Raw genomic sequence first — 55,312 nt, 5'->3', positions numbered from 1 at the left:
CCACTTTCCAGCCGCGGTCCGCGACCTCTTCGCCGACCCAGCGCTCGATGTCCTGAAGGGTGTCGGTGCCGTAGATCTCGGGCTGACGTGTTCCGAGTATGCCGAGATTCGGTCCGTTCACCAACAGCAGCCTGCTCAATGCGTACCTCACCGGGTGGGGTTGGCTGAATTACAGCGGCTAAATGTGGCCGTGACATTTGTAGCACGGCGGCCGTGTGAGCGACGCGAGAAAATGGCCGAGCAGGATTGTAAGGGGGGATATAGGGGGGTCGCCAGGGGAATGACGATTCCCCTTGTGCCGGTTAGCGTGCTATTGCATTCGCCGGGGCTGTCTCCTCACGTAAAAAGGAGTAGGAAAATCATGGGTAATGGTGTGCGACTGGGATCGGAGCTCCCGGCGTGGCCGCAGTTCGGCGACGAGGAGCGGGGCGGTCTGATCCGGGCCCTGGAGCAGGGGCAGTGGTGGCGCATCGGGGGCGGTGAGGTGGACGCCTTCGAGGCCGAGTTCGCCGCGGCCCACGGCGGCGAGCACGCGCTCGCGGTCACCAACGGAACGCATGCGCTGGAACTCGCCCTGGAGGTGCTGGGCGTCGGCGCCGGCACCGAGGTCATCGTGCCCGCGTTCACCTTCATCTCGTCCTCGCAGGCCGCGCAGCGGCTGGGCGCGGTGGCGGTTCCGGTGGACGTCGACCCGGACACGTACTGCATCGACCCCTCGGCCGTCGAGGCGGCCATCGGCCCGAAGACCCGCGCCATCATGCCGGTGCACATGGCCGGTCAGATGTGCGACATGGACGCGCTGGACAAGCTGTCCGCCGACTGGGGCGTGCCGCTGGTCCATGACGCGGCGCACGCGCACGGCGCCCAGTGGCGCGGCAAGAAGCTCGGCGAGCTGGGCTCGGTCGCGGCGTTCAGTTTCCAGAACGGGAAACTGATGACCGCCGGGGAGGGCGGCGCCGTGCTGTTCCCCAGCGCCGAGTTGTACGAGAAGGGCTTCGTACGGCACAGCTGCGGACGGCCGCGCACGGACCGCGGCTACTTCCACCGCACCTCGGGCTCCAACTTCCGGATGAACGAGTTCTCCGCCTCGGTGCTGCGCGCCCAGCTCGCCCGGCTGGAGGACCAGATCACCACGCGCGAGGCGCGCTGGCCGGTGCTGAGCCGGCTGCTCGCCGAGATCCCCGGTGTCGTGCCGCAGGGGCGCGACGACCGTGGCGACCGCAATCCGCACTACATGGCCATGTTCCGGATCCCGGGCATCACCGAGGAGCGGCGCGCCAAGGTGGTGGACACGCTCATCGAGCGTGGGCTGCCCGCGTTCGTCGCCTTCCGCGCCGTGTACCGCACGGACGCCTTCTGGGAGGTCGCGGCCCCGGAGCTGTCGGTGGACGAACTCGCCCGCCGCTGCCCGCACTCCGAGGAGCTGACCCGGGACTGCGTGTGGCTGCACCACCGGGTGCTGCTGGGCAGCGAGGAGCAGATGCACGAGGTGGCCGCCGTCGTCGCCGACGTCCTCGCGAGCGCATGAGCGTCCGTTCGTATCGCGAGCGGCCGATCCGGACCGCGGTGGTCGGGCTGGGCTGGGCGGCCGGCTCGATCTGGCTGCCCCGGCTCGCCCGCCACTCCGCGTTCACCGTGACCGCCGCGGTGGATCCCGACGAGAGCAGCCGCGCGGCCATCGCCGCGACGCCGGCCGGAGCGGAGCTGCCGCTGCTGGCCGCCGTCCACGACATCGATCCCGCCACGGTGGACCTCGCCGTGGTGGCGGTGCCCAACCATCTGCACTGCGCCGTCGCCACCGAGCTGCTGGCCAAGGGCATTCCGGTGTTCCTGGAGAAGCCGGTGTGCCTGACGTCCGAGGAGGCCGAGCGGCTGGCCGACGCGGAGCGCTCCGGTGGCGCGGTGCTGCTGGCGGGCAGCGCGGCACGCTACCGCGCCGATGTGCGCGCGCTGTACCAAATCGGCGCCCGGCTGGGCCACATCCGCCACATCGAGCTGGCCTGGGTGCGCTCGCGCGGCGTACCCGACCGCGGCGGCTGGTTCACCCAGCGGGCGCTCGCGGGCGGCGGGGCGCTGGTCGACCTGGGCTGGCACCTGTTCGACATCGCGGTTCCGCTGCTCGGTTCCACCACGTTCCGGCACGCCGTCGGCACCGTGTCCTCCGACTTCATCACCCAGACGTCCTCGGGGGCCGCGTGGCGGGGCGACGACGACGGCGGCGAGGCCCGCTCGGGCAGCACCGACGTCGAGGACACCGCGCGCGGATTCCTCATCACCGAGGACGGCCGCTCGGTCGTCCTGCACGCGAGCTGGGCGTCGCACGAGGCGCTCGACACCACCCGGATCACCATCGACGGCAGCGGGGGCAGTGCGACGCTGCACTGCACCTTCGGGTTCAGCCCGAACCGTCTGGAGCGGTCCACCCTGACCCGCACCGTCGACGGCAGGACCCGCCCGGTGGCCGTGCACACCGAGCCGGTCGGCACGGAGTACGACCGGCAACTCGACGCGCTTCCCGCGCTGCTGGCCGATCCGGCGGAGCGGGGCCGGGCGATCGAGGAGGTCCGGCGGACCATCGGCGCCATCGAGCGGGTCTACACCTCGGCCCGGGTCGCCCGGGAGCCCCGGCAGCGGGAGTACTCATGAACAGCCAACCGACCGGCCACGGCCGTCCGCCCCTCGAGGTGGCCGACGCCCCGATCACCTCGGTGGTCTTCGACCTCGACGGGGTGCTCGTCAACAGCTTCGCGGTGATGCGCGAGGCGTTCACCCTCGCCTACGCCGAGGTCGTCGGCGAGGGCGAGCCGCCCTTCGAGGAGTACAACCGGCACCTGGGGCGCTACTTCCCCGACATCATGCGGATCATGGGCCTGCCGCTGGAGATGGAGGCTCCGTTCGTCCGCGAAAGCTACCGGCTCGCGCACCGCGTGGAGATGTTCGACGGTGTGCCCGAGCTGCTGTCGGAGCTGCGCGACCGCGGGCTGGGGCTCGCGGTGGCCACCGGGAAGAGCGGGCCCCGGGCGCGTTCGCTGCTCGAAGGGCTCGGCATCCTCCCGCTGTTCGACATCGTCCTCGGCTCGGACGAGGTGGCCCGTCCCAAACCCGCGCCGGACATCGTGCTGAAGGCGATGGAGGTGCTGGGCGCGCGGCCCGAACGGACCGTGATGGTCGGGGACGCGGTCACCGACCTGGCCAGCGCGCGGGGCGCCGGGGTCACCGCCGTGGCCGCACTGTGGGGTGAGACGGAGGAGGAGGCCCTGCTCGCGGCGGAGCCCGATGTGGTGCTGCGCGAACCGGCCGAGCTGCTGTCGCTGTGCCCGGTGGTGGCGGTTCCGTAGAACCGGGTCTGTCACGTGTCCGGCCGTGCCGGGGTGGTGTGCGAACACCGCCCCGGCACGGCGCTGTTCGTTGCCGGACGAGCCCGGCGTCGGGCCCGTACGGGCCCGGGCGTCAGGCCCGTACGGGCCCCGGCGTCAGGCTCGTACGGGCCCGGCGTCAGGCTCGTCTGGCGACGTCGGCCCGCAGACAGTCCGGCAGTCCCCGCCGGTTCTTGATGGCGAGCTTGCGGTAGACCCGGGTGAGGTGCTGCTCCACCGTGCTGGGGGTGATGAAGAACTTCTCCGCGATCTCGCGGTTGGTGTATCCCATCACCGCCAGGGAGGCGATGCGCCGTTCCGAGTTGGTGAGGGAGGCGATCGCCGCCGTCAGCCCCGGCTCGGCGCCCTCGTCGAAACCGCGTACGTCGGGAAGGAGTTCCTGGCACAGCGGTGCCGCCTTGCACATGTTCGCCACATGCCAGGCCCGGCGCATGACCATGCGCGAACGGCGGTGCTTGCCCAGGGTGTGGTGGGCGCGGCCCAGATCGGCGAGGGTTCTGGCCAGTTCGAAGGTGTCACCGGCCGTCTCGACGATGTCGGCGGCCTCGCTGAGCAGCTTCGGGCGCTGGCCGGGCGAGCTGAAGGCGGCCAGCAGCCGCAGCGACAGCCCGCGGGTGACGGTGTCGTTGACGCCCGGCAGCGCCAGCTGGTCCTTGACCAGCCGCTTGGCCTGGTCGCGGTTGTTCTGCCGCAGCCACGCCTCCGCCGCGCTGGTGCGCCAGGGCACGATGCCGGGCAGGTCCAGGCCCCAGCCGCGCATGAGTTCACCGCAGGTGAGGAAGTCGGCGAGCGCGGCGTGGGTGCGGTCGGTGGCGAGGTAGTAGTGACCCCGCGCCTGCAGATAGTGCAGTCCGTAGCGGCTCTGGAACAGGGTGACCGGAAAGGACTGGCTGACGAGTTCGGCGGCCACCTCCAGGTTGCCCATCCTGGTGTGCGCCAGGATCAGGCAGCCGAGCGGCAGTCCGACAGCGGTGCCCCACCCCCGGGCGGACACCAGGTCCAGCGCTGTCTGAGCCCGTTCCACCGCGGTCGGCAGATCCCCCTTGCGGAGCGCGATCTCCGCTTCCACCGCGGCGTAGATCGCCTGCCGGGTGGGGGTGGGAGTGGTGTCGCGCCTGCCGTCGGCGTTCCGGCAGCGTGCCGTGGCGGCGCCCAGTTCACCGCCGTAGATCAGGCTGAGCAGGGCGAGCAGAGTGGACTCCTCCGCCCAGGGGGAGTCGTAGTGCTGATCGGACTGGCCCAGCGCCCGGGTGGTGCGCTCCCGCGTCTCATGGCTGTGCCGGTGGATGAGGCCGCTCGACAGGACGGCGACCGTACGCAGCCCCGGGTCCGCGCCCTTGGCCGTCGGGGCGCTGTGCGGACCGGCCGGTACGGCGCCGCCGTGGAGTCGGCCCGCGAGCGGCGGATACGAGCAGGCCAGCCACATCTCCAGATCCCGCACCTCGTCCGCGAGGTCACCGGAGGGGTCGCGCGCGGTGTCCCGGACCACGCCCAGGAGGTCGTTGGCCTCCTGCGCGCGGTCCAGCCATAAGAGCTGGCGTATGAGGGAGATCGTGTCCCCGAGGCCGAGCCCGCCTCCCCGCGCCGCGGCCGTCAGCGCCGTCAGATGGCGGGCGGAGGCGGACGGGTTGAGCTGCCATTCGGCCTGGGCGAGCTTGGTCCGGATCGCCGTACGGGCCGTCTCGTCCGTGCCCGACCGCCGGGCCAGCTCCAGGCAGTCCACCGCCAGCCGCACCTCGCCGTGCAGCGACGCGTGCCCCGCCGCTTCCAGCAGCAGCGCCGACGCCCATGGGTCCCGGACCTCGCCCGCCCGCAGAAGATGGCGGGCCACGGCGACCGGCGGGGCGCCCCGGCCGTGCAGCAGCCGGGCGCACCGGTGGTGCAGGCGCGCCCGGTCGGGGGTGGGCAGGTCGTCGAGTACGGTGCGGGCGATGGCGGGGTGCCGGAACCGGCCGTCGCGCAGCATCCCGGTCTCGGCCATGACCTGAAGGGCCCGTGCGACGGTCGTGGCGTCGGCGCCTCCGTCTCCGTCGGCGCCTCTGTCTTTGTCGGCGCCTCTGTCTCCGTCGGGGTCCAGGTCGCCTCCGGTATCTCCGTCGCCTTCGGTGTCGAGCAGGGTGACGAGATCCTCGGGCCAGATGTCGTCGCCGTGGACCGCCATGGCCCGGGCCACGGACAGCATCACCGGATCGCTGCGGTACAGGCAGCCCAGCAGGGCCCGCCCGTACGCGCGCTGAGGACCGTCGCCGCCTTCGGCCTCGTCCTCGATCAGCGCGTGGAGCAGGAGCGGGTTGCCGCCGCTGAGGTCGTGAAAGCGCTCGGCGACGGTTTCGTCCCTCTCCTCCGTGTCCTCGGCGTCCTCGGCCTCGGTGTGCCGCCGCTGGAGCAATTCGCGCACGCCCGACAGGGTCAGCGGCGCCAGCGGAAGCCGGACGGAGCGGGGCTGCCGGACGATTTCCGCGTGAAAGGGCGAGTGCACCGGTGTCGGCTCGGGCTGTTCGCCGAGAAGGAGAAGGATGCGCGCCGAGCCGAGTCTTCGGACCAGGTGCAGCAGACAGTGCCGCGACGCCTCGTCCGCGTGCCCGATGTCGTCGACTCCCACCATGATCGGGACGTCTGCCGATAAGTCGATGAGCGGCCCCAACAAGTCATAGTGGATCTGCGCCCGGTTGCGGTCCACGGTCTCCCGTATGGAATGCGCGGCCGCGGAGACCATGAGTTCGCGCAGTACCGATGCGGCCCGTTGGCGGAGGCCGGACGGCAGACCGGGGCTGTCGAACAACTGGCTGAGGACGCCGAAGGGCAGATCACGCTCTCCCGGAGAGCACGTGGCCGTCAGCGAGATGGTGTCGGTCCCCGCCGTACGGTCAGCGACCTCGCGCAGAATCGCGGTCTTCCCGAAGCCGATGGCCCCCTCCAGCAGGACGACCCGGCCAGTCCCCATGGCGCAGTCCCTGAGCCAGCCATCGACCCGCATGAGCTGCTCATTTCGTTCGACCAGCACCCATAACCTCCTGATTCACTCAGGACTCGATGATATGAATCGACTATGGTCAATTTCCCTAGTTTTGGTCACCAAGCGGTGGGTACTCTCTTGTGCCACCGGGTCCAGCACTGCATGGCGCAAAAGCAATGGCGCGAAACTGCCCGTCCAGGGTGAGTACGCCGCCCGCAGGCAGGTAACCGACGCGGTAGACACGACAGGGCACGGTTGTCGCATTTCGACGACGAATCGTGTACGCGCCGCGCGCGGCGGAGACCCTTCAGGCATGAGTGACACGATTGCGATTGCTTTGGTCACGGCGTTGTCCACACTGCTCGGGATCTTTCTCACCGGCCTGGTTACGTTACGGCAGCGGCGCGAGGAACATGAGGAGCAACTGGCGGCGTGGAAGCGAGGACTGCGCCGCGATGTGTATGTGCAATTCATCAGCGAGGCAGCGACGCTGGAGGCCGAGTCGGACCGGTTCTGGAGCAATCCGCTGCCCAAGAATTACGAGTCGGTTTTAAGGGATCTCCGCTCACGGCTGCGGAGACTTCAAGGCATATCCTACGTGCTGGCCCTGGAAGGCCCCCCGCCCGTGGCTCAGGCGGCAGACACGTACCACACCGCGGCAAAAAGGCAGATCGAACAGATGGAGATAGCCGCACAGAAGGCGCGCCGCACGCGCAAGACCAAAGCAGTCGGCACTTTCACGAGGGAGGTGTGGATAGAGTACGAGAAAATGGTTTGGGAGATGCGCGAATCATTTCTGGAACAGGCAAGAAGCGCGTTGAGTTGACGAGCCGCATACTCTCGAACTCTGTCGACTCGCGCAATACGACCTTTCGCCTATCGACGGCGTCGCCCCCCTTCGACCAGGCGAAAGGGGGAAACGGCGGACGAGTCGGCCTGTACGCCGGGTTCTGTCTCCCGTGGGCCTTACGGCCCGCGGGGAGGCGGCCATCCATCTAGGGCCGACGTTGCCGCCGGCCTCGTGCGGTCTACCCGCGGACTCGGGCGGGCAGCCCTCGATCATCCGCGCAGAGCCACCTCGCGGTGGCTCCTCTTGACCTTGCTCCGGGTGGGGTTTACCTAGCTGCCCAGGTCACCCTGGGCACTGGTGGTCTCTTACACCACCGTTTCACCCTTACCGGGCGCCTTGCGGCCCCGGCGGTCTGTTTTCTGTGGCACTGTCCCGCGGGTCACCCCGGGTGGGCGTTACCCACCACCCTGCCGTGTGGAGCCCGGACGTTCCTCGGCGGGACCCCGAAGGGCCCCGACGCGACCGCCCGGCCGGCTCGTCCGCCGTAGTGACCATGGTACCGGCCTTGGCGGGGCGGCTCAGACGACCGGTCCGGTGTGGTCGGGGTGACCTCGGCGACCATGGACACGCCCTCGCAGGGCATCCAATCCCCGGCGCCCCGGAAGACATGCCGCGGCGGCCGGTCTCGACAGACCGCGTCGCGCCCGGGGACACTGCCTCGACGGCTGGGCCGCGTACCGCACCCCACCACCCGCGAGGACACCGTGAGCGACGACCCCGTGAACAGCGACTGGTGGCGGCAGGCCGTCATCTATCAGGTCTATCCCCGCAGCTTCGCCGACTCCGACGGCGACGGGATCGGTGATCTGCCCGGGGTCACCAGCCGGCTGCCCTACCTCGCCGGGCTCGGCGTGGACGCCGTGTGGCTGAGCCCCTTCTATCCGTCCGCGCTCGCCGACGGCGGCTATGACGTGGCCGACTACCGCGATGTCGATCCGCGGCTCGGCACCCTCGACGACTTCGACCGGATGGTCGCGGAGGCGGACCGGCTCGGGCTCAAGGTGATGGTGGACATCGTCCCCAACCACACCTCCAACGACCATGCCTGGTTCCAGGAGGCCCTGCGCGCGGGCCCCGGCGATCCGGCGCGGGAGCGGTATGTCTTCCGGGAGGGGCGGGGGCCGGGCGGGGGGCTGCCGCCCACCGACTGGGTCTCGTGCTTCGGCGGTCCGGCGTGGACCCGGGTGCCCGACGGGCAGTGGTACCTGCACCTCTTCGCCCCCGAGCAGCCCGACCTCAACTGGGACCACCCGGAGGTGCGCGCCGACTTCCTCACCACGCTGCGCTTCTGGTCCGACCGGGGCGTGGCCGGTTTCCGGGTCGACGTCGCGCACGGCCTGGCCAAGGACCTGGCCGAGCCGCTGCGCGACATCGGCGACGTGCCCGGCTACGAGCCGGAGGACCTGCCGGAGGACGGCAGCCATCCGCTGTGGGACCGCGACGAGGTGCACGGGATCTTCCGCGAGTGGCGCACGGTGTTCAACGAATACGATCCGCCGCGCATCGCGGTCGCCGAGGCGTGGGTGCGCAACTCGCGCCGGGTGTCGTACGCCCGCGCGGACGAGCTGGGCCAGGCGTTCAACTTCGACTTCCTCAACGCCCCGCTGAACGCCCCCGCCCTGCACTCGGTCATCGACGGCGCGCTGTCCGCCGCCCGGGAGGCGGGGGCCTCGGCCACCTGGGTGCTCTCCAACCACGATGTGATCCGGCACCGCACCCGGCTCGCCCTGCCGGACGATCTGACGAGCGCGGGCCGGGGCGCCTGGCTGCTGGCCGACGGCCGGGAGCCGGAGACCGACCTCGCGCTCGGGCTGCGGCGGGCCCGTGCGGCGACGCTGCTGATGCTGGCCCTGCCCGGTTCGTCGTATCTCTACCAGGGCGAGGAGCTGGGGCTTCCGGAGGTCGCCGACCTGCCCGTGGATGTCCTCCAGGATCCGACCTGGGAGCGCAGCGGCCACCGGGTCAAGGGCCGCGACGGCTGCCGGGTGCCACTGCCGTGGACGCGCACCGGCCCGTCGTACGGCTTCGGCACGGGCGGGGCGTGGCTGCCGCAGCCGGAGGGGTTCGGGGAGCTGTCGGTCGAGGCGCAGCAGGGGGCCGCCGGTTCGACGCTGGAGCTGTACCGGGAGGCGCTGCGGCTGCGGCGGGAACTGCTGCGCGAGGGGACGGACGAGAGGGTGGAGTGGCTGGGCTCGGTCGCCGAACTGAGCGCCGGGGTGCTGCACTTCCGCCGCGCCGACGGCTGGCACAGCGTCACCAACCTGTCGGCGGCCGCCGTGCCGCTGCCCGCCGTGGGCGAGGTGATGCTGAGCAGCGGGCCGCTGACGGACGGCAGGGCCGGGCTGCCGCCGGACACCACGGTGTGGCTGCGGGCGGCGGGCGCGTAGCACGTAGGCTGCGGGGCCGGGGCGGGCCGCCACCGGCACCGCCCCGCGCCGTACCGCCGAAGCTCCGAGGAGAGACCGTGCTCGTCCTGCTGCCGCCGTCCGAGGGAAAGGCCACGGGAGGCTCCCGATCCCCGCTGGACCTGGGATCGCTGTCGCTTCCGGGGCTGGGCGAGGCCCGGGCCCGGGTGCTGGAGGAGCTGGTCACGCTGTGCTCGGGCGACGAGGCGAAGGCGGCCGAGGCGCTGGGGCTGAGCGCGGGGCTGCGCGGCGAGGTCGCCAAGAACGCGGCGCTCCGGTCGGCCGGGACCCGGCCCGCCGGGGAGATCTACACCGGTGTGCTGTACGACGCGCTCGGCCTCGCCTCCCTCCCCGCCCCCGCCCGGCGGCGGGCGACACGCTCGCTGCTGGTCTTCTCGGGGCTGTGGGGCGCGGTACGGATCGGGGACCGCATCCCGTCGTACCGCTGCTCGATGGGGGTCAAGCTGCCGGGCCTCGGCGCGCTCGGCGCCTTCTGGCGTACGCCGATGGCCACCGTCCTCCCGGAGGCCGCCGGGAACGGGCTGGTCCTCGACCTGCGGTCGGCGGCGTACGCGACGGCGTGGAAGCCGAAGGGGGAGGTCGCGGAGCGCACGGCCACGGTGCGGGTGCTGCAGTCGAAGATCGTGAACGGGGTCGAGAAGCGGTCCGTGGTGAGCCACTTCAACAAGGCGACGAAGGGCCGGATGGTACGGGACCTGCTGACGGCAGGGGCCGAGCCGAAGGGTCCCGGGGAGCTGGTGGAGGCGCTGCGGGGGTTCGGGTACGTGGTGGAGGCGACGGCTCCGGAGCGGGCGGGGCGGCCGTGGGCGCTGGATGTGGTGGTGACGGAGCTGTAGCCCTCGTACGACCATGCGGCCCTTTCCGGCGCCCACAGCCTCTGATATTGCATCCTCCGCAACGAGCGTTGCGAGTCATGACACCCGCCATCAGAATGGTCCCGTGACAGACACCGCGCCCTCCCCCTCCTCCCTGCTCGATCTCGCCCCCGTCATCCCCGTCGTCGTCATCGACGACGCGGCCGACGCGGTGCCGATGGCCCGCGCGCTGGTCGCGGGTGGCCTCCCTGCGATCGAGGTCACCTTCCGCACCCCGGCCGCCGCCGACGCCATCCGGGCGATCGTGGCGGAGGTGCCGGAGGCGATCGTCGGCGCGGGCACGGTGCTGACCCCCGGGCATGTGGACACCGCCGTCGCGGCCGGGTCCCGCTTCCTGGTCAGCCCGGGGTGGACGGACCGGCTGCTGGGCGCCATGCGGGACTCGGGGATTCCGTCGCTGCCGGGGGTCTCGACCACGTCGGAGGTCGTGGCGCTGCTGGAGCGCGGGGTGACCGAGATGAAGTTCTTCCCGGCGGAGGCGGCAGGCGGTACGGCCTACCTCGGCGCCCTCGCCTCCCCGCTCCCGGACGCCCGCTTCTGCCCCACCGGCGGCGTCAACGCCGCCCGCGCGCCCGGCTACCTGGCGCTCCCCAACGTGGGGTGCGTGGGCGGCACATGGATGCTCCCGGCGGAGGCGGTGGCGGCGGGCGACTGGGCGCGCGTCGAGTCCCTGGCCCGGGAGGCCGCGGCCCTGCGATAGGGCGCGGCGCCAGGGGCGCCTACCGCAGGTGGGACGTGTCGTTCAGCAGGCGGACGGAGGCGTTGCCGTCGCCGTAGTACGCCACCGCCGACAGGGACGCCGCCGAGAGCTCCATGCGGAACAGGGACTCGGGCGGGGCGCCGAGGGCCAGCCGGGTCAGGGTCTTGATCGGCGTGACATGGGTGACGAGCAGCACCGTGCGGCCCGCGTAGCGGGCGATCAGCTTGTCGCGGGAGAGGGCGACGCGGCGGGCGACCGTGGCGAAGGACTCGCCGCCGCCCGTGGGGGCGGCCTTGGAGGAGCCGAGCCAGGTGTCGAGGTCGTCCGGGTAGCGGTCGCGCACCTCGGCGAAGGTCAGACCCTCCCAGGCGCCGAAGTCCGTCTCGCGCAGCCCCTCGTCGACGCGGACGTCGAGGCCGAGGCGCGCGGCCACCGTCCGGGCGGTCTCGCGGCAGCGCTTCAGGGGCGAGGTGACGACGGCCTGGATGGTGCCGCGCGCGGCGAGTGACGCCGCGACCAGCTCGGCCTGGCGGTGGCCGATGTCCGAGAGGCCGGGGTCGGTGCCGCCGCTGCCGGAGAAGCGCTTCTCCGGGGTGAGCGGCGTCTCGCCGTGCCGGAGCAGGACGAACGTGGTGGGCGCGCCGAGGTCGGCGGAGCCCCAGCCCACTGCGGAAGCGGCCGGGGCGGCGGAGGCGGTGGCTGGCTCGGCGGTGGCGGGCTCGGCGGTGGCGGGCTCGGCGAGGGCGTCGGCGGCGAGCGCGTCGTCGGCCGGGGCCTCGGGAGCGGCCGTCGCGAGGGTGCCGCCCGGCGGCACCTTGGGCTGCCACTGCTCGCCCCGCTTGCCCGCGTCCATCGCCTCGTTGGCGAGCCGGTCCGCGTGCTTGTTCTGCTCGCGCGGGATCCAGCCGTACGTCACCTGGCCGGGCGGCACGAGCCCCTTGGCCTCGGCGGCGAGCGGCCGCATGTCCGGGTGCTTGATCTTCCAGCGGCCGGACATCTGCTCGATGACCAGCTTGGAGTCCATCCGGACCTGGACGTCCGCCTCCGGGTCGAGGGCGTGGGCGGCCCGCAGACCGGCGATCAGGCCCTTGTACTCGGCGACGTTGTTGGTCGCGGTGCCGATGTACTCGGCGACCTCGGCGAGCGGTTCGCCCGTCACCGCGTCCAGGACGACGGCGCCGTAGCCGGCGGGCCCCGGGTTGCCCCGGGAGCCGCCGTCGGCCTCGACGATGAAGCGACGCCGCGCCATCGGCTACAGCCCGGACTCGGGCGTACGGACCAGGATCCGGCGGCAGTTCTCGCACCGCACCACGGTGTCGGGGGCGGCGGACCGGACCTCGTTCAGCTCGGTGATGGCCAGCTCCTGGCGGCAGCCGTCGCAGCGCCGCTGGTAGAGCCGGGCCGCGCCGACGCCGCCCTGCTGCTCGCGCAGCTTGTCGTAGAGCTTGAGCAGATCGGCGGGGATGGTCCCGGCGATGACCTCGCGCTCCTTGGTGACCCTCGCGATCTCGTTGTCGATCTCCTCGGCCGCCGCGTCGCGCCGCGCCGTGGCGTCGATGATCTTGGCCTGGAGGGATTCCACCCGGCCGGTCAGCTCGGTGGCCCGCTCCTGGGCGGACTCCCGGCGCTCCATGACTTCCAGGACGACGTCCTCCAGGTCGCTCTGGCGGCGGGCGAGGGAGGCGATCTCGTGCTGGAGGTTCTCCAGGTCCTTGGGCGAGGTGACGGCCCCGGAGTCGAGACGCTTCTGGTCGCGGGCGGCGCGCTGGCGCACCTGGTCCACGTCCTGCTCCGCCTTCGTCTGCTCGCGGGCGGTGTCGCTCTCCTCGGTCTGGGACGCGACGAGGAGGTCACGCAGCTGGGTGTGGTCGGCGTTCAGGGTCTCGAGCTCGGCGTGCTCGGGCAGCGTCCTGCGCTTGTGCGCGAGCTGCGAGAGCCGTACGTCGAGGCCCTGGACGTCGAGCAGGCGGATCTGGTCTGCGGGCGCGGCGTTCAGCGGGGGGCTCCAGAGGTGTTCGTAGGGGACGGAAAGAGGCGGGGCCTCAGGCGGGTGAGGCCGAGGCGGTGTCGGGCACGAAGGCCCGGAACGGGGCGGCGGCCGCGGCGTGGGCCGTCCACGGGTCGGTGACCCTGCGCGAGACATGGGTGCGCAGGTCCCAGCCGTGCCGGTCGGAGATCTCGTCGAGCTGCGCCGCGGCCTGTTCGGTCCAGGGCCATTCGGTGGCCCAGTGCGCGGCGTCCACAAGCGCGAGGTCGCTGTGTTCGCGCGCCTCGGAGGCCGGGTGGTGGCGCAGGTCGGCGGTGAGGTACGCGTCGACCCCGGCCGCGCGCGCCTCGGCGAACAGGCCGTCCCCGGAGCCGCCGCAGACGGCGACGGTACGGATCGTACGGTCCGGATCGCCCGAGGCGCGGATGCCCTGCGCGGTGGCGGGCAGCCGGGTGGCGGCGCGCTCGGTGAACTCGCGCAGCGACTCGGGGCGGTCGAGTTCGCAGATCCGGCCGAGCCCCTGGCGTCCGGTGGGGTCGGCCGGGTCCGGCACCAGCGGGCCGACGGTCCGCAGGTCGAGCGCGCCGGCGAGGGCGTCGGAGACGCCGGGGTCGGCGCGGTCGGCGTTGGTGTGCGCGACGTGCAGCGCGATGTCGTTCTTGATCAGGGTGTGCACCACCCGCCCCTTGAAGGTGGAGGCGGCGACCGTGGTCGTGCCCCGCAGATAGAGCGGATGGTGGGTGATCAGCAGATCGGCGCCGAGCGCCACCGCCTCGTCGGCGACCTCCTGGACGGGGTCGACGGCGAACAGCACGCGGCTGACCTGGGCTTCGGGGTCCCCGCAGACCGTTCCGACGGCGTCCCACTGCTCCGCCCGCTCGGGCGGCCAGAGGGCGTCGAGGGCGGCGAGGACATCGGTGAGAGCGGGCACGGGGCAAGGCTACCTCCCAGATCACCGGGAAGCCTTGCCCCTGCCTTCACCCAGCGCGACGGCCGTCGCCGGTGGACAGCTGAAAGGCGATCAGCGGACCAGGTAGCCGCGGAGGTCGTCCAGCACCCGGTCGGCGGCGGTGACGCCGAGGCCCAGGTACCAGGTCTCGTCCTTGACGTTCTTGGCGTGCCCCGCCTTGACCGCCTTGAGCTTCTTCCACAGCGGGTTGGACTCCGCCTGGTCCCGCTTGGTGGCCTTGGGGTCGCCGTAGACACCGGTGAAGATCCAGTCGGCGTCGGCCTCCTTGATCCGCTCCGGGCCGATCTCCGTGGCCAGGTCGTCGACCTGCTGGTTCTTGGGCCGGGGCAGGCCGACGTCCTGGAGGATCGTGCCGATGAAGGACGCCTTGGCGTAGAGCCGGGTGAACTCCGGCATGAAGCGCAGCATGGTGACGGTCGGCTTCTTCGGGCCGATGTCCTCGCCCAGCTTCCTCGCCTTCGTCTCGTACGCGTCGACCTTGCGCTTCGCCTCGGCGGTGCGGTCCAGGGCCGCCGCGTTGAGGAGGTAGTTCTCCTTCCAGGTGAAGCCGGGGCGGATGGAGAAGACGGTCGGGGCGATCTGCTTCAGCTCGTCGTACAGCGGCTCGGCGCGCAGCTTGCTGCCCAGGATCAGATCGGGGTGGAGGGCGTTGATGGCCTCCAGGTTGAGGTTGTTGATGGTGCCGACGTTCTTCGGGTTCCCGGCGGCCTTCTTGAGGTAGCCGGGGATGGCCTGGTCGCCCTCGGAGGGCGCGTAGCCGACCGGCTTGACGCCGAGCGAGACGACGTTGTCCAGCTCGCCGACGTCGAGCACCACGACCCGCTTCGGCTTGCTCTTGATCTCCGTCTTGCCCATGGCCTGGGTGATGGTGCGCGGGAACTGGCCGGGCTTCGCGTCGGTGCCCATCTTCGCGGTCTGCTCGGCGGCCTTGCCGAAGTCCTTGCCGCCCTGTGCGACGGACTTCCCGCCGCCGCCGTTGCCCTTGGCGCCGTCCTTGCCGCTGTCGGACGCGCCGCAGGCGGCGAGGGAGAGGGCCCCGGCCAGGGCGAGGGCGAGGGCGGCGCTGCCGCGGCGGTGTACGGACATCTTGCGCTCCAGGATCAAGGTATTCGGGCACTTAGGCGTGCCTTACTTTAATCGCACCGCGGGAGCCGCCACTTACAGCACATTCATCCGCGACCTCTCAGGCGAATCGGTCAACAGCCACACGTAAGGGTGGAGTCGACCCCTTATCGACCACCGGGAGGGGGTACGAAACCTACGTTCAGTGGCCGGAGGTGACTGAACGATGACCGCCTGTGCCTTCGACGCCGCCCTCACCACGGGAGTCAGCGCCCGGCCACGAGAAAGGTCCACGGATTTCACCATCACCCCGGACCGTTCGTACGGTGCGCGGCTCGCCCTCGGCGGCGACACCGGCTGCTGGTTCCCTGAGCGCTGGACGCTCGATGGGCCCGAGCCGTACGCCGTGCCGCTGCCGGGCGCCCAGCCCGAGGAGCCGGACAGCGAGGTGCTGCCGCTTTCCGACGGGCAGGTGCTGATCCACCGCCGGGTGGCCGGGCACCACGCCTTCTCGCTGCTCTACCCCACCGGCCCGGGCACGGGCGAGCGGGTCCTCGGCGGCATCGACCGCGCCGACGTCTCGCTGCTGCCGCCCGCGCCCGGCGGTACCTGCGCGTACGCCCTGGGGCGCGGCCCCCGCTCCACCTCCGTCTGGCTGATCCACGGCGGCGCCCGCGGGCTCCAGCACCTCACCGAAGTGCCCGGGCGCTGCACGGGCGGCGCCTGGCTGGACCGCATGGGCCGGCTGCTCGCCCTCGACCGCGAGCTGGAGGGCCGCACCAAGACCATCGTGGTGGACCTCGGGCGCGGCGGTGAGACCAGCCCGCTGCTCCAGATCACCGAGCGCAGCAACGACCGGTTGCTCCTCGCCGACCCCGACAGCGGTCTGCTGCTCGTACGGTCCGACGCGCCCGGCGACGAGCGGCTGGGGTGGGGCGTCCTGGGCAGCACCCTCCCGGTCCGCTTCCCGGACTGCCTCCGCCCGCCCGCCCAGGCGACGGCCGCGCCCTTCGCGATCCAGCCGGGGCAGATGCTGACGCCGGAGGCGTGCGCGGTCGCCTTCCGCATCGACGCCGCGGCGGGCGGGCGGCCGTGGGTGGGCGTCTGGCGGCCGTCCGAGCGGCGGTTGCGCCAGTTCTCGGCCCCGGAGGGGTGGCTGCCGGGGGCCGGTCTGTGGAGCCGGGACGGCGAGCTGTGGCTGCCGTACGCGACGCGGCAGGTGCCGTGCGGGCTGGCGCGGGTGTGGCTGCCGGAGGCAGCGGCGCCGCGGACGCCCGCCGGGCCGCGGGTGATCCGGCGGGCGCCCCGCGCCGCCGCCCGCCCGGTGGAGGCGACCGGCATCACGCCGTGGCGAAAGGTGGGCGACGGCGGCGCGGCCTCGGAGGCGGTCACCCACGCGGGCGCGGGCCCTCGCGCGGGTGCGGAAGCGGGCGCGAGCGCGGGCGTGAGCTTGCCCAGGGATGCGGGCTTACGCGCAGGCGCGGGCTCGGGCGGGATCGCGGGCGCGGGTGCGGGCCTGGGCCCGCATGCGAGTGCGGGCGCGGGTCTGGACGCAGGCGCCGGCTTGAGCGCAGGCGGGCGCTTGGGCGCGGGCATGAGCGTGGACACGGAGCCGGGCGTGGGCACCGGCCCGGGCACGGGCTTGCGCGCGGGCGGGCGCTTGGGGGCGGGTCCGGGCGCGGACCCCCGTGCGGGCTTGAGCGTCCGAGTGCGCTTGGGCACGGACGCGGGCGCGGGCGTGATCACGCGCGCGGGCGCGGGCGGGGCGCGAGGGGAGTCCGGCGTGGAGCCGTGGGCCGGGACGGGGTCCTGGCCCGGGGTCGAGCAGGAGACCGGGCAGGAACCCGAGCTGACCGTGGTCGCCCCGCGGCCCGTACCGCTCCAGCAGGCGCCTCTCGCCAGGTCACAGGAGCCCCGGCCACCCCGCTGGGTTCGCGATCACCGCCCTGGTTAGACTCGGTCGCTCGGGGCTGCGCAGCCGATTGGCACGGCGCATATCGACGTTGTGGCGGGCCCCTCGCGCAGAGTACGGAGCGAACTTACCGGGGTGACTTCCCACATGTCCGATACCCGAACCGACATGCCCCAGGCGCGCCCGCAGGAGGCTGCCGAGGCCAGTGCCACCGCAGGCCAGGGCAAGCACCGAGGTCCGCAGGCCGCGTCCGAGGAGCCGCAGGCCCCGGTGCACGGCCGCCACCGCCGCCCGAGGGAGAACGCCTCGTAGCGGCCGCCGGGACCGCAACATCCCACCCCTCCCTTTCCCACAGCAGTCGTTCACGGCTGTGGGAAAGGGAGGGGTGGGCGTCGTTAACCCCCGCCGTCGTTCACCCCCGCCGTCGTTCACCCCCGCTTCAGGCTCAGCACCTCCAGCGCCGCGAACCCCTCACCGCGCCGCTCGCCGAAATACGGCGTGAGCAGGCCGTCCAGCTCCTCGAAGCCGAAGACGTCCCCCGCCGCGTCCAGCTTCGCGGCCACCCTCGGCCGTTCCACGATCGCCACCATGCCCCCGTGGACCACGAACACCTGGCCGTTCACCCCCGTCGCCTGCGGCGAGGCGAGGTAGCCGACGAGCGGGGCCACATGGTCCGGGGACAGTGCGTCGGGGCGGCCGTCCTCGGCGAGCCCGGCGTCGGGGAAGACGTCCTCGGTCATCCGGGTGCGCGCCCGTGGGCAGATGACGTTCGCCGTCACGCCGTATTTGGCGAGCGCGCCCGCCGTGGAGAGCGTCAGGCCGACGATGCCGCCTTTCGCGGCCGCGTAGTTGGGCTGGCCGGGCGACCCGGCGAGGAAGGCCTCGGACGAGGTGTTCACGATGCGGCCGTGCACCGGCCCGCCCCCGGCGGCCTTGGAGCGGTCACGCCAGTGCGCGGCCGCGAAACGGGTGGTGTTGAAGTGGCCCTTGAGGTGGACGCGGATGACCGAGTCCCATTCGTCCTCGCTCATCGAGAAGACCATCCGGTCGCGGAGGATGCCCGCGTTGTTGACCAGGATGTCCAGCGCGCCGTACGTGTCGACCGCAAGCCCCACCAGCCCGCGCGCCGTGTCGAAGTCGGCCACGTCGCCACCGTGGGCCGTGGCCCGGCCGCCCGCCGCGCGGATCTCCTCGGCCACCTCCTCGGCGGGGCCGGATGACGCCTCGCCCGAGCCGTCGCGGCCGCCCTGCCCGTAGTCGTTGACGACGACGGCGGCGCCCAGTCGGCCCAGCTCCAGGGCCTCGGCGCGGCCGAGCCCGCGCCCGGCGCCGGTGACGATCGCGGTCTTCCCCGCCAGCGGACGCTTCCCGTCCCGGCTCAGATCTCGATGCATGTGCGCAGCGCCTCCCCCGTCCGCATCTGGTCGAGCGCGTCGTTGATCTCGCCGAGCCGCACCCGGTGGGTGATGAGCCCGGCGAGGTCGATGCGGCCCGCCCGCCACAGCGCGATGGTCCGTTCGTACGAGCGCAGCACATCGCCCCCGCCGTACAGGGACGGCAGGATCCGCTTCTCGTCGAAGAACAGCTCGAACATGCTGAGTTGGAGGAAGTCGTCCACCGCGCCCGCGCCGACGACGCACAGGGTGCCGCCGCGCCGTGTGATCTCGTACGCGCGGCGGGCGGTGGCGGACTTGCCGACGACCTCGAAGACGTAGTCGAAGCCCTCGCCCGCCGTGACGCTGTTCTTGACATCGTCGAGCCCGTCCGGGGCGACCGCCTCGGTGGCGCCGAAGCGCAGCGCCGCCTCGCGCCGGGAGGTGATGGGGTCGACGGCGACGATATGGGCCGCGCCCGCCGCCCGGGCGCCCTGCACGACGCTGATGCCCACCCCGCCGCAGCCGATGACGGCGACCGACGAACCGGCCTCCACCCGCGCCGTGTTGAGGGCCGCGCCGAGTCCGGTGGTCACCCCGCAGCCGATGAGGGCGGCGATGTCGTACGGGACGTCGTCGGGGATCGGCACTGCGCAGGACGCCGGGAGGACGACCTCCTCGGCGAAGGTGCCGGTCCCGGCCATGCCGAAGACCTGGTCGGCGCCGTCGCCCGCGCGCTTGAAGTTGGCCGTTCCGGCGTTCATGAACCCGGTCAGACACAGCTGGGTCTGGCCGCGCTTGCAGGACGGACAGCCGCCGCAGGCGGGCAGCCAGCACACCAGGACCCGGTCGCCGGGGTTCAGCCCGGTCACCCCGTCGCCGACCTCCACGATCTCCCCGGCGCCTTCGTGGCCGGGGACGAAGGGCACGGGCTGCGGCAGGACGCCGCTCATCGCGGAGAGGTCGGAGTGGCACAGCCCGGTGGCCCGGATGCGCAGCCGGACCTTGCCGGGGCCGAAGCCCACGGCCTCGATGTCGTCGAGGACTTCGAGCTTGTCCTGTCCCGTCTCGTGCAGTACGGCTGCGCGCACAGCGGCTCCTCTCGGATCAGGGAAGATCAGGGGGTACGGATGTGTCGGATCACGGGGTCAGGCGTGCTCCACGACCGTGTCGCCGAGGACGAGCGCGTCGTCCCGCTCGACGGCGCTCGCCGTCACCTGGACGCGCCCCTCGTCCCGCCACATCCGGATGCGCAGGGTCTCGCCCGGATACACCACCCCGGCGAAGCGCGTGGTGTACGAGCGCACCCGGGCGACGTCGCCGCCCAGCTCGGTGTCCACGACGGCCTTGAGGACCATGCCGTACGAGCACAGCCCGTGCAGGATCGGCTTCTCGAACCCCGCGACCTTGGCGAACCCGGGGTCGGCGTGCAACGGGTTCCAGTCCCCGGAGAGCCGGTAGAGCAGCGCCTGGTCCTCCCGGATGGCCCGCTCCACGGTGCGGTCGGGCTCGCGGGCGGGGGTCTCCAGCCGCTCGGAGGGGCCGCGCTCGCCGCCGAAGCCGCCCTCGCCGCGTACGAAGATGCGGCTGTCGCAGGTCCACAGCGGGCCGTCCGCGTCGGCCGCCTCGGTGCGCAGCACGATGACCGCGGCCTTGCCCTTGTCGTACACCGCCGCGACCCGGGACGTCTGGGTGGCGTCCCCGGTCACCGGGATCGGCCGGTGCACCTCGACGGTCTGGCCGCCGTGCAGGACGGCCGCGAGGTCGACGTCGATCCCCGGGCCGTTCAGCCCCCCGGCGAGCGCCATGCGGCCGCCCGCGACGGTGGCGAAGCTGGGCAGGACGTGCAGCTCGCTCTCCAGGGTGTAGCGCAGCTCATCGGGGTCGGCGGCCGGGATTCCGGCGCCGATGCCCAGGTGGTAGAGCTGGATGTCCTTGTGTCCCCAGGCGAGGGCGGTGTTCCGGGGCTCGGCCGAGACGGCCTCGGCGGCGTCGATGGGCATAGGCGGCAGCACTCCTTGGCGGGAGGGGCGGAAGCCCCCGGGCTGGCGGGAAGACCCCGGCCCGCCCGTCCGCACCGTCGGCCGCGCCGGGGTCGTCACTGGTCGGCAGGGCCGCGCCGCGTTTAGAACGCGTTCTAGCCGATGGCACCCATGTATAGCCCAATCCCCCTGGAGGGGGAAGACTGCTGACGGGCCGTCAGTTACGCGCCCCGTGCCCGCCCGAACGCCGCGTACGCAGCGCGCCAGGAAGACGCCCGGCCAAGGCCCTTCGTCACCGGCCCCCGGGACAAATGTCACGGCCATCCCCCGACATCCGCATCTGCCCGGATCACCCCGGCTTCCGTAAGGTCGGACCCATGTACGCCACCGCCGCGAATATCGAGGAGCTCAAGCCGCCGGGCCGCAAGGCCTTCACCCCCTGGCTCCTCATCATCACCGGGGACGTACGGGACCTCTTCGACGGCGGGACACCGCTGCCCTGGCTCGGCGGTATCGGTGTGCTGGCCTTCATCGCGCTCTACGCCACCGCCATCTCCACCGGTCTCGACCCGCGGCGCCGCCACACCCGGACCCCGCTCCTCCTGCTCGCCGGGCTGGCCGTGGTCACCTTCGCGCTGGGCATCGGCTACGCCGGGGACTGGCTGCTGTGCTTCCCGCTGCTGTCCCTGGCCACCGGGGTCGTGCTCCGGGGCCGCCGGCATCTGGGGCGCGTCATCCTCACCTTCGCCGGGTCCGCCGGGATCATCGCGGGTCTGCGCGGCGGCCCCTCGGACTCGTTGACGGTCGGATACGGCACCGTCCTCTCCGGTCTGGTGACGGCAGCGGTCCTCACCCTCTTCGAGACCGTCGCCCAGCTCCGCGCGACCCGCCAGGAGCTGGCCCGCACGGCGGTGGAGAAGGAGCGGCTGCGCTTCTCCCGCGATCTGCACGACCTCCTCGGGCACACCCTGTCGGTCGTCGTGGTCAAGGCGGAGGCCGTACGGCGGCTCGCCCCGCGCGACCTGGAGGCCGCGCTGGGCCAGGCCGCGGACATCGAGGCGGTCGGCCGCCAGGCCCTGACCGAGATCCGCGAGGCCGTCACCGGCTATCGCGAGGGCAGCCTCGACACCGAACTGGACCGGGCCCGCTCGGTGCTCGACGCCTCCGGCATCGAGGCCGGCGTCCACCGCTCCGGGCCGCCGCTGTCGCCGCAGGCGGAGGCGCTGCTCGGCTGGGTGGTGCGGGAGGGCGTCACCAATGTGGTGCGGCACAGCGGCGCGGCCCGCTGCGAGATCGACGTCCGCGGGGACATCGACCGGGTACGGCTGGTGATCGCCGACAACGGGCACGGCGGCTCCCCTCCGGCCGGGGAGGACGGCAGCGGCGGGGTGACGAAAGTCGGCGGTACGGGCCTCAAGGGGCTGACCGAGCGGCTGGCCGCGGCGGGCGGTTCGCTGACGTCCGGCCCCGACGGCCGCCGGGGCTTCCGGCTCGTCGCCGAACTGCCGGTGGATACGGAGGGTCCGATGGAGACCACGGAGCCCGGGCAGGGCCCGCAGAACAAGGGGGTCCGCACGGCGTGATCAAGCTGTTGCTCGCCGAGGACCAGGGAATGATGCGGGGCGCGCTGGCCCTGCTGCTCGGCCTGGAGGAGGACTTCGAGATCGTCGCGCAGGTCGGTGACGGCGACGAGATCGTGCCGCGCGCGCTGGAGACCGCACCCGATGTCGCGCTGCTGGACATCGAACTGCCGGGCCGCAGCGGGCTGGACGCCGCCGCCGAGCTGCGCCGGACGCTGCCGGACTGCCAGGTGCTGATCCTCACCACCTTCGGCCGCCCCGGCTATCTGCGCCGGGCGATGGAGGCGGGGGCCGCCGGTTTCCTGGTCAAGGACGGGCCGGTGGAGGAGCTGGCGGTGGCGATCCGCCGGGTGCTGGCGGGTGAGCGCGTCATCGACCCGGGCCTGGCGGCGGCCGCGCTCAGCGCGGGCCCCAATCCGCTGACCCAGCGCGAGCGCGATGTGCTGTCGGCGGCGGTGGACGGCGCCACGGTGGCCGACATCGCGGCCAAGGTGCACCTCTCCCCCGCCACCGTGCGCAACTACCTCTCCTCCGCCATCGGCAAGACCCAGACCCGCAACCGCATGGAGGCAGTCCGGGCCGCCCGCCAGAACGGCTGGCTGTGACCGGCCCTACCCGTCCGCACGTGCCGCGGCCGGGGTACGCGGCAGGGCGACGGCCATCAGCACCACCGCCGTCGCGATGATCCCCGTGGCCACGACGAACGCGTGGCCATACCCGGCGGCCAGCGCCTCCGGCCCGGCCCCGCCACGGGCCGCGATCCGCTCGGCCGCGACCGTCGCCAGCACGGTCAGGCCCAGCGCGCCGCCGATCTGCCGCGAGGTGTTGACCAGCCCCGACACCAGCCCGGCCTCGGCCGGGGTGGCGCCCGAGGTGGCGGCGGTGGCCAGCGGGGTCATCATCAGCCCGGACCCGAGCGACATGACGATCGCGGGGCCCAGCACCGTACCGGCGAAGGTGCCGTCCGCGTCCATGCGGCTCTGCCACGCGTAGCCGACGACCGCCAGCGATCCGCCCGCGATCGCCAGCAGCTTTCCATCCAGCCAAGCCATCAGCCGGGGGGCGAGCTTCGAGCCGAGGATGATCGACATGGTGTGCGGAAGGAAGGCGAGACCGGCCTTGACCGGGCTGTAGTGCAACACGTTCTGCAAGTAGAGCGACATGAAGTACCACATGGCGAACATGCCGCCGCCGCACACCACCATCACCGCGTTCGCCGCCGTGACCGCCCGGATCCGGAACAGCCGCAGCGGCATCAGCGGTTCCGCCGTACGCGCCTCGACGGCCACGAAGACCGCGAGCAGCGCCAGCCCGGCGAGCAGCGGCCCGAGCGAGGCGGCGGCGCCCCAGCCGTACGGCTCGGTCTGCACGATGCCGTACGCGAGCGCCGCGACGCCCGCCGTGACCAGCACCGCGCCCGGGACGTCGAGCCGTCGCGCCACCCCGGAGCGGCCCTCGGTCAGCCACCCCGCCGCGGCCACCAGCACCACCACGCCCACCGGCACGTTGACCAGCAGCACCCAGCGCCAGGACAGATACTCGGTGAGCAGCCCGCCGACCAGTCCGCCCGCCGCGCCCCCGCCCGCGCCGACCGCCGTCCAGGTGCCGATGGCGCGGGTGCGGGCGGCGCCGTGCGGGAAGGCGGTGGTGAGGATGGTGAGCGTGGCCGGTGAGAGCACCGCCGCGCCCAGGCCCTGCAGGGCGCGGGCCGCGATCAGTTGCCAGGGCTGCTGGGCGACGCCGCCCGCCAGGCTGGCGGCGGTGAACAGCCCGAGCCCGGTGAGAAAGACCCGCTTGCGGCCGAAGAGGTCGGCCGCGCGCCCGCCGAGCAGCAGGAACCCGGCGAAGGTGAGCGCGTAGGCGTTGACCACCCACTGCAGCGCGGTCTCGCCGAGCCCCAGGTCCGTGCGCACGGACGGCAAGGCGACGTTGACCACCGATACGTCGAGGACCACCACGAACTGTCCGGCACACGCGGCCAGCAGCACCGCCCAGACCGGCGGCGAGGCGCGCGGCGGGCGCGAGGCGGGGTCGGTGGCGGAGGGGATGGCACGCGGAGGCGGAGTCGGGGTGGCCATGGCGGTGATGCTCGCACCCCGGGCCCGCCCCCCGCATCGGCATTTCTGCGCATTCGCGCGGGTCGATGGACCTAGGCCTGGTCCCGGCCTCAATCGCGGGGCAGGCCGAGCAGCCGTTCCGCGACGACGTTCAGCTGCACCTGGGTCGTACCGCCCGCGATGGTCAGACAGCGCGACATCAGGAAGCCGTGCAGGGCCCGTTCGCCCGCGCCCTCGCGCACCGCGCCGCCGGGGCCCAGCAGTTCCAGGGCGAGTTCGGCGACCTTCTGCTGGTGGGCGGTCTGGACGAGCTTGCGGACACTCGCGCCCGCGCCCGGCTCCACCCCGGACACCTGGCGCAGGGTGGTGCGCAGCCCGATGCAGGCGAGGGCGTGGGCCTCGGCCATCAGCCCGCCGACGCGCTCACACAGCACGCCGTCCGAGGCGACCGCGGTGTGGGCGATCAGCGCCTCCAGGCCGGTGTCGAAGGTCAGCTGGTCGGCCATGTGGACGCGTTCGTTGCCGAGGGTGTTGCGGGCGACCGCCCAGCCCGCGTCCACCTCGCCCACCACCGCGTCCGGTGGGAGCAGCACATCGTCGAGGAACACCTCGTTGAAGAGGGAGTCCCCGGTGATCTCCCGCAGCGGGCGGATGGTGATCCCGGCCGTCCGCTTCATGTCGACCAGGAAGTAGCCGAGCCCCTTGTGCTTGGGTGCCTCGGGGTTCGTACGGGCCAGCAGGATGCCGTAGTCCGCCGACCGGGCCCCCGACGTCCACACCTTCTGCCCGTTGACCCGCCACCAGCCCTCGGCCGCGCGCTCGGCCCGGGTGCGCAGCGCGGCGAGGTCGGAGCCCGCTTCGGGCTCGGAGAACAGCTGGCACCAGCGCAGTTCGCCGCGCAGCGTCGGCAGCAGGAAGCGCTCGCGCTGGGCGTCCGTGCCGTACGCGATGAGCGAGGGCACCACCCAGGTGGCGACGCCCAGATCGCTGAGGGCCACGCCCGCGTCGCGCAGCTCGCGCGCGATGGCGAGCTGCCGCAGGGGGCTCGCGCCGAGGCCGTACGGGGGTGGCAGATGCGGTGCGGCGTACCCGGTGGGCGCGAGGGCGCGCCGGGCGGCGCCCGGGTCCAGCCCGCGCGCCGTGGCGATGACGGCGCGGGCGTCGCGGCGGTGGGCCTCGGCCTCGGGCGGGAGGTCGAGCCGCAGTTCGCGGCGGGCGCCGGTGGCGGCGAGGCGGGCGGCGCGCGACCGGTGGTGGGCGCCGGTGCCGAGCAGCGCGCGGGCCGCCGTGGCGCGGCGCAGATGGAGGTGAGCGTCGTGTTCCCAGGTGAAGCCGAGGCCGCCGAGGATCTGGACGCAGTCCTTGGCGCAGCCGTACGCGGCGTCGAGCGCGGTGGCGGCGGCGAGCGAGGCGGTGAGGCCGCGCGCGTTTCCGTCGGTGTCGTCCGCTGCCCGGGCCGCGTCCCAGGCGAGGGCGCGGGCCTGCTCGACGCGGACGAGCATGTCGGCGCACAGGTGCTTCACGGCCTGGAACTGCCCGATCGGCCGCCCGAACTGCTCCCGCACCCGGGCGTGCCCGACCGCCGTCTCCAGCGCCCGGCCCGCGGTGCCGCACGCCTCGGCGGCGAGCAGGACGGACGCCAGGTCCGTCGCCAGCGCGGGGTCGACGTCCAGCACCCGGGCCCGGGGTACGGCCACGCCGGAGGCGCGTACCTCGGCGGTCGGGCGGGTGGGGTCTGCGCTGTCGTGGACGCGGAGGGTGAGGTCGGCGCCGTCCACGGCCAGCCAGACGGTCGCCGGGCCCCGGGCCGCGGCGAGGACGATCACATCGGCGTCCGCCGCGCCCAGGACCGGCGGCGCGCATCCGTCGAGGACCAGTCCGCCGTCCGGGCCCGGCGCGGCGGTGAGCGATCCGGCGCCGAACGCGACGGCGCCGGTGCGGCTGCCGTCGGCGAGGCCCGCGACCAGTTCGTCCCGGCCGGCCCGGTGCAGCACGGCGGAGGCCAGCACGGTGGGCAGATACGGCCCGGGCAGCACCGCCCGCCCGGTCTCCTCCAGGACGACGGCGAGGTCGACCAGTCCCCCGCCGCCTCCGCCCCGCTCCTCCGGCAGATGCGGCCCGAGCAGGCCCTGCGCGGCCAGCCCGGGCCAGTAGGCGGCCCGTTCGCCGCCACCGGGCGCGGCGTCGAGCACCTTGCGCACCGCCTCCGGCGGCACCGCCCGGCCCAGCCACCCCCGCACCGCACGCGCCAGTTCCTCTTGGTCTTCCGTGACCGCGATGCCCATGGGCGGATAGTAGAACCTGTTGCAATCTGACGGAAGGTCAGGTGCGCGCCGGGGCCATTCCCCCACCCCGCCCCTTCCCGGCCTTCACCGATTCACGGGCACCGGACCCGCCGGTCTGTGGGCAATCGTCCCGCGGGGCGGGACGGGTGGGCACAAACCGTCCACCGGCCCGCACCCGGCAACGAAACCCCGGCCCCCATACGGCAGGATGACACCGTGACCCGACCCGCCACCGCAGTCCTCGACGCCTTCGAAGCGGCCAAGGGCTTCATGCCCACCGACGAGGGCCTGGCCCTCCACGCGGCCGCCACCGACGCCGCCGGGCGCCTGGGCCTGCCGCTGCTCGAAGTGGGCACGTACTGCGGCCGCTCCACGATCCTCCTCGCCGACGCCGCACGCGCGACCGGCACGGTCGCCGTCACCGTCGACCACCACCGCGGCTCCGAGGAGCAGCAGCCCGGCTGGGAGTACCACGATCCGGAGGTCGTCGACCCCGAGGTCGGCCGGATGGACACGCTGCCCACCTTCCGCCGCACCCTGCACACCGCGGGCCTCGAAGATCACGTCATCGCCGCCGTCGGCCGGTCCCCGCAGGTCGCCGCGGTATGGGGGAAGCCACTGGGACTCGTGTTCATCGACGGCGGGCACACCGACGAGCACGCCGCCGCCGACTACGAGGGCTGGGCGCCCCACGTGGCGCCCGACGGACTCCTGGTCATCCACGACGTGTTCCCCGACCCGGCCGACGGCGGGCAGGCCCCGTACCGGATCTACCGCCGCGCCCTCGCCTCCGGCGCGTTCACCGAGGTCTCCGCGACCCGCTCGCTGCGCGTGCTGCGCCGTACCGGGACCGGTACCGGGACCACCCCGTCCGCCTGACCCGCAGCCGCTACCATCGCCGACGTGTCGAAAGGCAGCTTCCCCTCCGCGTCCGGCCGCCGCGGCGGCACCCTCGCCCTCGTGCTGGCCGCCCTGGCACCCGTCTGCCTCGGCGGCTGGCTGGTGTGGGACACCATGGGGTCAGGGCAGAACAACGGCGGCGGCGCACCGGCCTCCTCCCTTCCGACCGTTTCGTCCACCTCATCCCCGCTGCCTCCCCAGCCACCGTCGGCCTCGCCCAAGAACGAGACCGACGGCAAGTCGCTCACCGGCAAGGTCGTGGTGCTCGATCCCGGCCACAATCCGGACAACCGCGATCACACCTCCGAGATCGCCCGCCGCGTCGACATCGGCACCAACAAGAAGGAGTGCGACACCACCGGCACGGCCACCGACGCCGGATACTCCGAGGCGGCCTTCACCCTCGACGTCTCCCGCCGCGCCCGCGCCCTGCTCGAAGCGCGCGGTGCGACGGTGAAGTTCACGCAGGACGGTGACCGCTCGTACGGGCCGTGCGTGGACGAGCGCGCGCGGATCGGGAACAGCGCGCACGCCGACGCCGTGGTGTCCGTCCACGCGGACGGCGCCCCCGCCGGGGATCGCGGCTTCCACGTCATCCTCCCCAAGTCCGTACGCGGCGGCGGCGCCGACACCTCGAACATCGCCGCGCCCTCCCGGCTGCTCGGCGAACGGGTGCGCAGTGAATTCATGGATGCCACCGGCAGTGCGCCCGCCGACTACATCGGTGACGGCAGCGGGTTGAATGTCCGCGGCGATCTCGGCGGTCTCAATCTCTCCACCGTTCCGAAAGTGTTCATCGAGTGCGGCAATATGCGCGACCCGAAAGACGCGTCGGAACTGACCGATCCGAAGTGGCGTGAGCGCGCGGCCCTCGGCATCGCGCAGGGCATTACGGACTTCTTGAACCGCTAAGTCTCCAACAACCGAACGCGAGGTCACGACCGGGATACCGATGCCCCACCCCCGGTCTCAGCAGCTTGATTCCCCCGTACGATGGGTCCACCCCCGACGCCTTCGCGCCACCGCGCCTGGCGGCAGCATTCCGCATACAAGAAAACGACAAAGGACTCACGTTGAACATCCGCTCGCTCACTCGAGGCGACGGCGTGGTGATCGGAGCAGCGGTGTTGCTCTTCATCGCCTCCTTCCTCGACTTCTACTCGGCCGATTGTGACGGCGCGTACTGCACCGACATGCCGAATGGCTGGGACACGGACTTGCTCCTGGTCGTCCTTCCGTCGGTGTTCCTGATCGGGCTGATCGGCGCGGGGCTGGTCATCGCGGGGCGGTTCCAGCCCGAGAGCCGTAAGGTCAGCGGGCTCACCCTCGACCAGTGGGGCGCCGGTTTCGTCGTGGTCGCCGCCTGGGACTCGCTGTGGTCGCTCATGGTCACGCCGGACAAGCTCAGCCCCGGTGTCGGCGCCATTCTCGCGCTGGTGGCGACCCTCGCCAGTGCCGCGGCGGTCATCGCGACCCCGCGCGTCCCGGCCCTCAAGGCGCCGCTGATGAACGCCTCCGCTCCGGCGGCCCCGTCCCCGTACGGCGCACAGGCCCCGTACGGCGCACAGGCCCCGCAGCCGGGCTACGGCTACCCGGGCCCGGGCGGCGCCCAGCCCGGTCAGCCGCAGGGCGGCCCCGGTCAGCCCTCCTTCGGCGGTCAGCCGGGCCAGCCGGCCCCGGCCCCGGCCCCGGCGGCGGGCGGCTCCGACTTCGCGCCGTTCTGGTTCGCGGTGCCGGTGACCCGGCCGCTGTACGCCGAGGACGGCTCGTCCGGCACGATCGCCGAACTGGCCCCGGGCACCTGGTACCTGGCCGTCGAGCAGCGCGGGCAGGCGCTCGTCGCGCAGACCCAGGACGGGCGGCGTGGCGTACTCCAGGACACCACCGGGATCCAGCGCGGCTGAGCTCCCCATGACACGGCCCCTCGCCCACTACCGGGCGAGGGGCCGTCCGCTTTCCCGCCCGTTGCCATGTGTGCACCCGGGCCGTACAGTCCAGGCGGCAAGCGACCTGACGTGACGTCAGAGAGGGGTTGTCATGCGGCTCGGCCTGGCGCTCGGCTACTGGGGCCGCGGCCCCGACCCCCGCCATCTGGAGCTCGCCCGGCAGGCCGAGCGGTTGGGCTATCACTCCGTCTGGACCGCCGAATCCTGGGGCTCGGACGCCTTCACCCCGCTCACCTGGATCGCCGCCCACACCTCCCGTATCAAGCTCGGCACGGCGATCGCGCAGATGGCCGCGCGCACCCCCACCGCCACCGCGATGCAGGCGCTCACCCTCGACCACCTCTCCGGCGGGCGCGTGATGCTCGGCCTCGGCCTGTCGGGGCCACAGGTCGTGGAGGGCTGGTACGGGCGGCCGTTCCCCGCGAGCCCGCTCACCGCCACCCGGGAGTACGTCGACGTCATCCGGCAAGTGCTGCGCCGCGAGGCGCCCGTACGGCTCGACGGGCGCTATCACGCGCATCCGTACGCCGGACCGGACGCCACCGGCCTCGGCAAACCCCTGAGGCCCATCGTCCACCCGCTGCGCCCCCACCTCCCGGTGCTGCTCGGCGCCGAGGGGCCGAAGAACATCGCCCAGACCGTGCGCATCGCCGACGGCTGGCTGCCGCTGTACTGGTCGCCGCGGCGGACCCCGCTGTACGAGGCGGCCCTCGCCACCGCGCCCGACGGCTTCATGGTGGCGCCGATGGCCCAGGCGCGGGTGTGCGACGACATCGCGGAGGGACTGCTGCCGGTGAAGGCGATGCTCGGCTTCTACATCGGCGGCATGGGCCACGCGGCCCGCAACTTCCACGCCGATCTGATGGCCCGCATGGGCTACGAGGACGAGGCGCGCCGGGTCCAGGAGCTGTTCCTCGCGGGCCGCCGCGACGAGGCGATCGCGGCGGTGCCGGACGCCTTCGCCGACGAGGTGTCCCTGATCGGCCCGCGCGGACGCATCGCGGAGCGGCTGGAGCTGTGGCGCGAGGGCCCGGTGACGGATCTGCTGGTGATCGCGCCGGACGAACGGACGCTGCGGGTGCTGGCGAAACTGGCCGGGTAGGTGGTTTGGCTCCGCACGGCGGGGCAACACGTCCGGACATGTCCCGAAGTTATCGCTACGGAAACAATCAGGCGGCGACCGTCGTGATGGTCGTCGCGGACATCACCGCCGTGATCCTCGGCCTGTGGATCCTCTTCGCCCTTCTGGACGCCAACCCCGCCAACGACCTCGTGACCGTGGTCCGCGACGCGGCGGGCTGGCTCGCGGGCTGGTCCCACGACCTGTTCACGATGGACACGGACTGGCTGCGGACGGTCCTCAACTACGGGCTGCCCGCCGTGGTGTACCTGTTCATCGGGCACGCCGTGGCCGGCCGCATCCGCCGCGGCTGAGGACCCGTACAGCGCCTACGCGCAGCAGTCCGAGTCCAGCCCCCGCGGCAGGTGCTCGCCGCTGAAGACGGCCGTGGTCGCCTCGTCCCCGCCCAGCGCGGCCACGGCCAGCAGCAGGGAGCCCGCGGTCCAGGTGGTGCGCTCCTCGGGCCACACCGCGTCGTCCTCGTAGACGTATCCCGTCCAGTACATCCCGTCGTCCGCGCGCAGCCGCCGCTGGATCCAGCGCAGGATCTCCACCGCGCGGTCGGATTCGCCGACCACCCACAGGGCCAGGGCGAGTTCGCAGCTCTCGCCGCCGGTGACCCAGGGGTTGGGCGAGACGCAGCGGATGCCCTGGCCGGGGACGACGAAGCGGTCCCAGCCCGCCTCGATGCGGGCGGTGGCGGCGGGGCCGGTGAGGGCACCGGCGAGGACCGGGTAGTACCAGTCCATCGAGTAGCGGTTCTTGTCCAGGAAGCGCTCGGGGTGATGGCGTATCGCGTGCCCGAGCAGCCCCGCGGACAGCTCCCAGTCCGGCTGCGGGTCCTCGCGGTGCTCGGCGATGGCGAGCGCGCAGCGCAGGGCCTGGTAGATGGAGGACGAGCCGGTGAGCAGGGCGTCCGGGTCGACGGTGCCGTCGCCCTTGCGCCGCCAGCCGATCTGGCCGCCGCTCTGCTGCAGCCCCAGCACGAACTCCACGGCGGCGACGACGGTCGGCCACAGCCGGTCGAGGAACGTGTCGTCGCCGGTGGCCAGGTAGTGGTGCCAGACGCCGACGGCCACGTACGCGCAGAAGTTGGTCTCGCGCGCGCGGTCGGTGGGGGCGTCGGCGGCCACCCCGGCCGGGGTGTCGGGGTAGGCGGCGTACCAGGAGCCGTCGGGGTTCTGGTGGTCGGCGAGCCAGCGGTAGGCGGCCTCGGCGCGCTGGTGCTCGCCCGCCGCGTCCAGCGCCATCGCGGCCTCGACGTGGTCCCACGGGTCGAGGTGGTGGCCGCGGAACCACGGAATGGCGCCGTCCGCACGCTGGACGGCGGCGATGCCCTCGACCGTGCGCAGGGCCTCCTCGGCGGTGAGGACGCCCGGCAGCGCCAGCCGTTCGGTACGGGGGCCGGGGCGCGGGCCGCGCGCCGTCACGCCTGGTCCTCGCGGGAGGTGCGGGGCTTGGTCGCGTACGCCACGAAGCTCTTGCCGATCAGCGGGTTCAGCGCCTGTTCGGCGAGCCGCGTGGCCAGCGGCTTCTTCATGATGTCCCAGACCAGCAGCTTGTGGTACGCGCGCACCGGCAGCGGAGCCTCTTGACCGTCCTTGTCGACCCCGAACGCGCACTTGAGCCACCAGTACGGGCTGTGCAGCCCGTGCGCGTGGTGGGTGCCGTACGGCCGCAGTCCGGCCTCGCGCATCCGCTCCAGGAGCTCGTCGCCGCGGTAGATGCGGATGTGGCCGCCCTCCACCTCGTGGTACGCGTCGGACAGCGCCCAGCACACCTTCTCGGGCCCGTAGCGCGGCACGGTGACGGCGATCCGGCCGCCGGGGCGCAGCACCCGCACCATCTCGGCGAGCACGCCCTTGTCGTCCGGTATGTGCTCCATGACCTCGGAGATGATGACGACGTCGAAGCTGTCGTCCGGGAACGGCAGGGCCAGCGCGTCGCCCTCCATGGCGGTGGCGGTGGCCCCGGCGGGGGCCTCACCGGCCTCCTTCATGGCGGCGAACCACTTCGCGACCTCGCGTATCTCATCGCCGTTGCGGTCGAGCGCGACGACCCGCGCACCGCGCCGGTAGCACTCGAAGGCATGGCGCCCGGCGCCACAGCCCAGGTCGAGGACGCGATCGCCGGGGGCGAGGGGGAAGCGGGAGAAATCGACGGTCAGCACGGGGGTCTGCTTTCGTCAGGCGGGGTCGTCGGATCGAATCGGGGCCAGGGGGCGGCGGTCAGCGCGCGGCGCGGGTCCGTGCGGCGCGGGCCTGTCCCCCGATCGCCGCGCGGTAGTGCTCGACGGTGCCGCGGGCGGCCTGCTCCCAGGTGAAGCGGCGCAGCACCCGCTCGCGTCCGGCGGCGCCGAGGCGCCTGCGCAGATCCGCGTCGGCCAGCAGCCGATTGAGGGCGGTGGCGAGCGCGCCCGCGTCGCCGGGCGGTACGGCCAGGCAGGTCTCGCCGTCCGTGCCCGCGACCTCGGGTATCGCGCCACCGGTGGTGGCGACCAGCGGGGTGCCGGTGGCCATGGCCTCGGCGGCGGGCAGCGAGAACCCCTCGTACAGGGAGGGCACGCAGGCGATCTGGGCGCCGCGGATGAGGTCGACCAGTTCGGGGTCGCTGATGCCCTTGACGAACTCGACGGCGCCCTGGAGCCCGTAGCGGGCCATGGCAGCGGCCACCGGCCCCTCCTCGGGGCGCTTGCCGACGACCACGAGGTGGGCGTCGGGGTTGTCGGCGCGGACCTTCGCCAGCGCCTCTACCAGGTGGACCAGCCCCTTGAGCGGCACATCGGCGCTGGAGGTGGTGACGATCCGGCCGGGGATCACCGGCACGGCGGGGTCGGGCGAGAAGAGCCCGGTGTCCGCGCCGATGTGGACGACGTGCACGCGCCCGGGCCGTACGCCGAGGTGTTCGACGATCTCCCGGCGCGAGGAGCTGGAGACGGTGAGCACCGAGGGCAGCCGCCGGGCCACCCGCTTCTGCATGCGCGTGAAGCCGTACCAGCGGTGTACGGACAGGCGGCGCTTCCAGCCGTCCGCGGCGTCCAGCTCCAACTGACGGTCCACGGTGATCGGGTGGTGGATGGTGGTCACCAGCGGGAAGCCGGTCCGCTCCATGCCCAGCAGCCCGTAGCCGAGGGTCTGGTTGTCGTGGACGACGTCGAACGCGCCGCGCCGGGCGGCCAGATGGCGGCGGGCGCGCAGGCTGAACGTGAGCGGTTCGGGGAAGCCCCCGGTCCACATGGTGGCGACCTCCAGGGCGTCCACCCAGTCCCGGTACTCCTCGATCCCGGGCGTGCGGAACGGGTCGGGCTGGCGGTAGAGGTCGAGGCTGGGCAGCCGGGTGAGGGTCACGCCGTCCTCGGCGTCGAGCACCGGGTACGGCTGGGCGCCGATCACCTCGACGGTGTGGCCGAGCCGGGCGAGTTCGCGGGAGAGATGACGTACGTAGACGCCCTGGCCTCCGCAGAACGGGTTCCCCTTGTAGCTCAGCAGCGCGATGCGCAGCGGCCGGTCGCCGGCCTGATCCCGGTCCTCCGCGGCGGCCGTGGGGGGCGCCGTCCGAAGTGGGTCGACTCCGGTCTCCTGCGCGGCCTCTGCGGTCACTCGCGCCCCTCCCTTGATGCACGTCAGCGGGAGCGTAGCCGCTCACGATTATCTAGAACAAGTTTCACTAACGGATAGCCCGAGAAGTCTCGAAGATACCTGGCGAACCCAGCGCTCCCGGCGCCGGGACGGGTGATCCCTACCACTCGGTAGCCCCTTGCGTGCGGCGGCCGTTCACGGGGACGGGGTCATATCGGCGCGAGCCCGGCAAACGCGACGGACGGCGGGCTCGAGCGACACGCGACCCTAGAACGAGTTTCACTGACTCGCGCCCCTAGGCCGACCCTGCCATCATGCACGGTGTCCGTTTGTCAACCGCAGCGCAGACACTATGCACCCGAAGTGAGACAAATGACCGCAGAAGTCAAGCCGGCCTCCCTGCAGCTGACCGAGCGGCAGGAGGCGCGCCGTCGGCGCATCCTGCACGCCAGTGCCCGGCTGGCCAGCCGCGGCGGCTTCGACGCGGTCCAGATGCGCGAGGTGGCCGAGCACTCCAGCGTGGCGCTCGGCACCCTCTACCGCTACTTTCCGTCCAAGGTCCATCTGCTGGTCGCGACCATGCAGGACCAGTTGCAGCACATGCACGAGACGCTGCGCAAGCGCCCGCCGACCGAGGAGGACCCGGCCACCCGGGTCGCCCAGACCCTGATGCGCGCTTTCCGCGCGCTGCAGCGCGAACCCCATCTGGCGGACGCGATGGTACGGGCCCTCACCTTCGCCGACCGCTCGGTGAGCCCCGAGGTGGACATGGTCTCCCGGCTCACCACCGCGATCATCCTCGACGCGATGGGGCTGGAGGGTCCGCCGACGGCCGAGCAGCTGTCCGCCGTGCGGGTCATCGAGCACACCTGGCACTCGGCGCTGATCACCTGGCTGTCGGGGCGGGCCTCGATCGCCCAGGTGAAAATCGATATCGAGACTGTCTGCCGACTGATCGATCTGACGGCGCCAACAGAGCACGCCTGACCCTTTTATCCATTTCGCCGATCGCGCTGCGAGACGCGATGGGCGCGAAAGGGGCGCAAACAGCGCGCGTTGCGCTCTTGGGGCGCACGGAGGCAGCACTGTGTGCGCCCGCACGCCCCCCTTTGGCGCAAATATCGCGTTCACGGGTTGGGCAATCCCGGTATTCATGAACGGCGCGCGACAGAGCGACGACGGCGTGCGACGGATCAACGTCTACAGGGGGTGAAGAACTCCGTGATACGGGTTCTTCTGGTACATGATTCATACCTGCTGCGGTCCGCTTTGGCCGCACTGATACAAGCCGAACCTGAGTTCGAGGTGGTTTCCGCCGCATGGCGTGACGCGCGTAGCAGAGCACGCTCCTTACGGCCGCACGTCTGCGTGGTCGACACGGACTGCCCCGGCTCCGACAAGGCCGCGCGCAAGGGCGAGTTGGCCAAGCTCATGGCGGAGGCCCCGGCGGAGGAGAGCGGCCCCGAGTCCGGGCTGCTCGTGCTGGCCAACGCCGGGCGCCCCGGCCAGCTGCGCCGCGCGCACAAGGCCCGGGCCCTCGGGTACATCGACAAGAACGCCCCGCCCCAGCGGCTGCTGGACGGCATCCGGCACGTGGCGAAGCAGGAGCGGTTCATCGATGACTCGCTGGGCTACGGCTTCCTCAAGGCGGCGGAGATCCCGCTGACCGAGCGCGAGTTGGGCGTCCTGTCACTCGCGGCCGACGGCGCCTCCATCGCGGAGATCGCCCGGACCCTTCACCTGTCCAACGGGACGATACGCAACTACCTGGCCGCGATCACCCGTAAGACCGGGGCACGCAACCGGGTGGACGCCATTCGCATCTCACGGTGTGAGGGCTGGGTCTGACGGCCGGTCCGGGGCGGCCTTGACGGCGGTGCCGGTCTCCGTACCGGCTCCGTCGTAGCCACCGCCGGGGTCCGACTCGTGCCGATGGTGGAGGGTGTCGCGGACGCCGCCGCAGAAGGCGTACGTCTTTTGCGGGACCCATGCCTACCGAAGCGGACCTACCGTCCCCGGAGGGCCCGCCCTCGCGCACTCTCCGCGCGCCCGCTACTCATCCGGCGGGAAGACCTGTTCGCCGCTTTCGAGCAGCCGGATCGCGATGGCCTCGACCGGGCAGCCCTCGGCCGCCACGAGCACCGCCTCGGACGCGTCGGCCTCCGGCTCGACCGGATGCGACTGCCGTGCCGCGTCCAGCCGGAACCCTTCGGGGGCGCTGCTCACGCAGAACCCCGAGCCGACGCAGACGTCGCGGTCGACCTCGACCCGCCAGCGGTCCCCCATCAGCTCTGCTCACCGTCCCACCCCTGCGGCAGGTGGATCATCTTGTGCTCCAGATACTCCGACAGCCCCTCGGGGCCGAACTCCCGCCCCAGGCCGGAGTTCTTGTAGCCGCCGAACGGCCCGAGCATGTCCAGGCTGAAGGTGTTCACGGAGTACGTACCGGTGCGGATGCGCCGCGCGAAGTCGATGCCGTGCGCCACGTCCGCCGTCCAGACGCTGCCCGACAGCCCGTAGTCGGAGTCGTCGGCGATCCGGGCCGCCTCCTCCTCGTCCCCGTACGGCAGCAGGCAGATGACCGGGCCGAAGATCTCCTCCCGGGCGATGCGCATCGTATTGGCGACGTCCCCGAAGAGCGTCGGCTCCACGTACCACCCCGTCTCCTGGGCCTCGGGACGCCCGCCACCCGTCAGTACCTTGGCGCCCTCGCGCTGGCCGAGCGCGATGTAGTCCAGCGAGCGCCGCTGCTGGCGCCGCGCCACCAGCGGGCCGACCTGGGTCGCCGGGTCCAGCGGATCGCCCACCACCAGGGCCGACGCGGCGGCCGCGAAGCGCTCGGCCAGCTCGTCGTAGTGGCTGCGCGGGGCGAGGATGCGGGTCTGGGCGACGCACGCCTGCCCGTTGTTCATCCACGCGTTGGGCACGATCCCGGCGACCGCCGCCTCCAGATCCGCGTCCGGCAGGATCACCGCGGCCGACTTGCCGCCCAGCTCCAGCGTCACCCGGGTCAGCCGGCGCGAGGCCACCTCCATCACGCGCTTGCCCGCCGTCACCGACCCCGTGAACGACACCTTGTCGACCCCCGGGTGCCCGACCAGGTACTCGCTGACCTCCCGGTCCGCCGGAAGGATCGACAGCACCCCCTCCGGCAGCCCCGCCTCGGTCGCGATCTCCGCCAGCAGATACGCGTCCAGCGGCGTCTCCGGCGACGGCTTGAGGATCACCGAGCACCCCGCCAGCAGCGCCGGGGCCAGCTTCGCCGCCGCCACGAACTGCGGCACGTTCCACGGCACGACCGCCGCCACCACCCCGACCGGCTCCCGCCGCACCAGCAGCGGCCCGAGCACCCCGGCCCGCCGCTCCTCGAAGGTGAAGCCGCGCGCCACCGTGATCGCCGCGTCCCACACCATCATCGCGCCGAGCGCCTGGGCGAGGACGCTCCAGGAGTACGGCGAGCCGTTCTGCGCGCTGATGACCTTCGCGATCTCCTCATGCCGTACGGCGACCGCGTCCTTGATCCGCGTGACGACGGCGATCCGCTCCTCCAGGGAGGTACGCGGCCACTCCCCCTCGTCGAACGCCCGCCGCGCCGCCGCGACCGCCCGGTCCACATCGGCCCGCGCGGCGTGCGGAACCCGCCCGATGACCTGTTCCGTATGCGGCGAGACGACCTCGATGGTCTCCGCCCCGGCCGGATCGACCAGCGCCCCGCCGATGAAGAGCTGCCCGTACTCGATGAGGTCGCCCATCGCTGATGCCTCCTGCCGAAGACTGCCCGCACATCGCATATCTGACGATGCATCAGAACTGATACCAGTTCCCGTTATAGTCAGCAATGCATGCGCTGCCGCGGCTCGGCCGCACTCGCGGAAAGGGGCACCCCGTGCCAGAGGCGACCGACGTCACCGACCACGGCGGCGGGGTGTGGAGCATCCCCGTCCCCATCCCCGACAACCCGCTCGGCCACACCCTCGTCCACCTCCTGGACACCGACCGGGGGCCGGTCCTCATCGACACCGGCTGGGACGATCCGACCGCCTGGGACGCCCTCACCGCCGGGCTCGCCGCCTGCGGCACCGACGTCTCCGCGATCCACGGCATCCTCGTCACCCACCACCACCCCGACCACCACGGCCTCTCCGGCCAGGTGCGGGAGGCCTCCGGGGCGTGGATAGCGATGCACGGCGCCGACGCCCACGTCGTACGCCGCACCCGCGAGGCCGACCCCACCCTCTGGCTCGACTACCTGGCCGAAAAGCTGGCCGCGGCCGGCGCCCCCGAGGACCACCTCGCCCCGCTGCGCGCCGCCCGCACCGAAGGCCGTACGGACTTCCCGGGACAACGGGCCGCCCTCCCCGACCGCGAGATCGCCCCCGGCGAGCTCCTCGACCTCCCCGGCCGCCGGCTCCGCGCCATCTGGACCCCCGGCCACACCCCCGGCCACATCTGCCTCCACCTGGAAGAGGCCCACCCCGCAACCCTTCGCGGCCACGGCCGGCTCTTCTCCGGCGACCATCTCCTCCCCGAGATCAGCCCGCACATCGGCCTGTACGAGGACCCGACCGACACCCACCGCACCGACCCCCTCGGCGACTACCTCAGCTCACTGGAGCGCGTCGCCGCCCTCGACCCGGCGGAAGTCCTCCCGGCCCACCAGCACGCCTTCACCGACGCCCCCGCCCGCGTCCGCGCCCTCCTCGACCACCACGAGGCCCGCCTCGAAAACCTGCGCGCCCTCCTCGCCGCGCCGCTCACCCCCTGGCAGCTCGCCGAGCGCATGGAGTGGAACCGTCCCTGGCCCGACATCCCCTACGGCTCCCGTAACATCGCCGTGTCCGAGGCCGAGGCCCACCTCCGCCGCCTGGTCAACCTGGGCCGGGCCGAACCCGTGCCCGGCACCGACCCCGTCGCCTACCAGGCGCGCTGAGGCGATCACCGACCGACGAACGAGAGGGCCACGGATGTCCCGCCACCACGAGCTCAAGCACCGCGTCGTCACGACCTTCCAGCGGCGCGTCGCCAACCCACTCGCCTCCCGGCTGCCGTTCCAGACCCTCCTGGAGACCACCGGCCGCACATCCGGTCTGCCCCGGCGCACCCCGGTCGGCGGACGCCGCGTCGGCGACGCGTTCTGGTTCGTCTCGGAGTTCGGAGACAAGTCGCAGTACGTACGGAACCTCCGGGCCGACCCCAGGGTCCGGGTCCGCATCAAGGGCACCTGGCACCCCGGCACCGCCCACCCCCTCCCCGAGGACGACCCCCGCGCCCGCCTCAAGACCCTCCCCCGCTACAACAGCGCGGCGGTCCGCGCCCTCGGCAACGACCTGCTGACCGTGCGCGTGGATCTCAGCGACTGATCAGAGCGGTCGCACCATGACGTCGTACACCGGGGAATCGGGGAACGGCTGCTGCGTTCCGACGTGTCCGTACCCCCACCCCTCGTACACCGCCTTCAGCTTGCCGTCACCGTGCTGGGGATTGACCAGAAGGACGACGCGCTCCTCGGCCCGGCCGGAGATCAGCTCGTCATGGATGCGCCGGGCGATACCCGTGCCACGCCATGGCTTGCGCACCAGAACCTCGTTGAGGGCCAGGGTGCGGGTGCCGGTCTCCGTGGTGAAGTCCTCCGGAAGCGGGTTGATCATGGAGGCCCACCAGCGGGTGGTGGGGGCGAGAGGGACGCCGAAGGCATATCCGGCCGCCTCTCCCTTCACGTGACCGAGGACGGCTTCCCAGCCGGGCCGTGCGGCGTAGCCGCTCAGGCGTTCGTTGAACCGGTCCACGTGCTGGAACGGCTGGGCCAGGAGGCCGAAGTCGCCTCGCACCTCGACGTGCACATCGAGCAGGAGCTGACGCACCTGCTCGACATCCGTGACGTGGCGGAAGTCGGGGGAAGTGGGTTCCGTCATGCTGTGGTCCTCCTGAGGCTGCGGATGTGATCTGCCCAGGCGCGGGCTTCGGGGGTGCGCGGCGCCACGGCCTCCAGACGACTGCCGAATCCGTCGAGGAGACCACGGAGGCGCCCACTGCTCAGGGCCATTTCAGTGGGGATCGCCAATGCGGTGGCAACGGCGGGTTCCACCGCCCCACCCTTGAGCTGAGCCCGGGCGAGCTGTGCGCTCACCATGGCGCGGTTGCGGACCAATTGAGGGCGGAGGAGGGCCAGACTCCGGTGGGCGTGCGCCTCGGCGTCGGCCCATCGACCGAGCCCGAGGTGAACCGTCACGGCCAGGGATTCCCATTCGGCCTGATCGTAGAAGTCCAACCACGGTGGACGAGGTAACGCCACGTCAGCACGGTTCAGCGCGTCCTGGGCGTGACCGAGACTGCGTAAAGCGGTTGTGGCCTCGCCCGCATCCGCGTGCGCGATGGCAATCCGGGCGTGCGCGAGGGATAGGTACAGCGGGTCGCGGCGGACGATGCTGGTGGAGCGTGCCGCCTCTCTGGCGGCTACGGCATCGGTGCGGCGCCCCAATTGCCGGTACAGCATGCCCGCGTGGCTCCAGATACGGAACTGAGCAGCGGGGTCTCCGGAGAGCCCCGCCAAGGTGACGGCGCGATGCAGATGCTCCTGTGCGCTGTCCAGTCGCCGACCGTCGATCGCGGCCCACATCGCGCTGGAGGTGAACGCGGCCGCCGTCGCGTAGAGATGTCCGCGTACGCGCTGACTGGCGCTGCCGTGCCGCTGCATCTCCAGGGTCTTCCGGGCCAGGTCGACCGCCCGTTGCTCGTGCGTGACCGTGCCACCATGCCGGTGGTCTGCCGTCACGAGGTTGGCCAACTCGGCGTTCAAGCGCGCCACGTCGGCCATGCCCACCCTTCGGGGCGGGCCCTCCCCGGGGGCGGTGGCGGATACTCCGGCGGCCGTCGCCGCCGCGAGGAAGGCACGTCGGTACACGGGGTCCTCCTCCGGTGACACCGGGGCCGGGCCGGGTTGCCGGGCCCTCGGTCGGAAACCCAGTTGAAGCGATGTTCGGCCGGTGACCCGCTCCAACGCAACGCGTTGGCGCGCATGCGGCCACGTGATCTCGCCCGAAAGCCACCGGAACACCCCTCGTTCCGTGCAGGTGCCATAGGAGCCCGTGAACTCGGCGATCGCGGTGTTCACCCGGTCCGCGAGTTCGTTGGCGGTGACCTGGTGCTCAAGCATCCAGGCGGCAAGCGCCTCGTTCCGTGTCCGCTCCATGACAGGACGTTAAGGCATTGATCCGACACACAGGGAAAACGAAAGGGTCAAAACGACACCCCGGGCCCCATGGGCCTTTGCCCGAAGCGGCATGCCCGACCCGTTGCCTCCATCGGTTACCTGGTTGAGCACGGACGCGGCGGTCCACGCCGCGCTCCACGCACCGCCCTGCCAGGAAGGATCCACGATGCCCCCGCAGCCCGCTCATCGCGTACGCCCCGCCGCGACCGGTCGGCCCGCCTACAGCCAGACCATGCCGTGCGAGGCCGCGTCGGCGATAGGCGCCCGGCGGCTGGTTCGTGCGGCGTGCGGTGCCTGGGGGCTGTCCGATCTCATCGGCTCCGCGGAGCTGATCGTGTCGGAGCTGGTCGCCAATGCCGTCGTGCACAGCGGCAGCCGCTGTCTGCGCGTCACCGTGAGCCGCCCCGGCCCGCGCTGGGTTCGGATCGCCGTCATCGACAAGTCCCGCAGGCTCCCGGTACGGAGGACGGCGAAGGCCGACGACGAGAACGGACGCGGCCTCGGCATCGTCGAGGCTCTCTCCGACCGCTGGGGAACCGACCGGCTGCCCTGGGGGAAGCGTGTCTGGTCCGAGCTGCGCGTCGAACGCAAGCCGTGACCACCTCCACGAAGCCGAGCGCTCCGATTCGCCGTTCAGGCCTGGGATTGGTCTGGCCAGGTAAGACGTTGTGCGAAGTGGGCCACTACGGCAACGACCATGAGCATGGCCGTAATGCCGCCGAGTGTCATGACCGTTGACGGGGAGGTGCGGTCCACGATGATCCCTCCGACCAGTGCACCGAGTGAAAAAGTCGCCTGGAAGGAAGCGGTAAACAGCACGGAGGCCGCCTCGGGTGCGTTCGGGGCCGCCTTGGAGAACCAGGTTTGAGACGCGACGGGAACGGCCCCGTACGCGACGCCCCAGCCGATCAGCAGGACTACGGCACCGGCCTCCGAGCGGCCGAGTACCGGAAGCAGGAGTGTGACTGCCGCGATCATGCCTGCGGCGAGGCCGAAAGTGGCTCGCGGCCAGCGGCCCACCACGGCGCCGCCCAGGAAGTTCCCGACGATCCCGGCGGCACCGTAGATCATCAAGAAGACGGTGATCGGCCCGGAACCCACATCGGAGACCTGTTCAAGGAACGGCGTCACGTAGGTGTAGGTGCCGAAGTGAGCAAGAACGATGAGGAATGTCAGCAGCAGCGCGACGCGGGTATGAGTGCTGCGGAACGCACACCGCAGCACGCTCAGGCGGGTCGCTTGAACCGGCGGGAGCATCGGCACGAACAGCGACAGCATGACAAGCACACCAATAGTCAGCGCTCCCATGACGATGAACGCCACCCGCCAGCCAGCCAGATCCCCGAGAAAGGTACCGGCCGGCACTCCGAGCACGGAGCCCAGAGGAACCGCGGAGAAGATCACCGCTGTGGCGCGACCAACCGATTCGGTCGGCACCAGGCGTTCGGCCAGCCCGGCGCCGATCGACCAGAATCCTCCGATGACGATGCCGACCACAACGCGGGACACCAGCACCAGCCAGTAGTCCGGTGCCGCAGCGGCGAGGAAGTCCGCCACGGCCAGCAGGAGCATGAACGTGCACAGCATCAGTCTGCGGTCGATGCGCGCGGTTGCGACGGTGACCACCGGCGCCGAGATCGCCGCGAGGAAACCGGGCATGGTCATCATCAGTCCTGCCATGCCGTCGGAGATGGTGAAGCTGGACCCGATCGAAGTGAGCAGACCAATGGGAAGGATCTCAGTGGTGACGATCGAGAAGAGGCCCAGCATTACCGAGACCACGGCCAGCCATCCGATCAGGGGTGATCGGGTCGGTAAGCCGGCCCCGAAGGAATGCGTAGTGGCAGTGGTTGTCGACGCCATGAATTCCGTCCTGTGATGAGACCTGCGTTGCGCGATCAGTTCAACAGGCTCCAGTGACTCAGGGCTGGCGGATCTGCGCCATCACCGTCTCGAGGCACGGGTGATGCCGCACATCTGCCAGCCATATCGGCCACTGCCTCCCAGCCGCCACCGACGGCTGGGGCGGGCACGTGCAGCCGGTCACCAACCGCCGGCTGACGGCTTTGATCGTGAGGTTGAGGTGCTGTTTGGCCCAGGTCACGAACTTGCCCGCAGGGGCGCGGTCGGCCCGGATGACAGTGGTCTCGGCGGACATCGCGGACGAGTGCGCTCGATACGGTGCAAACTGGGCGGAACCCGGCTGCCCGAGGGGCTAGATTCGCCCCATGTACACCACGAGGGTCTCCGGGCATGTGCGGGCTTCGCGGGCGGCCGTCTACCGGGCGCTGGTGGACGGGAGCGCGATCGCGGCGTGGCGGGTGCCGGACGGCATGAGCGGCCGGGTGCACGAGTTCGAGGCCCGCGAGGGCGGGAGGTTCCGCGTCTCGCTCATCTACGACGCGCCGACCGGCATCGGCAAGTCCGCCCCGCGCACCGATACGTACCGCGGCCGTTTCGTGCAGCTCGTACCGGACGAGCGGGTGGTGGAGGCGATCGAGTTCGAGGCCGAGGATCCCGCGCTGCGCGGCACGATGACGATGACGACCACCCTCACCGCCGCGCGCGGTGGCACCGATGTCCTCGTCGTGCACGAAGGGATTCCCGACAGCGTGCCCGCCGCCGACAACGAGACCGGCACGCGGATGGCGCTCGCGAAGCTCGCGCGGTTCGTCGAGGCGGGCGCCCCGGACACGGCGGAGTAACGCGTTCGCGTCTCCGCGCGCGAGGGGCGGGGGCTCGCGCGCGGAGGGGCGGGTCAGGGGGTGCTGTCGGTGACGGTGACCGGCTCGTCGTTGTTGAGCTGCTGCACGAGCTGCTTGACCTTGGCCTGGTCCCACTGGAGGTTGCCGCCGACGCTGCCCGAGGTCGGCATGTTCAGCGACTTGCCCCCGTTGCTGGTGACGTCCTTCATGGCGAGGAACATCTGGGCCAGGTAGTACGGGTTCATGTCCTTGTCGACGATCAGGGTGTCCAGCCCGGCTCCCATGGCGGGGTAGAGCTTGAAGGGGTTCAGCACGGTGCCGGGCGCCGCGGTCTGGGAGGCGAGGGAGGACAGGAACTTCTGCTGGTTCTTCGTGCGCTCCAGGTCACTGGCGGCGAACGCGTGCCGGCTGCGGACGAACGCGAGGGCCTGCTGCCCGTTCATCGTCTGCTCGCCCGCCTGGAAGTCGGCGCCGGCCTGCTTGTCCTTGAAGCCCTTGCTGAGGTTCATGTCGACGCCGCCGATGGCGTCCACGATGTTGGCGAAGCCGGAGAAGCCGACCTCCGCGTAGTGGTCGATGTGCAGACCGGTGTTGGCCTCGACGGTGCGGACGAGCAGCTGCGGGCCGTCCATGGCGTACGCGGCGTTCAGCTTGGTGGCGCCCAGGGGGCCCTTGATCTTCCCGGACTCGGAGCCGCGGAACTTCGGGATGGTCACGTTCGAGTCGCGCGGCAGGGATATGAGGGTCGGGCCGGAGGAGCCGTCGTGCAGGATCATCATGGAGTCCGTGCGCTTGCCCTCGGCGGAGCCCGTGTGCAGGTCCTTCTTCTGCTGGTCGGACATGCCCTCGCGGCTGTCGGAGCCGACGATCAGGTAGTTGGTGCCGTCGCCCGCCTCGGGGCGGTCGATCACCTGGCTGAGGTCGACCTCCTTGCGCAGCTTGGAGTCGGCCCAGAAGTACGTGGCGACCGAAGCGACCAGCAGGACGACGACCAGGGTGATCAGGACACGTTTGACGGTCCGGCCGCGGCGGCGTGGGCGTCGGTACGGCTCATCGTCGGCGTAGTAGTCGTCGTACTGGGACGGGACGCCGTACTGAGGCTGGGCACCGGGACCCCCACCCTGCGGCATCGCACGCGTGGCGGGGTTCTGGTAACCATCGTTTCTGCTGTCGTATGGGCGCATGCCCGGCAGTCTGCATTACTCCTGGGGAGTAAATGCAAGTCGATGAGAACAGCATCCTCAACAGCGCAAGGAAAATACCGCCGCATCGCCAGAGACATCATCTCTGGGTTGCGACCCGATTCCTATTCGTGACTGCCCACGAAAGAAAGCAGCGTGATCTTCGCGCGTCGCGAGCACGCCTGCGATCTTCCATTATTCCGCGTGTTCGGTGACCCTCCGGTGGTCATGTGATTACGCTGCCGGATTCTCCTGGAGGCAGCCTCATCGTCGTCAGCGCCGACCGGCCGGAAAGTGTTACCCGGGGGCAACGGGGGACTACGGGGCACCCCCCGGCGGGCGGGGGATGCCCCGGCGGGCGCGAGGTCAGAGCCGCCGCACCCACGCCGCGGCGCCATGGCCGATAGCGAGGTAAATCACCGCAGGCAGGGCGTAGTTGAAGAAGACGCGCACACCTTCGGGCTCCATCGTGAAGATGTCCTGCGACCATCCGGCGAGCCAGTCCGCCACGCCGTGCACGAAGTCGACAAAGACATTCGCCTGGTTGGCGTCGAGCAGGTACAGCAGGAGCCACAGCCCCAGGAAAACGGCGGCGATGTCCGCGAGGCTGTGAATGATCAAGGCTGTCCGATCCGCCCCGCGACCACTCGAATTGCCTGCTCGGCGCCGGGGGGCGGGGGGACCGGGATCTCCCTGGTAGGGAGCATTCGGGTCGCGCTGGTACGGAGAAGCGTTATCCGCTATGTGGCCATGGGGGTTGCTCATGGGCATCTCCTTGCCGGGCCGAACATACCGAAACCGCCTTCACGGTCGTTTCACAACGATGTTTTCGACGCGTTACCAATTCCGTTGGCGGGGAGGGCGGACGGATTTTTCAACTTGGCTATTCCGCATTGGAGTTGCCGGGGACGAGGCCGGGCGGGCCGGACGGGACCGCGGCGTCGTCAGCGGGTGAAGCGTCCGGTTAAAGTGGGCGGGAGAACTTCATCCGCGTTCGATCAGGGGAAGTCGGTGGAAGTCCGGCGCTGACCCGCAACCGTGAGCACGCGCCCCCGCGGGCCGTGCGAGCCGGAGCACCTGGGCGGGCGCGACGCAGGAGGCTCCCGCCGTCCGGGTGTCCGGCGGCGGCACCGTCGTGGGATGCGGGGCTGAGCCCGGTGCCACCGGCGCGGCGGAGTGTTCCGTACGCGGGTGGGCGGCCGTGCGTGGCTGCGTCACGCCCCTGATCGAGAGGCACGCCAGCCATGAACGTACGCCGCAGCGTCGCGGCTCTGGCCATCTCCGCCGCCCTGTGCGCGACCGCCGCGGCCACCGCGCCGGCCGCGTTTGCTGATGCCGGCAAGCGTCCGGAGGGGCTGTACGGCACGAAGGACCCCAAGTTCGACGGGGTGTGGCGGCAGTCCCTCGCGCTGCTCGCCCAGGACGCGGTGGGGGTGAAACCGGCCAAGTCGGCCATCGACTGGCTCGCCGGGCAGCAGTGCGCGGACGGCGGCTTCGCCGCGTACCGGGCGGACACGGGGAAGGCGTGCGATCCGAAGAAGGGCGAGTTCACGGACGCGACCTCGGCCGCGATGCAGGCGCTGGCCGCGGTGGGCGGCCGGTCGGCGGCGGTGGAGAAGGGCGTCGGCTGGCTCAAGCGGAGCCAGAACGAGGACGGCGGCTGGGGCATGAACCCCGGCGGCACGAGCGACGCCAACTCCACCTCGGCCGCGGTCGGCGCGCTCGCCGCGACCGGTCTGGACCCGGCGGAGGTCGCGGCCGCGGCGAGCGGCAAGACCCCGTACGACGCGCTGCTCGGGCTGCAGCTGGACTGTTCGGCGAAGGCGGGGCAGCGGGGCGCGTTCGCGTACACCTCCGGTAAGGGCAAGCCCGCCGCCAACGACCTGGCCACCGTGAGCGCGGCGCTGGCCACCCGGGGCTCGGGCTTCGCCTTCGCCCCGGTCGGCAAGGACGACGGCAAGAGCCCCGAGCCGCTGGCGTGCGAGGGGAAGGGCGGCGCGGACGACCGTACGCCGGAGGACGCCTCCGAGGCCGCCCTCGCCTACCTCTCCACCACCATGTCCGGCAACGGCATGCACCTGAAGTCCGCGACGCCCGGCGCCGCCAAGGCCCAGCCCGACTTCGGCGCCACGGCCGACGCCATCATGGCCCTCGCCGCGGGTCAGCACAGCGCGGCCGCGGCCAGGCCGCTGCAGTGGCTGCAGGGCAAGGACAGCGGCGCGACGGCCTGGGCGAAGGACGACCCCGGCGCGCTGGCCAAGCTGGTGCTCGCGGCGCACGCGGCCGGTGGGGACCCCCGGCACTTCGGCGACGCCGACCTCGTGGAGCAGCTCAACGCCACCGGCCCGAAGCCCGTCGAAAAGCAGGACGCGAAGGACGACGGTGGCGGCGGGACGGGCAGCGTCTGGTGGATCGTCGGAAGCTGCGCGGTGGCCGGTGTGGGCATAGGTTTCCTGCTCAGCGGGCGTAAGAGGCAGCAGCTTTGATGGTCGGCCGCTCGGTGATCCGGCTGCTGCCCGTGGTGCTGCTCCCGCTCGTCTCCGTACTCGCCGGTGCCGCGCCCGCCCAGGCCGAGGGGTACCGCTACTGGTCGTTCTGGCAGCGGGGCGGCGACGGCGGCTGGACGTACGCGGCGCAGGGCCCCTCCGCGGCCCGGCCCGGCAACGGCGACATGATCGGCTTCCGTTTCGCCGTCAGCGAGGACTCCCGAGACGCCGCCCGGCCGAGGGGCGCGGCCCGCTTCGACGCGATCTGCGACGCGGAGACGCCCGCCAAGGGCGGCACGAAGCGGATCGCGGTCGTCCTCGACTTCGGCACCGCACGGGACGCGCCGGACGGCCGTACGCCGCCGAAGTCCCGTACCGCGTGCGCGCGGGTGGGCAAGGACGCGACGGCCGGTGAGGCGCTGGCGGCGGTCGCGAAGCCGCTGCGCTACAACTCCTCCGCGCTGCTGTGCGCCATCGCGGCCTACCCGAAGTCGGGCTGCGGGGAGGCGGTGACCGCGCAGAAGAAGGGGGACGACGAGAGCGACGACGGCCCGTCGGCCGGGCTGATCGGCGGCGCGGCCGTCGTGCTCGCCCTCGGCGCCGCGGCGGTGTGGCAAACCCGCCGCCGCCGGGCGTGACAGCGGTGAGCACGGAAGCGAACGGACTGCCGCCCCGGGCAGGGCTCGCCGCCCTGCGGGCCTGGGCGGCGGCTGCCCTGCGCCGCACGGCCCGCCCGACCGGTGCGGGTCGGCCCCGGACGGCCCTCGCCGCCCTACGGGCGCAAGCAACGGGCAGCGCCGAGGGCCCGCGCTCGCACCGCACCGACCGCGCGGACGCGCTGCCGCCGAACCTGAACGCGTCGGGAGCGCAGCGCACCGGGCCGCCGCACCGGGCAGCGCGCGATGCCCTGCGGACGCGGGCAGCGCGCGCCCTGCGCCGCACGGCGCGGCCGCACGACACCCACGGCGGCGAGGGGGCCGTCATCCGGCGTGCCCCCGTCCCGCAGCGCCGGGGTGCGCTGCACGCCGGGGCGTGGTGGGTGTGGGCGCTGGGGCTGGGCACGGCCGCGTCCCGGACCACCAATCCGCTGCTGCTCGGGCTGATCGTCGCCGTCGCGGGCTATGTCGTGGCCGTGCGCCGCACCGACGCGCCCTGGGCCCGCTCGTACGCCGCGTTCCTGAAGCTCGGGCTGGCCGTGCTGGCGATCCGGCTCCTCTTCGCGCTGTTCTTCGGCTCGCCGATCCCGAGCACCCGGGTGCTGTTCACGCTGCCCGAAGTGCCGCTGCCCGACTGGGCGCAGGGGGTGCGGATCGGGGGGCGGGTCACGGCCGAGGGGCTGGTGTTCGCGCTGTACGAGGGGCTGAAGCTGGCCACGCTGCTGGTCTGCGTCGGCGCGGCGAACGCGCTGGCCAGCCCGGTGCGGCTGCTCAAGTCGCTGCCGGGCGCGCTGTACGAGGCGGGCGTGGCGGTGGTCGTGGCGATGACCTTCGCGCCGCATCTCGTGGCGGACGTCCGGCGGCTGCGCGCGGCGCGCAGGCTGCGGGGCCGCCCCGACCGCGGGGTGAAAGCGCTGCTCCAGGTGGGGCTGCCGGTGCTGGAGGGCGCGTTGGAACGGTCCGTGGCACTGGCGGCGGCGATGGACGCGCGCGGTTACGGCCGCACCGCGCAGGTGCCGCCCGCCGTGCGCCGTACGACGGCCGCCCTGACGCTGGGCGGGCTGCTCGGGGTCTGCTGCGGTACGTACGGGCTGCTGTCCTCGCAGGGCGCGGCGTACGGTCTGCCGCTACTGCTGGCCGGGCTCGTCGCCGCGCTGGGCGGGCTGTGGCTGGGCGGGCGCCGGTCGGTCCGCAGCCGCTACCGGCCGGACCGGTGGGGGACGCGGGCATGGCTGGTGTCGGGGTCGGGGGTGGCGGTCGCGGCGGTCATGATCTGGGCCGCAGCGTACGCACCGGACTCCCTGAATCCGCCCGCCGTTCCGCTCACCGCGCCGGACCTGCCGCTGTGGCCCGCGGCGGGGGTCCTGCTGGGGCTGCTCCCGGCGTTCGTCGCCCCGGCTCCCCCGTCCCACTCCGAGGAGGTCCCGCAGTGATCCGCTTCGAGCAGGTGTCCGTCACCTACGACGGCGCCGCCCGGCCCGCCCTCCACGGGGTGGACCTCACCGTTCCGGAAGGTGAGCTGGCCCTGCTGGTCGGACCCTCGGGAGTCGGCAAGTCGACACTTCTGGGCGCCGTCTCCGGGCTGGTGCCGCACTTCAGCGGGGGCACGCTGCGCGGCCGGGTCACGGTCGCGGGGCGGGACACCCGTACCCACAAGCCCCGCGAACTGGCCGATGTGGTCGGCACCGTGGGCCAGGACCCCCTGGCCCACTTCGTCACCGACACCGTCGAGGACGAACTCGCCTACGGGATGGAGTCGCTGGGCCTGCCGCCCGACACGATGCGCCGCCGCGTCGAGGAGACCCTCGACCTCCTCGGCCTCGCCGAGCTGCGCGACCGGCCCATCGTGACGCTCTCGGGCGGGCAGCGGCAGCGGGTCGCGATCGGGTCGGTACTCACCACGCACCCCGAGGTCCTGGTCCTGGACGAGCCCACCTCGGCGCTCGACCCCGCCGCCGCGGAAGAGGTGCTCGCCGTGTTGCAGCGGCTGGTGCACGACCTGGGCACGACGGTGCTGATGGCCGAACACCGGCTGGAGCGGGTCGTGCAGTACGCGGACCAGGTGATCCTGCTGCCCGCCCCCGGCGCGGCCCCGGTCGTCGGCGAACCGGCCGAGATCATGCCGGTCTCGCCCGTGCAGCCGCCGGTCGTGGCGCTGGGCGGCCTCGCGGGGTGGACGGCCCCCGTGCCGCTGTCGGTACGGGACGCGCGCCGCAAGGCGGGGGCGCTGCGGGAGCGGCTGGCGCCGCTCACACCGCCCGTGCCGCGCGACGCGCCGGACGGCACACCCATGGGACGGGCCGAGCGGCTGTCCGTACGGCACGGGCGCGTCGAGGCGCTGCGCGACGTCAGCCTGTCGGTGCGGCCCGGTGAGACGGTGGCGCTGATGGGCCGCAACGGGGCCGGGAAGTCGACGCTCCTCGCCGCGCTCGTCGGGATGCGCGAACCGGCCGCCGGAACCCTGCGCGTCGGGGCGGAACGCCTCGTACCGCACCGCACCCGCCCCGCCGAACTCCTGCGCCACGTGGGGCTCGTACCGCAGGAGCCGCGCGATCTGCTGTACGCGGACACGGTGGCGGCCGAGTGCGCGACCGCCGACGAGGACGCGGGCGCGGCGCCCGGCACCTGCCGTGAGCTGGTCCGGGGCCTGCTGCCCGAGGTGGCGGACGACACCCATCCGCGCGATCTGTCCGAGGGGCAGCGGCTCGCCCTCGCGCTGTCGGTCATCCTCACCGCCCGCCCGCCGCTCCTGCTGCTGGACGAGCCGACGCGCGGACTGGACTACGCGGCGAAGGCACGGCTGACGCGGGTGCTGCGCGGGCTGGCGGCGGACGGCCACGCCATCGTGCTGGCCACGCACGATGTGGAGCTGGCGGCCGAACTCGCCCACCGGGTGGTCATCCTGGCCGACGGCGAGGTGGTCGCGGACGGGCCGACGGGGGAGGTCGTGATGTCCTCCCCCGCCTTCGCCCCGCAGGTCGCGAAGATCCTCGCGCCGCTGCCGTGGCTGACCGTGCCGCAGGTGCGCGAGGCGCTGGAGCGGGCGCGATGACCCAGAACCCCGCTCCCCGGGTACGAGCCGTCCGGCTCGGGCCGCGCTCGGTCGTCGCCCTCGCCCTCGTCTCCGCGACCGGCGCCGCCGCGTTCGCCTGGCCCCTCTTCGCGCCCGCCCACTCCGGTGTCGCCGCCCACGCCGCCGACGCGCCCTGGCTGTTCGCCGCGCTGCTGCCGCTGCTGCTGGCGGTCGTCGTGGCGACGATCGCCGACACCGGTCTGGACGCGAAGGCCATCGCGATGATCGGGGTGCTGGCGGCCGCGGGCGCCGCGCTGCGGCCGCTGGGCGCGGGCACGGCGGGCATCGAGCCGATGTTCTTCCTGATGGTGCTCTCGGGGCGGGTGCTCGGCCCCGGCTTCGGGTTCGTGCTCGGCGCGGTGACGATGTTCGCGTCCGCGCTGCTCACCGGCGGTGTCGGGCCGTGGATGCCGTACCAGATGCTGGCGATGGGGTGGGTCGCGCTGGGCGCGGGGGCGCTGCCCGGCGCCGGACGGCTGCGCGGCCGCCGCGAGCTGGCGCTGCTCGCGGCGTACGGGGCGGTCGCGTCCGTGGCGTACGGGGCGGCCATGAACCTCCAGGGCTGGACCCTGACGCAGGGGATGTCCTCGGGGATCAGCTATGTGCCGGGCGACGCGGTCGGCGCGAACCTGACCCGCTTCGTCGCGTACTGCCTGGCGACCTCGCTCGGCTGGGATCTGCCGCGCGCGGTGGTGACGGTCGCGCTGACCCTCACCCTCGGCGGGCCGATCCTGGGGGCGCTGCGGCGCGCCACGCGCCGGGCGGCGTTCGAGGCGCCGGTGGCGTTCGAGCGCCCATGACGAGGCGGGCCCGGTGCGCGTCGTCGCGCACCGGGCCCGCCCATCGCGAGCCGGTTACTGGTGGAAGATCCTGGCCCCCCACTGGGCGGCCCACCTGCCGTCACCGAACTGGAGGTTGGCCGTACACAGGCCGGTGTCGCCGTCACAGTTCAGGGCCGTCACCGGTACGGGCGCGGCCTCGCCCCGCGGCGCCTTCATCGCCTGCGCCCCCGCCTGGTGGAAGACCCGCGCGTCCCACTGGGCGACCCACCTGCCGTCGCCGAAGCGCAGGCCGGCCGTGCACTTGTAGGTGTCACCGTCACAGTTGAGGGTCGTCACCGGGACCGGCGCCCGCACCGACTCGGCGGACGTGGCGGAATTGACGGACTCGGCGGACCGGGTGGACGCCGCCCGGGCCGCACTCTGGTGGAACACGTTCACATTCCAGTCCGCGAACCACCTGCCGTCGCCGAACCGCAGACCGGCCGTGCACTTGTAGGTGTCACCGTCGCAGTTGAGGGTGGTCACGGGGACGGGTGCCGCACTGGCCGCCGGAGCGACCGCGGTCGAGACCATGAGCAGGGCTCCCAGCCCCAGGAACGTACCGGTGAGCATTCGGCGAGCTGACATGTCGTCGCTTCCTTTTCGACTCCGGCCACGCGAAAGGTGATAACAACACACATCACCTCAAGCGGCCGATCCGATGAGATGCCAGAGGCTAGCCACCCACCGGTCGAGCATCGCTCGAAGAATCAGAGCCGCTGAAGGATCGTCCCCGTCGCCAGCGCCCCGCCCGCGCACATCGTGATGAGCGCGAACTCCTTGTCCGCCCGCTCCAGTTCATGCAGCGCCGTGGTGATCAGCCGGGCCCCCGTCGCCCCCACCGGGTGGCCGAGCGCGATGGCGCCACCGTTGACGTTCACCTTCTCCATATCCTGTTCGAAGACCCGCGCCCAGGACAGCACGACCGACGCGAACGCCTCGTTGATCTCGATCACGTCGATGTCCTTGAGCGTCATCCCGGCCTTCCCCAGCACGGCCCGGGTCGCGTCTACGGGTCCGTCCAGGTGGTAGTGCGGATCGGTGCCGACCAGGGCCTGGGCCACGATCCGGGCGCGGGGCCGCAGCTTCAGCGCGCGGGCCATCCGCTTGGACGCCCACAGCACCGCGCACGCGCCGTCCGAGATCTGGGAGGAGTTGCCCGCCGTGTGCACGGCGGTCGGCATGATGGGCTTGAGCCCGGCCAGCGCCGCCATGCTGGTGTCGCGCAGCCCCTCGTCCCGGTCGACGGCCCGCCACATGCCCTCTCCGGCGGCCTGCTCCTCCTCGGTGGTGGGCACCTGCACCGCGAAGGTCTCGCGCTTGAAGCGCTCCTCGGCCCAGGCCCGGGCCGCGCGCTCCTGGGAGAGGAGGCCGAGGGAGTCCACGTTCTCCCGGGTGAGTCCGCGCCGCCGGGCGATCCGCTCGGCGGCCTCGAACTGGTTGGGGAGGTCGACGTTCCACTCGTCGGGGAACGGCTTGCCGGGCCCGTGCTTGGAGCCGCTGCCGAGCGGCACCCGCGACATGGCCTCGACGCCGCAGCCGATGCCGACGTCGATGACGCCGGTGGCGACCATCGTGGCCACCATGTGGTTGGCCTGCTGGGAGGATCCGCACTGGCAGTCCACGGTCGTCGCGGCCGTCTCGTACGGGAGGCCCATGGCCAGCCAGGCGTTGCGCGCGGGGTTCATGGACTGCTCGCCCGCGTGGGTGACCGTACCGCCGACGATCTGTTCGACGCAGTCGGGCTGGATGCCGGTGCGGGCGAGGAGTTCGCGGTAGGTTTCCCCGAGGAGATAGGCGGGGTGGAGATTGGCGAGCGCGCCTCCACGCCTTCCGATGGGGGTGCGCACGGCTTCGACGATGACGGGTTCCGCGGCCATGACTCGTCCTCTTCTCCATCGCGTCCGCGGGGGCTCCCGGCAGCTCCCGCGCCAGAACTAGTACGCGTTCTAGTTCTTCGCTCAGTCTGCTGAGGCCCGCCCTGACGGCGCAAGGGTTGTGCACAGGGCGAGTTGGAGCGTCCGCCTCAAGAAGGACCGCCATGGCCCTTGCTAGTTATAGAACCCGTTACTACCTTCTTGACACTTTCTGATAGGCCGTCAGATCTGGAGTGGCCGATGTCCTGTCCAGCGCTCCCCGAAGGCTTCGACTTCACCGACCCCGACCTCCATCAGCACCGGGTGCCACTCCCCGAGTTCGCCCAGCTGCGGCAGACGGCCCCCGTGTCGTGGATCCCCCAGCGGCACGGCATCGCCGGGTACGACGACGACGGCTACTGGGCCGTCACCCGGCACGCCGACGTCAGGGAGGTCTCGACCCGGCCCGAGATCTTCTCCTCGCACCGCAACACCGCGATCATCCGCTTCAACGAGCACATCCAGCGCGACCAGATCGAGGTCCAGAAGCTGATCATGCTCAACATGGACCCGCCCGAACACACCCGGGTCCGCCAGATCGTCCAGCGCGGCTTCACCCCGCGCGCGATCCGCTCACTGGAGGACGCCCTCCACGACCGCGCCGTACGCATCGTGGCGGGCGCCAAGGAGAACGGCACCGGCGACTTCGTCACCGACATCGCCTGCGAACTCCCCCTCCAGGCCATCGCCGAGCTGATCGGCATCCCCCAGCAGGACCGGTCCAAGATCTTCGACTGGTCCAACAAGATGGTCGCGTACGACGACCCGGAGCTGGCCATCACCGAGGAGATCGGCGCCGAGTCGGCCATGGAGCTGATCTCGTACGCCATGAACCTGGCGTCCGACCGCAAGCAGTGCCCCGCCAAGGACATCGTCAGCGCCCTGGTCGCCGCCGAGGACCAGGGCAACCTGGGCTCCGACGAGTTCGGCTTCTTCGTGCTGCTGCTGGCCGTCGCGGGCAACGAGACCACCCGCAACGCCATCAGCCACGGCATGCACGCCTTCCTCACCCACCCCGACCAGTGGGAGCTGTTCAAGCGCGAGCGCCCCGCCACCGCCGCCGAAGAGATCGTCCGGTGGGCCACCCCCGTGATGTCCTTCCAGCGCACCGCCACCCAGGACACCACCCTCGGCGGCCAGTCCATCCGGGCGGGGCAGCGGGTCGGCGTGTTCTACTCCTCCGCCAACAACGACCCCGAGGTCTTCGACCGCCCCGAGGTCTTCGACATCACCCGCGACCCCAACCCCCACCTCGGCTTCGGCGGCGGCGGACCGCACTTCTGCCTCGGCAAGAGCCTCGCCGAACTGGAGATCCGGCTCATCTTCAA

The 55,312-nt window shown here is 72.2% G+C and carries 51 protein-coding genes, 1 other RNA gene, 1 pseudogene and 1 riboswitch (2 of these 54 only partly in view); of the genes and pseudogenes, 28 read left to right on the top strand and 25 right to left on the bottom strand.

Annotation, left to right across the window (positions count from 1 at the left end):
• Window positions 1-139 carry the beginning of a type II 3-dehydroquinate dehydratase gene (locus ACFZCY_RS06450; protein ID WP_391169900.1) on the bottom strand. 305 nt of this gene lie to the left of the window's left edge, so the window shows 139 of its 444 coding nt (coding positions 1-139); it begins with the start codon at window positions 137-139; its stop codon lies beyond the left edge, outside the window.
• A gap of 222 nt (window positions 140-361) precedes the next feature.
• On the opposite strand from ACFZCY_RS06450, the gene ACFZCY_RS06445 reads away from it, so the two are divergent.
• The 3 genes from ACFZCY_RS06445 to ACFZCY_RS06435 are packed head-to-tail and all read left to right on the top strand — an operon-like array spanning window position 362 to window position 3,338.
• Window positions 362-1,528 carry an aminotransferase class I/II-fold pyridoxal phosphate-dependent enzyme gene (locus ACFZCY_RS06445; protein WP_391169899.1) on the top strand — a complete coding sequence of 389 codons (1,167 nt, stop codon included), beginning with the start codon at window positions 362-364 and terminating at the stop codon, window positions 1,526-1,528.
• Window positions 1,525-2,646: a Gfo/Idh/MocA family oxidoreductase gene (locus ACFZCY_RS06440; protein WP_391169898.1), complete on the top strand. Its 1,122-nt coding sequence runs from the start codon at window positions 1,525-1,527 to the stop codon at window positions 2,644-2,646. Before ACFZCY_RS06445 ends, ACFZCY_RS06440 begins: the two co-directional genes overlap by 4 nt.
• Window positions 2,643-3,338 (top strand): HAD-IA family hydrolase, encoded by a 696-nt coding sequence (locus tag ACFZCY_RS06435; RefSeq protein ID WP_391169897.1) that lies wholly within the window; start codon window positions 2,643-2,645, stop codon window positions 3,336-3,338. Before ACFZCY_RS06440 ends, ACFZCY_RS06435 begins: the two co-directional genes overlap by 4 nt.
• Before the next feature lie 157 nt (window positions 3,339-3,495).
• Here ACFZCY_RS06435 and ACFZCY_RS06430 read toward each other — a convergent pair whose 3' ends face one another.
• Entirely contained in the window at window positions 3,496-6,381 is a 2,886-nt protein-coding gene (locus ACFZCY_RS06430) for a LuxR C-terminal-related transcriptional regulator (RefSeq protein WP_391169896.1), read from the bottom strand.
• A 265-nt stretch (window positions 6,382-6,646) separates the two neighbouring features.
• Here ACFZCY_RS06430 and ACFZCY_RS06425 point away from each other — a divergent pair, with 265 nt between their 5' ends.
• Complete coding sequence (locus ACFZCY_RS06425) at window positions 6,647-7,159, top strand: hypothetical protein (RefSeq protein ID WP_391169895.1); 513 nt, start codon at window positions 6,647-6,649, stop codon at window positions 7,157-7,159.
• A 97-nt stretch (window positions 7,160-7,256) separates the two neighbouring features.
• Here the strand turns inward: ACFZCY_RS06425 and rnpB are convergent.
• Window positions 7,257-7,661, bottom strand: an RNA gene (rnpB, locus tag ACFZCY_RS06420) — RNase P RNA component class A.
• A gap of 82 nt (window positions 7,662-7,743) precedes the next feature.
• Between rnpB and ACFZCY_RS06415 the strand changes: the two genes are divergently transcribed.
• From ACFZCY_RS06415 to ACFZCY_RS06405, 3 genes are all read left to right on the top strand, one after another.
• The gene (locus ACFZCY_RS06415) at window positions 7,744-9,570 is read left to right on the top strand and encodes an alpha-amylase family glycosyl hydrolase (protein ID WP_391169894.1); all 1,827 of its coding nucleotides are present in this window, start codon (window positions 7,744-7,746) and stop codon (window positions 9,568-9,570) included.
• Between the two features lie 77 nt (window positions 9,571-9,647).
• A complete protein-coding gene (gene yaaA / locus ACFZCY_RS06410) occupies window positions 9,648-10,445 on the top strand; it encodes a peroxide stress protein YaaA (protein WP_391169893.1) in 798 nt (265 codons plus the stop codon).
• A gap of 103 nt (window positions 10,446-10,548) precedes the next feature.
• On the top strand, window positions 10,549-11,184 hold the full coding sequence (locus ACFZCY_RS06405) for a bifunctional 4-hydroxy-2-oxoglutarate aldolase/2-dehydro-3-deoxy-phosphogluconate aldolase (protein ID WP_055550767.1): 636 nt from the start codon (window positions 10,549-10,551) through the stop codon (window positions 11,182-11,184).
• Between the two features lie 19 nt (window positions 11,185-11,203).
• Here the strand turns inward: ACFZCY_RS06405 and ACFZCY_RS06400 are convergent, their stop codons facing one another.
• The 4 genes from ACFZCY_RS06400 to ACFZCY_RS06385 form a co-directional block, all read right to left on the bottom strand.
• On the bottom strand, window positions 11,204-12,433 hold the full coding sequence (locus ACFZCY_RS06400) for a bifunctional RNase H/acid phosphatase (protein ID WP_391169892.1): 1,230 nt from the start codon (window positions 12,431-12,433) through the stop codon (window positions 11,204-11,206).
• 3 nt (window positions 12,434-12,436) lie between these two features.
• On the bottom strand, window positions 12,437-13,180 hold the full coding sequence (locus ACFZCY_RS06395) for a C4-type zinc ribbon domain-containing protein (protein WP_391170378.1): 744 nt from the start codon (window positions 13,178-13,180) through the stop codon (window positions 12,437-12,439).
• A gap of 46 nt (window positions 13,181-13,226) precedes the next feature.
• Window positions 13,227-14,102, bottom strand: a complete 876-nt coding sequence (locus ACFZCY_RS06390; protein ID WP_391169891.1) for a Nif3-like dinuclear metal center hexameric protein — start codon at window positions 14,100-14,102, stop codon at window positions 13,227-13,229.
• Window positions 14,103-14,192: 90 nt separating this feature from the next.
• A complete protein-coding gene (locus ACFZCY_RS06385; protein ID WP_391169890.1) occupies window positions 14,193-15,227 on the bottom strand; it encodes an ABC transporter substrate-binding protein in 1,035 nt (344 codons plus the stop codon).
• A 202-nt stretch (window positions 15,228-15,429) separates the two neighbouring features.
• Here ACFZCY_RS06385 and ACFZCY_RS06380 point away from each other — a divergent pair.
• Both ACFZCY_RS06380 and ACFZCY_RS06375 read left to right on the top strand, forming a co-directional pair.
• A pseudogene (locus ACFZCY_RS06380) lies at window positions 15,430-16,638 on the top strand (hypothetical protein); the annotation flags it as partial.
• Between the two features lie 624 nt (window positions 16,639-17,262).
• On the top strand, window positions 17,263-17,427 hold the full coding sequence (locus tag ACFZCY_RS06375; protein ID WP_391169889.1) for a hypothetical protein: 165 nt from the start codon (window positions 17,263-17,265) through the stop codon (window positions 17,425-17,427).
• A 116-nt stretch (window positions 17,428-17,543) separates the two neighbouring features.
• Here the strand turns inward: ACFZCY_RS06375 and ACFZCY_RS06370 are convergent, their stop codons facing one another.
• Genes ACFZCY_RS06370 through ACFZCY_RS06360 form a run of 3 tightly spaced genes read right to left on the bottom strand, consistent with a single transcriptional unit; the run spans window position 17,544 to window position 20,491 of the window.
• Window positions 17,544-18,509, bottom strand: coding sequence for a 3-oxoacyl-ACP reductase (locus tag ACFZCY_RS06370; RefSeq protein WP_391169888.1), 966 nt, complete (start codon window positions 18,507-18,509; stop codon window positions 17,544-17,546).
• Window positions 18,494-19,579, bottom strand: a complete 1,086-nt coding sequence (locus tag ACFZCY_RS06365; protein WP_391169887.1) for an alcohol dehydrogenase catalytic domain-containing protein — start codon at window positions 19,577-19,579, stop codon at window positions 18,494-18,496. Before ACFZCY_RS06365 ends, ACFZCY_RS06370 begins: the two co-directional genes overlap by 16 nt.
• Window positions 19,580-19,636: 57 nt before the next feature.
• On the bottom strand, window positions 19,637-20,491 hold the full coding sequence (locus ACFZCY_RS06360; protein WP_391169886.1) for a MaoC/PaaZ C-terminal domain-containing protein: 855 nt from the start codon (window positions 20,489-20,491) through the stop codon (window positions 19,637-19,639).
• 356 nt (window positions 20,492-20,847) lie between these two features.
• Here ACFZCY_RS06360 and ACFZCY_RS06355 point away from each other — a divergent pair, with 356 nt between their 5' ends.
• The gene (locus tag ACFZCY_RS06355) at window positions 20,848-22,053 is read left to right on the top strand and encodes a histidine kinase (protein WP_391169885.1); all 1,206 of its coding nucleotides are present in this window, start codon (window positions 20,848-20,850) and stop codon (window positions 22,051-22,053) included.
• Window positions 22,050-22,655 carry a response regulator gene (locus ACFZCY_RS06350; protein WP_391169884.1) on the top strand — a complete coding sequence of 202 codons (606 nt, stop codon included), beginning with the start codon at window positions 22,050-22,052 and terminating at the stop codon, window positions 22,653-22,655. The genes ACFZCY_RS06355 and ACFZCY_RS06350 overlap by 4 nt, the downstream gene beginning before the upstream one ends.
• A 6-nt stretch (window positions 22,656-22,661) precedes the next feature.
• Here ACFZCY_RS06350 and ACFZCY_RS06345 read toward each other — a convergent pair whose 3' ends face one another.
• The gene (locus ACFZCY_RS06345) at window positions 22,662-24,128 is read right to left on the bottom strand and encodes a DHA2 family efflux MFS transporter permease subunit (RefSeq protein WP_391169883.1); all 1,467 of its coding nucleotides are present in this window, start codon (window positions 24,126-24,128) and stop codon (window positions 22,662-22,664) included.
• Window positions 24,129-24,217: 89 nt separating this feature from the next.
• Entirely contained in the window at window positions 24,218-26,392 is a 2,175-nt protein-coding gene (locus tag ACFZCY_RS06340; protein WP_391169882.1) for an acyl-CoA dehydrogenase family protein, read from the bottom strand.
• A gap of 270 nt (window positions 26,393-26,662) precedes the next feature.
• On the opposite strand from ACFZCY_RS06340, the gene ACFZCY_RS06335 reads away from it, so the two are divergent.
• From ACFZCY_RS06335 to ACFZCY_RS06315, 5 genes are all read left to right on the top strand, one after another.
• Window positions 26,663-27,271 (top strand): class I SAM-dependent methyltransferase, encoded by a 609-nt coding sequence (locus ACFZCY_RS06335; RefSeq protein ID WP_391170376.1) that lies wholly within the window; start codon window positions 26,663-26,665, stop codon window positions 27,269-27,271.
• Window positions 27,272-27,295: 24 nt separating this feature from the next.
• Window positions 27,296-28,204 carry an N-acetylmuramoyl-L-alanine amidase gene (locus tag ACFZCY_RS06330; protein ID WP_391169881.1) on the top strand — a complete coding sequence of 303 codons (909 nt, stop codon included), beginning with the start codon at window positions 27,296-27,298 and terminating at the stop codon, window positions 28,202-28,204.
• 161 nt (window positions 28,205-28,365) lie between these two features.
• Window positions 28,366-29,196 carry a hypothetical protein gene (locus ACFZCY_RS06325; RefSeq protein ID WP_391169880.1) on the top strand — a complete coding sequence of 277 codons (831 nt, stop codon included), beginning with the start codon at window positions 28,366-28,368 and terminating at the stop codon, window positions 29,194-29,196.
• A gap of 133 nt (window positions 29,197-29,329) precedes the next feature.
• The gene (locus ACFZCY_RS06320) at window positions 29,330-30,340 is read left to right on the top strand and encodes an LLM class F420-dependent oxidoreductase (protein ID WP_391169879.1); all 1,011 of its coding nucleotides are present in this window, start codon (window positions 29,330-29,332) and stop codon (window positions 30,338-30,340) included.
• 38 nt (window positions 30,341-30,378) lie between these two features.
• Window positions 30,379-30,672 (top strand): hypothetical protein, encoded by a 294-nt coding sequence (locus ACFZCY_RS06315; protein WP_063735096.1) that lies wholly within the window; start codon window positions 30,379-30,381, stop codon window positions 30,670-30,672.
• Between the two features lie 15 nt (window positions 30,673-30,687).
• Here ACFZCY_RS06315 and ACFZCY_RS06310 read toward each other — a convergent pair whose 3' ends face one another.
• Genes ACFZCY_RS06310 through ACFZCY_RS06300 form a run of 3 tightly spaced genes read right to left on the bottom strand, consistent with a single transcriptional unit; the run spans window position 30,688 to window position 33,957 of the window.
• Window positions 30,688-31,788 carry a prenyltransferase gene (locus ACFZCY_RS06310; RefSeq protein ID WP_391169878.1) on the bottom strand — a complete coding sequence of 367 codons (1,101 nt, stop codon included), beginning with the start codon at window positions 31,786-31,788 and terminating at the stop codon, window positions 30,688-30,690.
• Complete coding sequence (locus ACFZCY_RS06305) at window positions 31,785-32,528, bottom strand: methyltransferase domain-containing protein (RefSeq protein ID WP_391169877.1); 744 nt, start codon at window positions 32,526-32,528, stop codon at window positions 31,785-31,787. The genes ACFZCY_RS06310 and ACFZCY_RS06305 overlap by 4 nt, the downstream gene beginning before the upstream one ends.
• Window positions 32,529-32,586: 58 nt before the next feature.
• On the bottom strand, window positions 32,587-33,957 hold the full coding sequence (locus ACFZCY_RS06300; RefSeq protein WP_391169876.1) for a glycosyltransferase: 1,371 nt from the start codon (window positions 33,955-33,957) through the stop codon (window positions 32,587-32,589).
• 351 nt (window positions 33,958-34,308) lie between these two features.
• Here ACFZCY_RS06300 and ACFZCY_RS06295 point away from each other — a divergent pair, with 351 nt between their 5' ends.
• Both ACFZCY_RS06295 and ACFZCY_RS06290 read left to right on the top strand, forming a co-directional pair.
• Window positions 34,309-34,923, top strand: coding sequence for a TetR family transcriptional regulator (locus tag ACFZCY_RS06295; protein WP_391169875.1), 615 nt, complete (start codon window positions 34,309-34,311; stop codon window positions 34,921-34,923).
• A 234-nt stretch (window positions 34,924-35,157) separates the two neighbouring features.
• Window positions 35,158-35,784, top strand: a complete 627-nt coding sequence (locus tag ACFZCY_RS06290; RefSeq protein WP_361490265.1) for a response regulator transcription factor — start codon at window positions 35,158-35,160, stop codon at window positions 35,782-35,784.
• 204 nt (window positions 35,785-35,988) lie between these two features.
• Here the strand turns inward: ACFZCY_RS06290 and ACFZCY_RS06285 are convergent, their stop codons facing one another.
• Entirely contained in the window at window positions 35,989-36,222 is a 234-nt protein-coding gene (locus ACFZCY_RS06285; protein WP_391169874.1) for a 4Fe-4S domain-containing protein, read from the bottom strand.
• The gene (locus ACFZCY_RS06280) at window positions 36,222-37,688 is read right to left on the bottom strand and encodes an aldehyde dehydrogenase family protein (protein WP_391169873.1); all 1,467 of its coding nucleotides are present in this window, start codon (window positions 37,686-37,688) and stop codon (window positions 36,222-36,224) included. Before ACFZCY_RS06280 ends, ACFZCY_RS06285 begins: the two co-directional genes overlap by 1 nt.
• An 86-nt stretch (window positions 37,689-37,774) precedes the next feature.
• Here ACFZCY_RS06280 and ACFZCY_RS06275 point away from each other — a divergent pair, with 86 nt between their 5' ends.
• Together ACFZCY_RS06275 and ACFZCY_RS06270 are read left to right on the top strand one after the other, a co-directional pair.
• Window positions 37,775-38,866: an MBL fold metallo-hydrolase gene (locus ACFZCY_RS06275; RefSeq protein ID WP_391169872.1), complete on the top strand. Its 1,092-nt coding sequence runs from the start codon at window positions 37,775-37,777 to the stop codon at window positions 38,864-38,866.
• A gap of 34 nt (window positions 38,867-38,900) precedes the next feature.
• Window positions 38,901-39,296, top strand: coding sequence for a nitroreductase/quinone reductase family protein (locus ACFZCY_RS06270; protein WP_391169871.1), 396 nt, complete (start codon window positions 38,901-38,903; stop codon window positions 39,294-39,296).
• Here the strand turns inward: ACFZCY_RS06270 and ACFZCY_RS06265 are convergent, their stop codons facing one another.
• Both ACFZCY_RS06265 and ACFZCY_RS06260 read right to left on the bottom strand, forming a co-directional pair.
• Complete coding sequence (locus ACFZCY_RS06265; protein WP_391169870.1) at window positions 39,297-39,848, bottom strand: N-acetyltransferase; 552 nt, start codon at window positions 39,846-39,848, stop codon at window positions 39,297-39,299. It abuts the gene before it with no gap.
• Window positions 39,845-41,125, bottom strand: a complete 1,281-nt coding sequence (locus ACFZCY_RS06260) for a Tat pathway signal protein (protein ID WP_391169869.1) — start codon at window positions 41,123-41,125, stop codon at window positions 39,845-39,847. Before ACFZCY_RS06260 ends, ACFZCY_RS06265 begins: the two co-directional genes overlap by 4 nt.
• A 187-nt stretch (window positions 41,126-41,312) precedes the next feature.
• On the opposite strand from ACFZCY_RS06260, the gene ACFZCY_RS06255 reads away from it, so the two are divergent.
• Window positions 41,313-41,744 (top strand): ATP-binding protein, encoded by a 432-nt coding sequence (locus tag ACFZCY_RS06255; protein ID WP_391169868.1) that lies wholly within the window; start codon window positions 41,313-41,315, stop codon window positions 41,742-41,744.
• Between the two features lie 35 nt (window positions 41,745-41,779).
• Here the strand turns inward: ACFZCY_RS06255 and ACFZCY_RS06250 are convergent, their stop codons facing one another.
• Window positions 41,780-43,009: an MFS transporter gene (locus tag ACFZCY_RS06250; protein ID WP_391169867.1), complete on the bottom strand. Its 1,230-nt coding sequence runs from the start codon at window positions 43,007-43,009 to the stop codon at window positions 41,780-41,782.
• A gap of 58 nt (window positions 43,010-43,067) precedes the next feature.
• Window positions 43,068-43,304 (bottom strand): hypothetical protein, encoded by a 237-nt coding sequence (locus ACFZCY_RS06245; RefSeq protein WP_391169866.1) that lies wholly within the window; start codon window positions 43,302-43,304, stop codon window positions 43,068-43,070.
• A gap of 70 nt (window positions 43,305-43,374) precedes the next feature.
• On the opposite strand from ACFZCY_RS06245, the gene ACFZCY_RS06240 reads away from it, so the two are divergent.
• Window positions 43,375-43,851 carry an SRPBCC domain-containing protein gene (locus ACFZCY_RS06240; protein WP_391169865.1) on the top strand — a complete coding sequence of 159 codons (477 nt, stop codon included), beginning with the start codon at window positions 43,375-43,377 and terminating at the stop codon, window positions 43,849-43,851.
• Window positions 43,852-43,904: 53 nt separating this feature from the next.
• Here ACFZCY_RS06240 and ACFZCY_RS06235 read toward each other — a convergent pair whose 3' ends face one another.
• Both ACFZCY_RS06235 and ACFZCY_RS06230 read right to left on the bottom strand, forming a co-directional pair.
• Window positions 43,905-45,035 (bottom strand): LCP family protein, encoded by a 1,131-nt coding sequence (locus ACFZCY_RS06235; RefSeq protein ID WP_391169864.1) that lies wholly within the window; start codon window positions 45,033-45,035, stop codon window positions 43,905-43,907.
• 363 nt (window positions 45,036-45,398) lie between these two features.
• Window positions 45,399-45,653, bottom strand: a complete 255-nt coding sequence (locus ACFZCY_RS06230) for a hypothetical protein (RefSeq protein ID WP_391169863.1) — start codon at window positions 45,651-45,653, stop codon at window positions 45,399-45,401.
• Window positions 45,654-46,032: 379 nt separating this feature from the next.
• A riboswitch (cobalamin riboswitch) is annotated at window positions 46,033-46,111 on the top strand.
• A gap of 165 nt (window positions 46,112-46,276) precedes the next feature.
• Between ACFZCY_RS06230 and ACFZCY_RS06225 the strand changes: the two genes are divergently transcribed.
• The 5 genes from ACFZCY_RS06225 (at window position 46,277) to ACFZCY_RS06205 (ending at window position 52,047) form a co-directional block, all read left to right on the top strand.
• Complete coding sequence (locus ACFZCY_RS06225; protein ID WP_391169862.1) at window positions 46,277-47,518, top strand: prenyltransferase/squalene oxidase repeat-containing protein; 1,242 nt, start codon at window positions 46,277-46,279, stop codon at window positions 47,516-47,518.
• Window positions 47,518-48,156: an SCO2322 family protein gene (locus tag ACFZCY_RS06220; protein ID WP_391169861.1), complete on the top strand. Its 639-nt coding sequence runs from the start codon at window positions 47,518-47,520 to the stop codon at window positions 48,154-48,156. The genes ACFZCY_RS06225 and ACFZCY_RS06220 overlap by 1 nt, the downstream gene beginning before the upstream one ends.
• Window positions 48,157-48,500: 344 nt before the next feature.
• Complete coding sequence (locus tag ACFZCY_RS06215; RefSeq protein ID WP_391170374.1) at window positions 48,501-49,607, top strand: CbiQ family ECF transporter T component; 1,107 nt, start codon at window positions 48,501-48,503, stop codon at window positions 49,605-49,607.
• The gene (locus tag ACFZCY_RS06210; protein WP_391169860.1) at window positions 49,604-51,226 is read left to right on the top strand and encodes an ATP-binding cassette domain-containing protein; all 1,623 of its coding nucleotides are present in this window, start codon (window positions 49,604-49,606) and stop codon (window positions 51,224-51,226) included. Before ACFZCY_RS06215 ends, ACFZCY_RS06210 begins: the two co-directional genes overlap by 4 nt.
• On the top strand, window positions 51,223-52,047 hold the full coding sequence (locus tag ACFZCY_RS06205) for an ECF transporter S component (protein WP_391169859.1): 825 nt from the start codon (window positions 51,223-51,225) through the stop codon (window positions 52,045-52,047). The genes ACFZCY_RS06210 and ACFZCY_RS06205 overlap by 4 nt, the downstream gene beginning before the upstream one ends.
• 54 nt (window positions 52,048-52,101) lie before the next feature.
• On the opposite strand, the gene ACFZCY_RS06200 is transcribed toward ACFZCY_RS06205, so the two are convergent.
• The gene (locus ACFZCY_RS06200; RefSeq protein ID WP_391169858.1) at window positions 52,102-52,656 is read right to left on the bottom strand and encodes a hypothetical protein; all 555 of its coding nucleotides are present in this window, start codon (window positions 52,654-52,656) and stop codon (window positions 52,102-52,104) included.
• A gap of 122 nt (window positions 52,657-52,778) precedes the next feature.
• A complete protein-coding gene (locus ACFZCY_RS06195) occupies window positions 52,779-53,948 on the bottom strand; it encodes a steroid 3-ketoacyl-CoA thiolase (protein ID WP_391169857.1) in 1,170 nt (389 codons plus the stop codon).
• Window positions 53,949-54,185: 237 nt separating this feature from the next.
• Between ACFZCY_RS06195 and ACFZCY_RS06190 the strand changes: the two genes are divergently transcribed.
• On the top strand, window positions 54,186-55,312 hold the 5' portion of the coding sequence (locus ACFZCY_RS06190; RefSeq protein ID WP_391169856.1) for a cytochrome P450. It continues 106 nt past the right edge of the window; the window shows 1,127 of its 1,233 coding nt (coding positions 1-1,127); the start codon lies at window positions 54,186-54,188; its stop codon lies beyond the right edge, outside the window.

The sequence above is a fragment of the Streptomyces sp. NPDC007983 genome (assembly GCF_042958345.1).
Classification (GTDB): Bacteria; Actinomycetota; Actinomycetes; order Streptomycetales; family Streptomycetaceae; genus Streptomyces.
The sequence above is the reverse complement of the archived record's forward strand: the minus strand, read 5'-3'. Positions and strand labels throughout refer to the sequence as shown.

What these genes read in the sequence shown, in the direction of transcription:
- ACFZCY_RS06375 (WP_391169889.1), top strand. Translation starts at nt 17,263, where the DNA reads ATGTCCGATACCCGAACCGACATGCCCCAGGCGCGCCCGCAGGAGGCT.
- ACFZCY_RS06335 (WP_391170376.1), top strand. Translation starts at nt 26,663, where the DNA reads ATGCCCACCGACGAGGGCCTGGCCCTCCACGCGGCCGCCACCGACGCC.
- ACFZCY_RS06295 (WP_391169875.1), top strand. Translation starts at nt 34,309, where the DNA reads ATGACCGCAGAAGTCAAGCCGGCCTCCCTGCAGCTGACCGAGCGGCAG.
- ACFZCY_RS06345 (WP_391169883.1), bottom strand. Translation starts at nt 24,128, where the DNA reads ATGGCCACCCCGACTCCGCCTCCGCGTGCCATCCCCTCCGCCACCGAC.
- ACFZCY_RS06280 (WP_391169873.1), bottom strand. Translation starts at nt 37,688, where the DNA reads ATGGGCGACCTCATCGAGTACGGGCAGCTCTTCATCGGCGGGGCGCTG.
- ACFZCY_RS06260 (WP_391169869.1), bottom strand. Translation starts at nt 41,125, where the DNA reads ATGGAGCGGACACGGAACGAGGCGCTTGCCGCCTGGATGCTTGAGCAC.
- ACFZCY_RS06265 (WP_391169870.1), bottom strand. Translation starts at nt 39,848, where the DNA reads ATGACGGAACCCACTTCCCCCGACTTCCGCCACGTCACGGATGTCGAG.
- ACFZCY_RS06225 (WP_391169862.1), top strand. Translation starts at nt 46,277, where the DNA reads ATGAACGTACGCCGCAGCGTCGCGGCTCTGGCCATCTCCGCCGCCCTG.
- ACFZCY_RS06245 (WP_391169866.1), bottom strand. Translation starts at nt 43,304, where the DNA reads ATGTCCGCCGAGACCACTGTCATCCGGGCCGACCGCGCCCCTGCGGGC.
- ACFZCY_RS06255 (WP_391169868.1), top strand. Translation starts at nt 41,313, where the DNA reads ATGCCCCCGCAGCCCGCTCATCGCGTACGCCCCGCCGCGACCGGTCGG.
- ACFZCY_RS06320 (WP_391169879.1), top strand. Translation starts at nt 29,330, where the DNA reads ATGCGGCTCGGCCTGGCGCTCGGCTACTGGGGCCGCGGCCCCGACCCC.
- ACFZCY_RS06270 (WP_391169871.1), top strand. Translation starts at nt 38,901, where the DNA reads ATGTCCCGCCACCACGAGCTCAAGCACCGCGTCGTCACGACCTTCCAG.
- ACFZCY_RS06285 (WP_391169874.1), bottom strand. Translation starts at nt 36,222, where the DNA reads ATGGGGGACCGCTGGCGGGTCGAGGTCGACCGCGACGTCTGCGTCGGC.
- ACFZCY_RS06425 (WP_391169895.1), top strand. Translation starts at nt 6,647, where the DNA reads ATGAGTGACACGATTGCGATTGCTTTGGTCACGGCGTTGTCCACACTG.
- ACFZCY_RS06250 (WP_391169867.1), bottom strand. Translation starts at nt 43,009, where the DNA reads ATGGCGTCGACAACCACTGCCACTACGCATTCCTTCGGGGCCGGCTTA.
- ACFZCY_RS06440 (WP_391169898.1), top strand. Translation starts at nt 1,525, where the DNA reads ATGAGCGTCCGTTCGTATCGCGAGCGGCCGATCCGGACCGCGGTGGTC.
- ACFZCY_RS06235 (WP_391169864.1), bottom strand. Translation starts at nt 45,035, where the DNA reads ATGCGCCCATACGACAGCAGAAACGATGGTTACCAGAACCCCGCCACG.
- ACFZCY_RS06275 (WP_391169872.1), top strand. Translation starts at nt 37,775, where the DNA reads ATGCATGCGCTGCCGCGGCTCGGCCGCACTCGCGGAAAGGGGCACCCC.
- ACFZCY_RS06415 (WP_391169894.1), top strand. Translation starts at nt 7,744, where the DNA reads ATGGACACGCCCTCGCAGGGCATCCAATCCCCGGCGCCCCGGAAGACA.
- ACFZCY_RS06220 (WP_391169861.1), top strand. Translation starts at nt 47,518, where the DNA reads ATGGTCGGCCGCTCGGTGATCCGGCTGCTGCCCGTGGTGCTGCTCCCG.
- ACFZCY_RS06195 (WP_391169857.1), bottom strand. Translation starts at nt 53,948, where the DNA reads ATGGCCGCGGAACCCGTCATCGTCGAAGCCGTGCGCACCCCCATCGGA.
- ACFZCY_RS06315 (WP_063735096.1), top strand. Translation starts at nt 30,379, where the DNA reads ATGTCCCGAAGTTATCGCTACGGAAACAATCAGGCGGCGACCGTCGTG.
- ACFZCY_RS06370 (WP_391169888.1), bottom strand. Translation starts at nt 18,509, where the DNA reads ATGCATCGAGATCTGAGCCGGGACGGGAAGCGTCCGCTGGCGGGGAAG.
- ACFZCY_RS06400 (WP_391169892.1), bottom strand. Translation starts at nt 12,433, where the DNA reads ATGGCGCGGCGTCGCTTCATCGTCGAGGCCGACGGCGGCTCCCGGGGC.
- ACFZCY_RS06200 (WP_391169858.1), bottom strand. Translation starts at nt 52,656, where the DNA reads ATGTCAGCTCGCCGAATGCTCACCGGTACGTTCCTGGGGCTGGGAGCC.
- ACFZCY_RS06360 (WP_391169886.1), bottom strand. Translation starts at nt 20,491, where the DNA reads ATGCCCATCGACGCCGCCGAGGCCGTCTCGGCCGAGCCCCGGAACACC.
- ACFZCY_RS06385 (WP_391169890.1), bottom strand. Translation starts at nt 15,227, where the DNA reads ATGTCCGTACACCGCCGCGGCAGCGCCGCCCTCGCCCTCGCCCTGGCC.
- ACFZCY_RS06205 (WP_391169859.1), top strand. Translation starts at nt 51,223, where the DNA reads ATGACCCAGAACCCCGCTCCCCGGGTACGAGCCGTCCGGCTCGGGCCG.
- ACFZCY_RS06340 (WP_391169882.1), bottom strand. Translation starts at nt 26,392, where the DNA reads ATGGGCATCGCGGTCACGGAAGACCAAGAGGAACTGGCGCGTGCGGTG.
- ACFZCY_RS06355 (WP_391169885.1), top strand. Translation starts at nt 20,848, where the DNA reads ATGTACGCCACCGCCGCGAATATCGAGGAGCTCAAGCCGCCGGGCCGC.
- ACFZCY_RS06435 (WP_391169897.1), top strand. Translation starts at nt 2,643, where the DNA reads ATGAACAGCCAACCGACCGGCCACGGCCGTCCGCCCCTCGAGGTGGCC.
- ACFZCY_RS06445 (WP_391169899.1), top strand. Translation starts at nt 362, where the DNA reads ATGGGTAATGGTGTGCGACTGGGATCGGAGCTCCCGGCGTGGCCGCAG.
- ACFZCY_RS06240 (WP_391169865.1), top strand. Translation starts at nt 43,375, where the DNA reads ATGTACACCACGAGGGTCTCCGGGCATGTGCGGGCTTCGCGGGCGGCC.